This is a genomic window from Candidatus Neomarinimicrobiota bacterium (assembly GCA_012964825.1).
Taxonomy (GTDB): Bacteria; Fidelibacterota; Marinisomatia; order Marinisomatales; family S15-B10; genus UBA2125.
The window spans coordinates 1-46,379 of the sequence record DTTI01000040.1 but is presented as its reverse complement, the minus strand read 5'-3'; the positions used below and the strand labels follow the sequence as shown (position 1 = coordinate 46,379).

Sequence of the window (46,379 nt, the reverse complement as noted above, 5' to 3'; positions counted from 1 at the left end):
GATGCCATGAGCCACCGGAGAGAGCGTGATGTGGCGGATGATTCGTGAAGCGGGTTCTTTTTCTCTTTTTGGTTTCCACTGCTTGCGCATTCTCTCCCGGGGACAGTCCGCCTAAGCAATTGACACCAAAAGAGTTGATAGCTGCAGTACGGGAAATGACCTGGCGCACACATTCCACTGCTGCGAAAAAGCACCACAACTTTATTAAGTGCGGCGTACCTGTCCTGAAGCAGCTGGCCGAAACGGCCCCCGCCCTGGATGCCGAAACCAAAAAACAGCTGAGCGAGCTGGGGATCGACACTGAGAGATCAATGGCCGGTTTTGGCCGACCGGAAGGTTTGGAGTGGCACTACGATACTGGCATTTTCAGAATTCACTACACACTGGAAGGATACCATGCGGTAGATTCAACGGACTCAGACAGTGACGGCATTCCTGACATGGTTGAGCTGATGGCAGCTAGTGCTGAGGAAACTTTCGCTGTTGAAATCGGACAGCACGGCTACACACGTCCGCCCTCTGACAGATGGTACTCCGATAACGGCGGCACCGACGCCTACGACATCTATATCCTTGATCTTGGGGATCTCCTGTATGGGTATACTCAGTTCGAGTACCTGGCCTATTTCATGTCCGGAAATAACGAATTCTCCGAAGTAAAAGAAGAATACGCCGCATCAAGCTTTATTGTCATGAACAACAATTACAACTCATTCCCGTGCGAAGAAGCTGCCTGTGTACAGGTCACTTTCGCTCACGAATTTTTTCATGCAATCCAGTTCGGCTATGATGCCTGGGATAAAATTTGGTTCCTGGAAGCCACGGCCGTCTGGATGGAGGATGAAGTTTACGATGACTTGAATGACAATTACTTTTTTTTGGAGTTGTGGATGAAACAGCCTCAGGTAGCGCTGGACTATGCACGGGGACCTCACTGGTACGGCAGCTGGATTTTTTTCCGTTACCTTTCCGAGCATCTTGGCGGACCTGCCACCATACGTAAAATGTTTGAACAAAGTGTTGAAGATGTTACCAAAGATGAGTCTGACAACAGTATCTATACCATTGACCAGGTATTACGTCGTCGCGGCTCATCATTTAGAGAAGCGCTGAACCTAATGGCCGTTGCCAACCATTTGATGACATCAGATAGTGAAGCTGGCGACTACCGCTACGAGGAAGGTGACGCCTACCGGGAATACGGAATTGAACCGAGGTTGCACCGCTCTGTGGCACTGAATGGTTCTGGTGCCATGGTAGAATATACCGGTAGCGAACTGATGCACAACGCCACTCACTACATCGGTTTTACCTTTCCGGAAGGTGCCATAGAAATGAATTTTGAAAGCTACAACGACAGTTTACGCTATAACATCAACGGTATCCAGGAAAGCTGGAGAAGCTTTAACGTTTACCGGGCCCGGGGACAGACGATCATCCCCATTCCGGCAAGCACGGATATGTTCACGGTGGCCGTTGTGACAGATACGGTCGAGAGTGTAAGGTACCACTACAGTCTCACTGTGGACACTGATGTAATCATACCCACCGTCATTACACTTTCGCCAAACTTCCCCAACCCCTTCAATGTCACCACCACACTCCGATTCTTCCTCCCCACCTGGGAAGAAGTGGCGCTGTCCGTGGTGGATCTAAAAGGACGGGAGGTAAAGAGAATAAGACTGGATGATGTCCAGGCAGGCTACAACGAAGTTACGCTGGAAGCGAGAGAGCTCCCCAGCGGCCCTTACATTATAAAGCTGGATGGTGAGACGGAAACGGTAGCAAGTAAAGTGATGCTGATAAAATAAAGTGGCGACCTATGCAGGTAGTTCATCCGCTGAAGCCATTGCCATTAGGTTGTCGTAACCTCCAATTCCTTTTCCGTCAATCACAATTTGAGGCACACTCATTCCACCACCTGTAATTTTCTTCATTTCTTCTCTGCTCATACCCTTCTCCTGGATGTTGATCTCTTCATACGACCAACCCTGCTCATCAAAATAGCGTTTCGCCATTTTGCAATAATGGCACCAGTTTGTTGTATATATTTTGATATCGCTCATTTTTGACATCACTTCATTAACCAGAATCTACAATGTTTATTCCGAGACCGCTATCGGGTTCCTGACAGTTTTCTTTTCATTATCAGCATAGAGCTGTCCACATGCAGCATTGATATCTTTTCCCTGGCTCCACCGCACCGTCACCATGCTTCGTCCCCCCATGACATTTGAAGTGAATTTTTCCAACTGGTAGGCCGTAGGTCTTTTGAATGGTTCCCCGGCAATGGGGTTATACGGAATTACATTGAGTTTGCAGTTTAATTTTTTCATAAAGGACGCGAGCCGGCGGGCGTCCGCGGGAGTATCATTTGTGTCACCCATGAGAACGTATTCCAGCGTCACCCGTTTACGTGATCTGTCCGTATACTCTTTCAGCGCTTCCAGACAATCCTTTATACTGTACTTCTTATTAATGGGCATAAGGTTTGCACGTTGAGTTTCATCCGTTGCATTCAGGCTGAGGGCAAGCTTGAAAGGGTGCCTCTCTTTGGTGAATTGTCTGATCCTGTTGACTATGCCCGCTGTAGAGATTATGATCTTCCGGGCACTGATGTTCATTCCATTATTATCATGTATTATGTAAGCTGCTTTAAGGACACTCGGGTAGTTCAACATCGGCTCCCCCATACCCATGAACACGATATTAGTAATCCGTTCGCCGGTCTCCCGCCGCACCGCCAAGAGTTGCCCAACAATCTCACCAGCTGTCAAATTTCGGAGCAGTCCCATCTTAGCTGTGGCGCAGAACTTGCAGTCCAGAGGACATCCAACCTGAGATGACAGGCAGACGGTCTTTCTTTTCCCTTCAGGAAGAAAAACTGTTTCTATCTTCAGTCCGTCCCTGAGTTTGAACAGGAATTTTTGTGATGATGTTTCGGCGGAAGGAACCACATCCACAATTTCAGGAATATCCATTGAAGTTGATGACCGGAGTTGTAATCTGAATTGATTGGGCAGGTTTGTCATTTCGTCAAGGTCGATAGCAGCATGCTCATGAATCCACGAAAATAGCTGGTCACCCCGGAACCGCTGCTCACCCAACTCCGACACAAATTGCCGAAGTTCATTTCGCGTCATTCCCATCAGTTCAACTTGAGAGGTCATCTTATTCTTAACTCTTTGAGGGGATTGAGGATCAGCTCCCGTTCACCACGCAAAAAGTCGTAGGCGACCCAACCGATGGTAGTGAGCGGGGTGATGGTGGTCCCAGTTTTATAAGCAGAAGATCCCGTCCTGAACAGCTTGCTTAAATTGAAGAATTCTTTGATGGCATTAAACTTGAGAAGGAACAAGACAGTGGTGAAGCCGGCGCCGGCGAGGGCCCCTTTCTTTACCGCATATTCCGATACTGTGTGATCAAATCGAACTTTGTGGATATTCATAAGCAAAATCTCATGCCGCTTTGGCTCTTCCTTCGTCTGGTAGACCAGTTTCGGTTCGAACATGAACAGCTCCCGCCCGAGACGGCGATATGGTATCGTTTCACCCATAACAGTTGTGATGACGCCACCTCGGCCGAGGCCTTTCTCAAAGAACTGTCTAATCTTCGGAGAGAGATAGAACAGCTTCCCTTTCGAATTGTGAACGTAAAGAACAGAGTCAAGCGTTATGGATGTTTTGAGGCCACCTGAAGCGGGAATGATCTTCAGGGAGTCGTGAGTCAGCTCAGCCACATAGCCCGTAATAACATCGCCACCTCGGAGAATCACCTTGTGGCGTACAGTCCCGGTAGCCACTGTGGAGATAAAAACCATGGCCAAAAGAGAGAACTTCATTTGTTGTTGGTGCCTCACACTCTAAATTAAACTAGTTATGACCTTTTCGTGACCAACATTTGTTCAATACCCATAACTGTGAAAATAGCCCGTAATTGTTTCCTGAAAATTAAAAACAGAGTTTTTTTGCTGTCTTTCTAAAATGAAAGTTTTACTTGAGAAAAGTCAAAATTTTGCTATTATTATTTTAGTTACGGTGATTTTTTTATCTCCCCTGTCCGCACAATACAAGGTGGGTTATCGTATTGGATTGGGTATTGGGTTTACGAAACCGGATAAATTCAACGATTCCCTGGTTGAGCAGGAACTGTCCAAGATCGGCTCCGCCTGGTTTCCTCTGAACTACGACCTTTCCGTAAATATTTACCCGTCCCTACGCGTGGGGTATAAAAAACTTTCCACTCGCCTCATCACCTATAACCGGTCATCCGGAGATTACATCCTCCCTATTGTTTACCGGGGAATCACGGCGGAATCTTATTTCACTTTCTGGAAAAGGTTCGAGGCGAACTTTGGCTTTTCACCCATGTACGGTCGGGCCGTCTTTATGAACAAAAAACTGACCGCCAGCGATGAAACCCTGGGCGTGGAGAGTTCCACCACAGCCGAAATTACAAATTCGGCATTTGGATTCTACAGCTGGGTCGGGGTGCGGATGTACCTGTTCTCTTTTGTATCGGTGGAAGGAAGTGTTGGTTACATGTATTCAAAGTTCGGGGACAAATGGAAGGCCAAGAAAGGAAGCTCCAATTTCTCCGGCGGCATTAACATGACCAAGCCGTTTCTGAGAGTTGCGGCCGTTGTGGGATGGTAACCCTTGAGAGCTTTATTACTTGTGGCTCTGCTTTGGGCTGGGCTTCCCGCTCAGGAAGCAGCCGTTGAAACCGAAGAAACTGTACCTGAAGAGGGAACATTCCTCGTAAGTTGCCAGCACCCTATCATGGACAAAGCCCGTCAGGAAGGATTAACAGCCCTGAAGTTGAAAGAGGTACCTCTGTTCCTTGCCATGAGTGTTCGATGTAAGCTTCAGGCAAGACAGGAAGGTGTGGATGCTCCCATGGGCCAGCTATTTCGGGACAAACAATCGACACGCTATGAAGAAGCGAAGAATTTTTCAGGATTGGGAACGTGCTGCGCTACCGTAACAGGAATTATCCTGCTTTACGCCTTCCTGGGTCTTATTTTCGATACCTGGAAATAGGCTGGCATTAAGATCAGCGGATGGATTTTATCACCTAGGACCTTTCCCTGTTCCTGTCTGTTATATAGTGAAAAAGCCCCGCTGGGTGGGATTCTAATCTACACCCTTCGAATTACGAGTCCAAAAATAGGGTGCTATAAGGCAAAAAAAACCCCTTCAAGAAATACTTTAGAAGGGGTTTTTTAGTAGCGGGGATAGGATTTGAACCTATGACCTCCGGGTTATGAGCCCGACGAGCTACCAGACTGCTCCACCCCGCGATCGGTTTAATTTAACACGAAATCAGCCTGCAGGGCAATCCCTCTATAAGGAACCTCAGGACCGTTTGAATTGGAGTATGAGGGGCGTACCGTGGAGGTCAAGTCCCGATCTGAATTGGTTCTCCAAATAGTTGCGATATGAAGCGGGGATGAGATCGTGAAAGTTGCAAAACAGAGATATCTTTGGGGGCCGTGAACCGGTCTGTGTGGCATACTTGATCCGGATATGCTTTCCTCTTACAGCTGGAGGAGAAAGTTGCTCCACGGCTTTTTTCAACACACTGTTAATTTTTGAGGTAGAATGCTTGGTTCTCCAAGCTCCGTAAACTTTTTCACATTCCCCTAGAAGCATGGAGACCCGCTGTTTGGTTTTAGCGGAAATGAATAGAACAGGATAATCTTTCAGGGATGAAAACTGATATATTATTTCTTCCTTTGTTTCTTTCATAGTTTGGGTGCTCTTTTCGATAAGATCCCACTTATTCACGGCCAAAAGAAGGCCTTTCCCCTTTCCGATCACCTCTTCAATGATCTGCTGATCCTGCTTGAAAAACCCTCTTTCCGCATCCGTGACCACCACCGCTACATGGGCATTTTCCAGAGCACGTCGCGTTCTCACGGTAGAATAATATTCTACATCTTCTTTGACTTTAGCCTTTTTTCGGAGCCCAGCTGTATCTATGAGAATGAACTTCTTTCCGTGGTAGCGCAATTCAGAATCGATGGCATCACGAGTCGTGCCGGGAATGTCTGTAACAATGGATTTGTCTTTCCCTATCAGTCGATTCGTGATGGATGACTTACCCACGTTGGGGCACCCCACAATTGCCACCCTGATACTTCCTTCATCATCCTGAATATTCGGGATAGTCCCAAGACCCTCCACCACTATATCTAGCAGATCACCAATTTTCCTACCCCCCAATGCCGAAACGGAGTGGAGGGTCTCTATGCCAAGTCCATAGAACTCAGCAGTGAGAGATTCCATCTCATTGTTGTCAATTTTGTTTACAATAAGTATAGCCGGCTTTTCGGAAACTCTCACCAGATCAGCCAGAATTTTGTCAGACACCACAATGCCATCTTTGCCATCCACCAAAAAAAGAACCAAAGTGGCCTCTTGCAAAGCAAGCTCAACCTGTTCTCTAATGGCTGAATCGATAACATCTGCTTCTTCAGGGATGTAGCCCCCTGTGTCAACCAGCCTGAATTTTTTTCCGTTCCATTCAACGGTCTTATAGATGCGGTCCCGGGTAATCCCCGCCAGCTCATCCACAATAGCATGGCGCTTCTGAACAAATCGGTTGAAAAGAGTTGACTTCCCTACATTGGGTCGGCCGACAATCGCAACTATAGGTAACTGGGGCATAGCGAAATTTAGCTGTGGAAGCTGAAAAACAGAGGTGTGTTTAACTGAGCGCCCGAAGGGAATCGAACCCTCATGACGAGCTTGGGAAGCTCGGATGTTACCTTTACATCACGGGCGCATGAGTTAGCGAAATTTAGCAGGGAGGTGCAAAAATAAATCATAAAAAGAGAAAAATAGCCGGGTTTCTGCTTGACACAAATCACGACAAAATCTATATTCTACCTGCGACTCGCGGGGCATTCCACTTCGGTTCTTGATCCAGTGGGGTCCTATGTTGTAAACATAACTTGGAGTAGTCTATGGCAGATGCTATGCAATTTGAATTTCCTGTCTCTGGCTCCAAGGAGAAATCCTCGGACAAGATTATTGGGAATATAGATGTTAAAAAGAAAAATGCGGAACAGGGCCCGAACAGTGACCTCCCGGAGGTTTTAGGCGAAACTACCCCTACGCACTATACCTTAGAAGAATACTATAAGGAAGACGATCTGGGGCAAGAAGTCCTTCAGAATAAGTACCTCGCACCATGGGAGAATAATCCTTATGACATGTGGAAGCGAATTGCAAAGGCTATGGCTTCCGTAGAGAAAGATGTTGATCTTTGGTACAAGAGATTCTTTACCATTCTTGAAGATTTTCGATTTGTCCCCGGAGGCAGGATTATGCATGGTGCCGGACGGGATGACATTACCACGACACTAAACAATTGCTACGTTGTGGCCATCAAGAAAGATTCGGTCAAGGCTATTTATGATGCCATTCAAGATGAGGCTATTACCTACAAATATGGTGGTGGGTGTGGCCACGATCTTTCCGTACTCCGCCCCAGCGGATCGGCCATCGGCGGGACCGGTGGCGAATCGTGCGGACCTACCGGCTTTATGAATCTGTTCAGTGAAAACACAAACACCATCGCCCAACACGGAAGGCGCGGTGCGAACATGCAGACCATCCGTGTGGATCATCCAGATGTGTGGAAGTTTATCAGCATCAAACGCGGTGATGTGGATATGGTAAAATATTCTAACATCTCCGTGTTGCTTACCCATGAATTCATGAAGGCGGTTGAGGATGATACAGATTTCAATCTGAAATGGGGCGACAAAAAATACGACACTGTCAGAGCCCGAGATCTGTGGGAAGAGATTGTTACATCAGCCCACGAAAGTGCCGAACCGGGCATCATTTTCTGGGACACAATGACAGACTATCACAATGCAGAGTACTGTTCACCCCTGGTCTCAACGAATCCCTGCGCTGAACAGCCGCTCCCTGACGGCGGGTGCTGTAATCTTGGTTCCGTCAATCTGGACCGCTTTGTAGATGAAAATAGCCAGTTCATGACTGACGCCTTTCGCGAAACCGTCGCTATCGCCACTCGCTTTATGGACAACGTGGTAGAGTATAATGTCGACCGGCATGCATTGGATGTTCAGAAAGAAAATGCGTCGAATGACCGCCGTGTTGGTATCGGACTTCTCGGCCTTGGAGATATGTTCATTAGAATGGGCATCTCCTACGACAGCGATAAAGCCCTAGAGGTGGCTGATAGAATTTGCAAAATTATGCGGGACACCGCCTATGAAACATCTGTCCAGGTCGCCAGGGAGAAAGATCCTTTCCCCAATTTTGAGTGGAAGGGATTTTCCAAAAGTAAATTCGTTTCCGAGCTCAGTGTTGAACTCCAGGAAAATATCAGCAAACATGGGATTAGAAATGCAACTCTCCTTACCGTTCCACCCACTGGAAGTGGTGCCATTGTGGCCAGAGTGACTTCCGGTATTGAACCTGTTTTTCAGACCTCCTATTTCCGACGCGTTAAACAGAATGAAGGTCATGGTAACACCTTTAAGGAATTCAAGGTCTACCACCCTGGTGTTAAAGAATTATTCGGAAATGACAAGAATCTTCCTGATTATGTGGTTACTGCCCATGACATCGATCCTTTTTTCCGAGTAAAAATGCAGGGTGTCATTCAGAAGTATATTGATTCGTCCATCAGCTCTACTGTTAACCTCGCAGCGGATGTTGACAAGGAAACTGTGGCTGAAATTTATATGACTGCCTACAAAGCTGGTCTAAAAGGGATTACCGTCTACCGGGAGAGTTCCCGGGAAGGGATCCTTATCTCAAAGGAACAGAAAGCCAAGGAAACTGACGAAACCAAACCTATAACTCACAGAACAAGCGGTGATCTTCGTCCCCGGTTCAGACCCGGCGAAACTCAGGGTGTAACCAAGAGGATTCGCACCGGAGAAGGCTCCCTCTATATTACCATTAATGAAGACGAACATGGACTGTGCGAAGTTTTCACCACCATCGGTAAAGCCGGTGGTAATGCCGCCGCTCAGTCTGAAGCCATCAGCCGACTCATATCGTTGGCTCTCCGTTCGGGTATTGACCCAAAGGATGTGGTCAACCAGCTAAAGGGAATCAGCGGGCCGAACCCCACTTGGGAAAATGGTCAGCTTATCCTCTCTACACCAGACGCCATCGGAAAAGCACTGGAGTCTTACCTCTTTGCGCGGCCGGTGACAGCCGAAGATACGCCTGAGGAAGTGGTAAAGACCCGCTTCACAATGGTGGACAATTCACCATCGCAAGAGACACCCAACTACAATTCAAGGACAATGACCACCTGTCCTGACTGTGGTAGTGATATCTTCCATGAAAATGGTTGTGTCACCTGTCCAAGCTGCGGCTTCTCAAAATGTGATTAGTTCTTTTATTAAATAATCCTCTTAAACAAGGCCCCAGAAATCTGGGGGCTTGTTTATTTATAACTTGAATCTCATATCTGACATTCCGATCAATTTAGGTCTAACCGTTAGGAGCGGACAACTTTTTCACTGGATCGAAACAGCCGAGGACACTTTCAGAATTATAATCAGGCGTACTGTAATTAAGGCATACCAGATAAATGACAACACGATTGATGTTGAAGTTATGGGAGAAGCATTGGATAAAGAACAGTTGAAGGCCATTTTCGGACTAAGTTTTGATAGAAAACAACTGATGATAATGCTGAAAAAAGATAATCTCCTACATAATCTAATCCCCGCCTACCGGGGTCTAACAATCATGAAACAGGATCCTTATGAATGTCTCATTTCATTCATGGCATCGGCAGTATCCAATATACCGCGCATCATGCAAAACCTCCATAATTTGCGATGGGAAACAGGCTCACCAATTGCCGGAAGTAATGAAAAAGCACTTCCCAACTCTGAGGATATCGTCCGCATCGGTGAAACGAGGCTAAGACAGATTGGTCTTGGGTACCGATCGAGGTTCATCTATCTGACCTGCAAAAAGCTGGTGGAAGAACACATCGCCCTACCACTTTGGACAAAAAAGAGCGACGATGAGTTGCTGGCTTCACTAACACACTTCCCAGGCGTGGGGCGAAAGATAGCTGAATGTGCCATGCTTTTCGGTTACAGTCGACTATCCGCTTTTCCTGTTGATGTATGGGTCCGACGGGCTCTGGCCCGTCTTAGGCCTCCTCTAACAAAAATGTCACCGGTTGATCTCTGTGAATGGGGAAGAAATCGTTGGGGAGAAGCTGCTGGGTTGGCTCAGCAGATTCTTTTTTGTGCAGCCAGAGATGGAAAAATCCCTGACTGAATTTACTGTTCCAGAAGTTCCTTCTCTTTGGTGGCCAAAAGACTGTTCAGCTCTTCCATCCGTTTGTCGGTGATCTTCTGAATCTCCTCGTGGGCGTAACTCCCCTCATCTTTTGACAGGGTGTGTGATTTCTCCATCTCCCGAAGCTGATTGTTGATATCTTTGCGGATATTTCGCACCGCCACACGACCTTCTTCAACTAAGTTGTGAATATGTTTAACCAGTTCGTGGCGGCGCTCCTCAGTCAATGCCGGAATGGAGATTCTAATTACATTTCCGTCATTGTTGGGGTTGAGACCAAGGTCGGCCATCTGGATAGCTTTTTCAATTTCGACTATAATACTCTTGTCAAACGGTTGAACAACAAGGAGCCGTGCCTCCTGAGCTGTGATAGTAGCCAGAGTATTCAGAGGAGTTGGCGAGCCGTAGTACGAAACCTTTACCCCTTCCAATAGTGCGGGAGAAGCCCGGCCAGTCCGGATCTGTGCAAGTTCGTTCCGGCAGTGCTCCACCGCCTGGCTCATTCTGTACTCAGCATCTTTAGTGAGCGGTTCAATTCTTCTCATAGAGCACCTACAATTGTACCAATTTTTTCACCTTTGAGAATCTTCTTGAAGTTCCCTGGACGGTTAACATCGAACACCACAATTGGCAAGTCGTTTTCTCTCGCCAGGGCAATGGCTGTCATGTCCATCACCTTAAGATCACTTCCAATCACTTCCTTGTAAGAAACAGAGTCAAACTTTTCCGCATCATCAAACTTCATGGGGTCTTTGTCGTAAACACCGTCTACTTTGGTCCCTTTCATAATAGATTCAGCTTCAATTTCCGTCGCACGCAATACCGCTGCCGTGTCAGTGCTAAAATAAGGATTTCCCGTGCCACCCGCAAGAATGACAACCCTTCCCTTTTCAAGATGACGAATGGCACGCCGGCGGATGTATGGCTCAGCCAGCTGGGAAATTGAGATAGCAGTTAGGGTCCGTGTCTGGCAACCATCTTTCTCAAGTGCGTCCTGAAGAGTAATGGCATTGATAATGGTAGCGAGCATCCCAAGGTAATCTGCTGAGACTCGGTCCATCCCCTGCCCTTCAGCCAGTTCACCTCTGATAATATTGCCACCACCAATGACAACACCCACTTCAACACCCAGATCCTTGGCTGACTTGACTTCATCTGCAAGCGCCTTTGCTTTGACTGGATCAACACCAAAACCTCTCTCCCCAGCAAGAATTTCTCCGCTCAGTTTGAGCAGAACCCTACCGTAGACAGATTTTGACATTCAGTGGTGTGAGTTACTCGGCTTGGCCGTTTGAAGAGATCGCGTCACCTACCTCAAAGCGTGAGAAGCGGGTAATGGAGATGTTCTCTCCCAGCGACGTGATGGTCTCCGTCAGAATATCCTTAACGGATTTGTCGCTGTCTTTGATAAAGGATTGTTCCAGAAGACAGCTTTCCTGATAAAATTTTTCTATTTTGCCATCAACGATTTTTTCAAGGACGTTGTCCGGCTTACCTGACAATTTGGCCTGCTCAGTAAAGATCTCTTTCTCTTTATCAACCAAAACACTGTCTAGAGCATCCCGCGTTAGGGAAAGGGGATTTGTGGCAGCTATTTGCATGGCAATATTTTTTACAAACAACTGAAATTCGTCTGTTTTGGCTACGAAATCGGTCTCACAGTTTACTTCCACCAAAACGCCAATCCTGTTGCCGGGGTGGATATAGGAAAGAACCACACCCTGGTTGGCCTGGCGGCCCGCCTTCTTCTCAGCCTTGGCAATACCTTTCTTCCGGAGAAATTCAATAGCTTTTTCAACATTGCCCTCACTTTCAAGAAGTGCCTCTTTACAGTCCATGATACCGGCACCAGTACGACATCTTAAGTCCTTTACAATAGTTGCATCAATTGTCATTTAACTTTTCTTCTCTTCTTTCGCGACATCATCAGGCTCCTGAACCTCTTCCACGGTCTCCACCTTTTCTGTATCAAAATCCTGCGCTTCACCATCTTTTGATAAGGCCTCTTTTTCTTCTTCTACAGAAATTCTTTCACTTCCGGCTTCCTTCGATTCAGCATCCTCAGCCATTTCCCTATTCTCAGTAGTGACATCTGCTTCAGCAGTTTCTTCCTCGGCCGTCTCCACGGGTACTGCTCCATCAGCATAAGCAATGGAGCATGCATCACAGATGGCTCTGGAAACTTCACCCACGATCAGCTTTATGGTACGGATAGAATCGTCATTTGCGGGGATGGGATAATCTATGATCTCTGGATCAGTATTGGTATCCACCAGGGCAACCACAGGAATCTCAAGCCGACGAGCCTCATTGATGGCAATGGATTCGTGGTTCGCATCTACCATAAAAATAGCATTGGGAAGTCGCTTCATGTCTTTGATACCGCGGTTAAGGTCCTGAAGCCGGATCATCTCACGCTCCAGAGAAAGGATCTCCTTCTTGGTTGCACTCTCGTAGAGTGGACTCGATTCCTTTTCAAGAAGCTGAAGGCGCTTGATACTCTTTCGGATGGTGGAAAAGTTAGTCAGTGTACCACCAAGCCATCTTTCCACCACGTAGAACATTCCGCATTTATCTGCTTCCTGCTGAATAATATCTTTGGCATTCTTTTTAGTACCGACAAAAAGAACCTCACCACCATCGGCAACAATGTCAGTAAGAAAATCAATAGCCTTGGCCAACCCTTTAAGAGTTTCCTCAAGATTGATGATATGGATACCGTTCCTTTCCATGAGGATATATGGTTGGTAGTTGGGGTGCCACCTGCTAGTAAGGTGTCCGAAGTGTGCTCCGGTACTCAGCAGGTTATCAAAAGTAACTTCCATATAGTGTCCTTACCTCTTGGAGAATTGGAAGGCGCGTCTGGCGCCGCGGAGACCATATTTCTTCCGCTCTTTTTCACGGGCATCACGGGTGAGGAGACCGGCCTTTTTTAAAACCGGCCTTAAATCTGCATTGGCTTCAAGCAGCGCTCGGGAGATCCCATGGCGAATAGCACCGGCCTGACCTGAGAGACCGCCCCCGTTCACGCTTGCGAAAATGTCATAGTCACTGGATTCAAGTACTTCAAAAGGTTTTTCAACAATTTTCTGATCAACGGTGCGCCCAAAATAATCCTTATAATCTCTACCGTTAATCGTCATGTTACCCTTCCCATGTGACATCCGTACACGGGCAACGGCAGTTTTGCGCCTACCTGTTCTTGCATATACAACGTCAGATTTTGCTGTCGCCATAGATTAGAACTCCATCACTTTTGGTTCCTGCGCAGAATGGGGATGATCCGGTCCACTGTAAATTTTAAGGTTACGCATCATATGACGGCCAAGGCTGTTATGCGGAAGCATCCCTTTCACGGCATTCTGAATCACCCGCTCAGGATGTTTTCTTCGCAGGGTATACAAATCCAGCTCTTTTGTCCCTCCCGGATATCCGCTGTGGGAAAAATAGGTCTTCTGCATCTCCTTCTTGCCGGAAACGCGGACTTTCTCTGCATTGACAACAACGACAAAGTCACCCATGTCCATATGAGGCGTGTATGTCGGCTTATGCTTACCCTTTAGAACCTGAGCAACCTCGGATGCAAGACGCCCCAGAATCTTATTCTCAGCGTCAGCAACAAACCAATCCTTTTGGATCTCACCGGCTTTTATCGAATATGTTTTCATCTGTTTTGCCATTTAGTATAGCTAATAAAGCTAGCCAAGAATTGTCTAACTCGACAAGGAGTTTTCCTCACTAGGTGTGGAGGTAAAATTGTCTTTATTTAGCCTATCTACCGATAGGTTTTTACAGGTCACATTTAAGAACCTGAGGGTGAAAAATTTAAAGTTCGAAAAGCTTTCCGCCGGTTATGGTCGCTTTTATGCACCCTTTTAGGGATTCTCCTACAAAAGGTGTGTTTCGGGACTTGGAGTGGATGTGCTCTTTGGCAAAAGTCCACTCTTCATCAGGATCAATGATCGTGAGCTCAGCCTCGGTGCCGGCTGAGAAAAGATCTTTTTCAAAATTCATTACAAGCCGGGGATTAATCGTAAGACACTGGATCACCTTCTCCAGATCCATGCCCAATCCACTGAGCACTTTCCAGACGGCGCCAAAGGCACTCTCAAGACCTATCATGCCACACGGTGCCCAGTCAAACGGAGCCTCTTTTTCCTCAACGGTGTGAGGAGCATGGTCGGTGGCAATGCAGTCGATGGTACCATCTTTTACGGCACTCATGAGTGCCTGTCTGTCATCTTCCGTCCGGATGGGGGGCGCCACCTTGTAATTCGTGTCAAAAGAGTGAAGATCTTTATCAGTAAAAAAGAGGTGATGGGGTGTCACTTCAGCTGTGATGGCCAGTCCCCCGACCTTTGCGCCACGGATCCACTCTACCGATTTGGCTGAGCTGACGTGCGGCACATGGAGCTGTCCTCTTGTCATGGCTGTCAGTTCCAGATCACGGTTCACCATGATCGATTCACTTACATCAGGAATACCTGCCAATCCCAATCGGGTAGACCAAGACCCTTCGTGCATCTGTCCGTCCAGTTTCAGTGTTAGATCCTCGGCGTGATTGATAACCGGCATGCCCAGGGGCCTGGCGTATTCCAGCACTCTTCGCATAACACCGCTGTCCATGACAGGTATACCATCATCGGAGAACGCCACCGCTCCTTCCTGCACCATGGCGCTCAGTTCCGTCAACTCTTTCCCTTTCAGTCCCACCGAAATGGCACCGATAGGATGAATTTTTACGGGAAGCTCCGCCGCTTTTTCCACAATAAAGCGGATCGATTCAGGAGAGTCCAAGGGCGGCTCCGTATTTGGCATTGCACATACCTGGGTAAAACCACCGGCAATGGCGGCTTCGGCACCTGTGGCAAGTGTCTCCTTATCCTCCCTTCCAGGTTCACGAAAATGAACGTGGATGTCGCAGAAGCCGTGTGTCACCACCTTCCCACCTGCATCATAAACTGTGGCACCTTTGGCTGATATTCGCTTCCCCACTTTTTTTATACGGCCGCTGTTGATGAGGATGGAGCCGATGAAACGTTCCCCTTTGATGGGATCGATGATATCACCATTCTTAATGAGGAATTTTTTAGGCAATGCTTTATCGTTCATGATTCCTATGGTTGATCTCCCAACAAAAGGTAAAGTACCGCCATCCTAATAGCGACGCCGTTAAGCACCTGATCCAGGATGATGGCGTTCTCGCTGTCGGCCACATCACTGTCAATTTCAACACCCCGATTCATGGGTCCCGGATGCATTATTGTGATCTGTTTTTTCAGCCGCTCAACCCGTTCTCGCGTTATACCAAACAATTCCCTGTACTCCCTAACAGATGGAATATAACTGACCCCCTGTCGCTCCCGCTGAATTCTCAGGACGTTTACGGCATCCGCCCACTCCAATACTTCATCAACGTCATAATTGACCGCAACACCCAACTCCTCAATGTTCACCGGCATAAGGTTGGGAGGTCCACAAAGCGTCACCTGGACACCCATCTTCACAAGACCGTGAATATTGGATCGCGCCACACGGCTGTGTGTGATATCACCGATAATGGCCACCTTCAGACCGTCCAGCTTTCCCTTCGCCTCCAGAAGACTCATCATATCCAGGAGCCCCTGTGTGGGGTGTTCGTGGGTACCATCGCCGGCATTTACCACAACAGAATTCACATAGTTGATAAGGTGCATATGCGCACCGGGCACGGGGTGGCGCATAACAATACAATCAATCTTCATGGCTTCAATATTCTGTGCCGTATCCTTAAAACTTTCACCTTTCTCGAGACTGCTGATGCTGGCCGAGAAATTAACCGTGTCCGCAGAGAGTCTCTTTTGTGCCAGCTCGAAGGAGATTCGAGTCCGAGTGGAATCTTCGAAGAAGAGGTTAACGATGGTCTTCCCCTGGAGTGTGGGCACTTTCTTGATGGGACGATCAAGCACCTCTCTGAAAGAAGAAGCATGCTGAAAAATCAGCTCCATATCTTCCTTTGGCATTCCCGCCAGGCCGAGAAGATGTCTGTTACTCAGGAATCCCATGGCTCACTGTTGCTTAATCGTATTTCACCAGATAAACCGCATCTTCGCCGTCCACTTCCTTCAGTCGCACCAGCACATGTTCTGTATCAGAGGTGGGAATATTCTTGCCCACAAAATCAGCCTTAATAGGCATCTCCCGGTGCCCCCGATCCACCAGAACAGCTAGAGCCACAGCTGCTGGCCTGCCAAAGTCCATAATTTCATCCAGTGCAGCCCTGATTGTTCTTCCGGTGAAGAGCACGTCATCTGTGAGGATTACCATCTTACCGTCCAGTGAAAAAGAGATCTCCGTCCCCTTCACCTGAGGCTGAATGAGCCGTTCGCGGAAATCATCCCTGTAGAAAGTGACGTCCAGGAATCCTGTCGGTACATCGTTGCCGGATATCTTCTTGAGAGCTTTAGCGAGCCGAGTGGTGATGAATTCACCACGGGTACGGATGCCTATGAGAACAATATCATCAATAAAAGGTAGCCGCTCGGTCAATTCATGAGCGAGACGTGTGAGCGACCGTTCTATTTCGCTCTTATCAAGGAGCTGTTTTCGTTTCTCCGTCATCACCTCTTGATACAAAAAATCCTCCCGAGTGAGGAGGACTTCTTTTTAGCCCTTACCTCCTCTCGGGGATGGTTTAAAGGGCTTCGATCGCCAGGAATTTAAGATACCATTAAACCAACTTCAAAATTGATTAATAACTTTCTCAGCCACGCCCATTTCACTCATTCCCGCAACTTCCAGCACACAATCGATTCTTTCCTTGTCAAACCATTTCAACTGTTTCCGGGCGTACTGGCGCGTATCGATTTTTATCCTTTCAACCATCTCTTCAAAATCCATCTCTCCATCCAGGTATTTCAGAATGTCCCGGTAACCGAGGCTGTCCATGGGGTGACTGGACCGGTCGAATCCGAGATCCAAGAGTTTTTTCACTTCATCGATCCATCCGTTTTCAAACGTCATTTTTGTCCTTCTCTCAATCCGCGGCGTCAGCTCTTCAATATCCATTCTCAGAAAAACGGTGAAGAATCGGTCATGGGAATCACTTTCAGCCTGATGACGAAAATGTTCTGTGGGCGGCTTGCCGGTAATTTGGATAATCTCCAAAGCCCTTATAAGCCGCTTGTGGTTGTTGGGATGAACGATCTCGCCGTACTCCTGGTCGAGAACTTTAAGCTCGGCCAACATCGTATCAGACCCTTCATTCTCCAATCGTTCCTTAAGCGCTGCCCGCACTTTAGGATCGCTGGTGGATTCATCAAAAAGACCCCGTGTCACCGCCCTGAAATAGAGACCACTACCACCACAAACGATGGGGACTTTGCTGCGACTTTTCACATCATCTATGGCTACCTCTACCAGCCCAACGTATTCACCGGCGGAGATCTGCTCTGATGGGTCTCTATCTCCAATGAGATGATGACGGACATGGACCTTCTCTTCATCGGTGGGCTGAACAGTACCGACAGCCATATACTTGTAAATCTGCCGCGAATCGAGACCGATAATTTCACCGTCGAGCCGGCGTGCCAATTCAACGGCTACAGCTGTCTTCCCCACAGCCGTAGGACCCACAAGGGTCAAGACTCGGTTATTGGAAGGTTCAGGTACGCTCAAAGCGCCGGTCGAGTTCATCAAGGGAAAGGTTGACCATGATGGGTCTTCCGTGAGGGCAGTAGTAGGGATGTTGTGTGGCAAAGAGCCTGTCCACCAGCGACTGCATCTCCTCATGAGTGAGGGCATCGCCCGCTTTCACCGCTGCCTTACACGCAAACGATGCAGCTACAGCTTCCATGAATGAAGGCTGGGCCTTTTGCTGATTTCGAAAGGTGTCAATAATTTCAGTTAAAACTTCCCGTTCATTCCCCCACCCCAGTTCAGAGGGAACACCTTCAATCATTACTGTGTTTTTCCCAAACTCTTTCATGCGAAAGCCAATCTTCTCAAGATAGGTCAACAATTCAAGGAGTGTGGAGAAATCCTCAATTGGGAGCTCTACCACTTCAGGGAAAAGAAGTGACTGGCTCGGTAAGGGATGCCCTTCCATGGCACCCATGGCCTGTTCAAACAGGACTCTCTCGTGAGCCACGTGCTGATCAATGATCACCAAACCACTTTTAATCTCCGATACAATATACTTAGCGTGAACTTGCCAGATACTTTCAAGATTAACACCCTCTTCCTCCGTCCGCGTCTCACCCATAGTCTGAACGTACGATTTGGCCCTTTCAACAGACTGGCGCGACAAAATGGAAGAAGGTGTCGATTTTGGAAAAGAAAATCCGGTCTGGCTGCTTGAATCGGGAAACGATTCAGACGATTTGAGGAAATCGGGAACAGTGGAAAGGATATCACCCAGCGCTTTAGTCACCGCTGTTTTAAGCGCATGGTACACACGCCATTCATCTCTGAAACGAACTTCTATTTTCATAGGGTGAACATTCACATCCACTGTATCGAGTGGAACTTCCAGAGTGATGACAAAGAATGGAAACTCTCCCCGGGAAACAAGGGACTGGTAAGCAGAATAGATAGCTGAATTAAGCAATTTATTGACAATGTATCGACCATTGAGAAACAGGCTCTGCTCCCCCCAACGCTTTCGAACCAGATTCAGATTGCCCACATAACCAGTGATGGCAAAGGGTCCAGCTTGGTGATTTACCTCCAGCAGATTCTCCCGGTAGGACGGATCATGGACAGCGGCTATTCGGTCAATGAGAGTCACCGGTGCAAGTGTCATAACCTCTTTGTCATCGGCTGTCAGAGTGAATTTGACATCTGGTCGACAGAGACCAAAACGGCGGACCGTCCTAATGATGTGACGAAGCTCCACCTGGGCACTCTTCAGAAACTTTCGCCGTGCGGGAATTGAAAAGAAAAGATCGCTCACAGATATGGCTGTCCCTTTGGATAGTGCCGCAGGTTCAGGCTGGGAAATTTCGCCGTCCAAAACGGAAATTTCGTAGCCAGAATCCTCACCATTGACAGATGACAACGCTTTTACTTTTGCTACCGAAGCAATACTGGACAGCGCCTCGCCCCGGAATCCCAGCGTATCGATGGTAGAAAGATCCTCTACTGTTTCAATCTTGGAGGTAGAGTGACGAGAGAAGGCAATAAGCAGATCATCTTTCTCCAGTCCAGCGCCATTATCAATGACTTGCATCGATACGTTCCCACCTCCTCTGACAATGACATCAATTTCCGTCGCACCTGCATCAAGGCTGTTTTCAATCAGTTCCTTAACCACAGATGCCGGTCGCTCCACCACTTCACCAGCGGCGATCTTATTTTTCAAATCATCTGAGAGGAGCTTGATCCTACCCATTTCCGCCTTCCATAACTTGAACCACAGCCGCCACAACCTCACTGTGGAGACTTTTCCCCTTTTGTAATAGATTATCCACCTTCTCTGTCATCTCAGCACAATAATCACCATCACCAATATCGTCTAGATTGATCAAAACATTAAGCCGTGCTCCTCTCAGCCCAGCCAAGGCCGCCTCTGCCGCCACGCCGGCGTCGCTGACGGAGTTGGGATTCCCCTTCTCAATGGCGGTTTTCGAAAGTTCCAGTACTTCAAAGCAGAGCTGGGTCACCACAAGAGGGATCTGTGTGACATTCTTTGTGGCAGATTGGATGGCTGCGTCGCGTTCAGCTTTCTGCTTATCGGTCTTTCTCTTCATCCGGAAAGCAACCATAACGTCGTTAAATGCCGCAGTGTCTTCATCCACCAGTGAGGTCAATCTCTTTTTCAGCGCCTGAGCTTGACTACCAAGAAACTCCATTTCTTCCCTTGAATCTTCCATCCCTTTCTTGCCGTGTGTTAGTGCGGCAACCATGCTCACCAGTGCAGCACCCAGTGTCCCCATAAGGGCCGAAACAGAGCCGCCGCCTGGCGCTGGTGAATCGATGGACAACTCATCTGTAAACCCATCCACAGTCATAGATACAAGATCACCACTTTCTCTGAGGCGGTATTCTACAATCCTTTCATTGGGATCAAACTTGCTGACGTCATTGAGACCCAGCGATTCAACGGCGGCATGCACGAGCTGCGATTCGGGCACGGCGGTTGTCTTTCCCTGTGCTGTGAGATAATGACGTCCCGCCATGAGCATCGCCTCTAGCGGGATCAGCCCGACGATTTCACTCCCGGTGACCCGGAGCCACCGTTTACGAGCGCCGTCGCGGACAGCCTCAAAAGCGGAATGGGGCGGCGTAACGGTATAATCAGTGAGATTAATGGACACTTGAGCCTTTCCGTACTCCTCAATCTCCCACCCCACAGCCTTGCAATCTTTCAATAGTCCCGGCACCTTCAAAGCATTGCCGTCCTTGTCACGGACAATTTGACCTTCTTCGTCCCGCTTTGCCCGACCCGCCTCTCTGATGTCCAAGGCGATGTCAGTTGCCATTTTCCTATCACGAGTGTTAAGGTTTACGTTGTAGGCGATGAGAAACTGTCTCGCCCCAACAGCCGTGGCGCCGCTTTTGGCGTTAAACTGAGCTTTTCCGAAATCAGGCTTCCAGTCAGGATCTTTCAGTTTATCAGCAAGGCCTTCGTACTCCCCCGCCCGGACGTTGGCGAGATTCTGGCGCTCGGGCGTTGAAGCTGCATTTTCGTAAAGGTAGACCGGGATTGATAGTTCATCACCCACACGCTTTCCTACAAATTTGGCAATCTCTACACATTCCTCCATTGTGACGCCACGAATGGGAACAAAAGGACAAACATCTGTTGCACCCATGCGGGCATGTTCGCCAAAATGATTTTTCATATCAATAAGTTCGGCTGCTCTAGCGATGGCCTGAAATGCAGCCTCCGTAACCCCCTTCGGCGAACCAACGAAAGTCATTACTGTTCTGTTGGTGGCCTCTCCGGAATCCACATCAAGAAGAGCTACATCTTTTACAGCTGTGATGGCACCTGTGATAGCATCCAGAACGCTCTGGTCGCGGCCTTCACTAAAGTTGGGTACACACTCTACAAGTTTGTCCATATCAATCGGCCATACCTTTCAGATAGAACAAAAGAAACAGCACTACAGCCATAAGTGCAAGTAGTTTTAGAAGTACTGTTTTCTTGGGTCGGTATTTAAAGATGCGTTTAAAGTGAATTTCATAGCCCATTACATGATTCCAAGAGTGAACAAAGAAGAAAAAAATCTGACGAAGGGACCGATGAAGATCCAGAACAGAGATACGCCTGTCATCATACCGAATAGAATAATGGACATAAGCACCCACGGCCCGTATTGTTCCATCTGAACAGCGATATGTTCATATTCGTAAGGTAAAAGCCCTCTGAGAATTTTCGAACCATCAAGAGGTGGGATAGGCAGCAGGTTGAACACAGCCAGAGCAAGATTGATCTGAAGACTGTAAACTAACATGTTCCCGATAATGGCTGTATTCGAGTTAAACATAAAATTTGAGGAGGAAAAACCGATAATCAGAATACCTGAGAAAAATGCGAGGATCATATTCGCCACCGGTCCCGCCAGCGCCACCCACAGCATCTGTCGTTTAGGGTCGGAGAAATAGCGCGGATCCACCGGTACCGGCTTGGCCCAGCCGAAATGAACCAGAAACAGCATGAGCGTTCCAATAGGATCGAGGTGAACCATGGGATTTAGTGTCAAGCGCCCCATCATTTTCGCTGTGGGATCACCGAACTTCATGGCCGTCCATCCATGAGCATATTCGTGAAAAGTAATGGCCAGCAGAATGGGAGGAGCGAGAAGAAGAAAACTTTCTACCATCGTGGATGATACTCCTTGTGGACTTGTTGCAGATAAGTTTTGTCGAGATGCGTGTAGATCTGGGTGGTAGAGATATCAGAATGGCCCAGCATCAGCTGTACCGCTCTCAGATCAGCACCTCCCTCGAGAAGATGTGTAGCAAACGAGTGGCGGAGCGTCTGGGGCGAAAACTTTTTTTCAATGTCGGAATCAGCCGCATATCTCTTCAGCAACATCCAGACACCCTTTCTGCTGATGGCGCCCCCCCTGTAATTGAGAAAAAGGTGATCAGTGTTTTTCCCTTTTTTAATAAATGTTTCTCTTGATCCGTTAATGTATCGCTCTAACCATTTCACAGCCTTGCTCCCAAGAGGGACAATCCGCTCCTTCGACCCCTTCCCAGTGACTCTAAGCCAACTTTTCCCCTCCAAAATATCCAACATAGTAAGAGAAGTCATCTCCGAGACGCGCAGACCCGATGAGTAGAGCAGTTCCAGCATGGCGCGATCCCGTAAGCCAGCCGGCTTGGAAGTGTCAATAACACTTAGAAGATTATCAATCTCATCCACGGAGAGCACTTCCGGGAGATACTTTGGCATTTTAGGCATATCCACCAGCTCTGAAGGATTTGTGTCGGCAGCACCCTCATCCACCAGATAAGTGTGGAATGCTCTGATGACGGAAAGATTTCTCCGGATACTGGAAGACTTCAGATGGGCACTCAGGCCCCGGATATATGCCTGAATTTGAGCGGTTTCCACTTTGTCGGGATCGGATTCTTTTCTGGTGAAATCGAGGTAACGAGAGATATCCCGTTTATAAGCATCCAATGTGTTATGAGCAAGATTCTTCTCGACACGAAGGTACATGATAAATGGCTCTGCGTAAGCTTGCGTCTCTCCTTCTCCCTATTCGAAAGCCTGTTCCACCAGTTCACAAAAAATGTGTCCCGCCGTGATGTGGCCCTCTTGAATGTGCTGTGTATCATCAGACGGAACGCAGATATTCACAACACCCATACTGGCAAGTTTACCCCCACTCTTTCCTTTTAGGACAATCACATTCACACCCATGGATTTGGCCTTCTCCACCGCCTGGACCACATTTGCGGAATTACCGCTGGTGCTCAGCGCCACCAGAACATCGCCTGCCTTGCCAAGACCCTCCACCTGTCTTGAAAAATGAAAATCGAAACTGACATCATTGGACCAGGCCGTTATTAACGAGCTGTCATTGGTAAGTGAAACGGAAGGTTGTGGTGGAAGATCATGTCTTCTTAAGCCTCCTATGATTTCGGTGGAAAGGTGCTGGGCCTGTGCCGCACCACATGACCTTTCCGCCCCTTTTGATGGATTCGGTGATCAGTTCCGCCGCTTTCTGAATTTCTTTTCCACATCTTTCTACCATAGCCTGCTTAACGCTGGCGCTCTCTCAGTTGATCCTCGATAACTTTTCTCTGGGGCATATCAGGCTCCGTGGATGGCGTCGGCGAACGATTCTAAAAGATTTTCCCCTTCATCCGATTCGATAGCTGTTCCGGTAATAATGAAGGAAGCTCCTGCTTTCACTTTGTTCACGGCCGCCGCCTGCTTTCGGATCCCGCCTCCTACTATGAGCGGAATATCAATATTCTTGGCAACAGCCGAAATTATTTCATCAGGAACAGCTGATTCAGCGCCGCTCCCGGCCTCCAAGTAAATTAGTTTCATACCCAAATATTGGCCTGCCAAAGCGTGAGCCACGGCAATATCGGGTCGATTCATGGGCAAAGGGCTGGAACCGCTCATGAATTCGGCAGTGCTGTGACCTCCACCGTCAAAAATCATATAGCCCGTTGGGATAGGTTCCAGACCAAGATCTTTCACCAAAGGGGCGCCGATGACCTGCTCACCGATGAGATAAGTGGGATTCCGACCACTGATGACAGACATGAAGAGAACCGCATCGCAATGAGGACCCAGCTGATTCACCGAACCGGGAAAGAGAATTACGGGTACCTCGGCCATTGATTTGATCTTTTCCGCCCGCTCGTGGAAACCGCTGTCCATAATGAGACTCCCCCCAATGAGGATGCCGTCAGCACCGGAACGATTCACTGACGTCACCAGTTTCTCAAGCTTGCCATCATTCTTCTTGTCAGGATCTATGAGCACGAGATAGCCCGCTCCCTTCTCCTGGCGGACTTTCTCCAGATGTGAATAAACCGTACTCATACGAAAAGCAGATACATCCTTAATAATAATTTTTATCCAACAATATCACTGTACTCATCAGCGGACAACAAATTCTTAGATTGAACAGAACTTGAAAGCCCGATCTTTATGATCCACCCTTTACCGTAAGGATCCTGGTTTGCCAGCTCAGGCTCATCAAAAAGAGCACTGTTTACCTCAGCCATTGTTCCGGACATGGGGGCGTAGAGATCAACCACAGTCTTTACAGCTTCGATGGTGCCGAAAGGTTCTCCCTTCACCGCCACGCTCCCTTCTTCAGGAAGTTCGAAGTAAACAATATCACCTAATTCACCTTGCGCGTAATCGGTGATGCCAATAGTAGCAATATCATTCTCTATAAGAACCCACTCATGGGATTCGCTGTAGAACAAATTAGAAGGAATGTTCATTTCTGTCTAACCCCTTTCTTCTCAATTTCAGATTCTATTCCTCAAAGACAAATGTCTCCAGAAAACCTGTATGAAAATTACCGGCCTGAAAATCACTATTCTGCATAATAGCCTGATGAAATGGGATGGTTGTTTTCGGCCCTTCGATGATGATTTCTTCCAGCGCGCGTTGCATTCTGTTGATGGTTGTATCCCGATCCTCAGAGTGGACGATAAGTTTACCAATGAGGGAATCGTAGTGCGGCGAGATCTCATAACCGGCATAAACATGTGAGTCCATCCTGACGCCGTTCCCGCCGGGTGCATAAAACTCCTTAATTTTCCCTGGCGACGGGATGAAATTATTTGAAGGATCTTCCGCATTGATACGGCACTCCATAGCGTGACCCCTCAGTTTCTGCTGGGCAAGATAACTTGGTATCTCCTCCCCAACTGCCAGCCTAATCTGCATTTTCACCAGGTCCTTTCCCATAACCACCTCCGTCACAGGATGTTCCACCTGAATTCGGGTATTCATTTCCATAAAATAGAACTCTTTTGATTTGCTATCAAAAAGGAATTCCACTGTACCAAGCCCTACATAGCCGATGGACTCTGTGCCTTGAACAGCGGCAGATCCCATCTTTTGTCTGAGCTCCTCATCAATTATCGGGGAAGGTGATTCTTCAATAAGCTTCTGATGGCGTCTTTGAATTGAGCATTCCCTCTCACCAAAGTGGATCACATTCCCATATCGGTCGGCCAGAATTTGAATTTCGATATGGCGGGACTTTTCCACAAATTTTTCCAGATAAAGATCACCGTTGTTAAAAGCGGATTGTGCTTCAGAAGAAGCGGTGACAAAAGCTCTTTCAAGTTGGTCTGTTTCCTTAACGACCCGCATACCTCTTCCACCGCCGCCGGCTGATGCTTTAAGCATAACAGGAAATCCGATCTCAGAAGCAATCTTTTGTGCTTCTCCTACGGAACTTATTACACCATTACTCCCGGGGATCACTGGCACACCGGCCGCTTTCATTGACTTTTTAGCAGTAGCCTTTTCTCCCATGGCAAGAATTGTATCGGCGGAAGGGCCGATAAAAACAAAATCATTATCAGTACAGATCTGGGCAAACTCAGGATTCTCGGCAAGAAATCCGTATCCTGGGTGGATGGCGTCGCTATTCGTCAGTTCAGCTGCACTTAGAATACTGGGTATGTTCATATAACTTTCGGATCCCGGCGGCGGACCAATACAGATAGCCTCATCGGCGAACCGGACATGGAGGGAAAGTTCATCGGCGGAAGAATAGACAGCAACTGTTTCGATACTCAGTTCGTGGCAAGCACGAATTATTCTAAGAGCGATTTCACCTCTGTTTGCTATGAGAATCTTCTTAAACATCAGCTAAGATGGCTGGATTGATTAAAGAAGAAAGGTTTATAATTGATTAGCGATCAGTCCGGTTCAATGACAAAGAGGGCTTGACCGTATTCTACCGCCTTGGCATTCTCCATCAAAATTTTTGAAATCCGGCCGGTCACCTCTGACTCGATTTCGTTCATGATTTTCATCGCCTCGATAATGCATAGTGTCTGTCCCGCTGTGACACGATCCCCTTCTTTCACAAAGGGCGGTGATTCCGGCGAAGGCGCCCTGTAAAATGTTCCCACCATAGGAGAGGTGACCTCCACATTTGTAGAAATCGGTGCAGGCTCTGGTACCGAGGGTCTATTATCCTCCGGTGGTGCAATTTGGATCACCTGAGATGCTGGTACTGAAACCGGCGAATTCTCCATAGGTGCACTTTTAGTAACATGGTATTTCCGACCGAAAAAACTCACTTCAATCTCGTTCACATCACTGGCTTCGAGCATATCGATAATAGTCTGCAGTCTTGCTTTCCAGCTTTCAAACATCCTGTTTCACTCTTTCCACATATTCACCCGTGCGGGTATCAATCTTCAGTTTATCGCCCTTTTCCACAAAAAGTGGTACGTTTACGTTAAGTCCGGTTTCAAGGGTGGCCGGCTTGGTGGCACCCGTTGCTGTGTTGCCGCGAATACCGGGATCAGATTCTGCCACTTCCAGCTCTACAAAAATGGGGGGTACTATTCCTATCACCTCCTCACCAATGAACGTGACATCCATCAAAGTACCTTCCTTGATAAAGATAATTTCATTTGTTACCAGTTCAGCAGATATCGACACCTGATCGTAACTGTCCATATTCATAAAAACAAAGGAGCCGTTTTCGCTGTAAAGGTACTGCATCTGATGATTCTCGACTCTCACAGGTGTAATCTTTTCGCCGGCCCTGAACGTTTCGTCCACTGCCTGCCCCGTAACAATATTCTTCAGCTTTGTCCGGACAAAAGCGCCCCCTTTACCCGGCTTCACGTGGAGAAAAGACAAAATCTTCATCCGGTGACCTTTATGCTCGATCACCATACCAGTACGAATATCCGCTGTTGTTGCCAATGAGGTTCTCTCTAAAAAGCTGAAAAATTTACGCCCCTGCATAGGGATATACAATCGGTTGTTCTGTTGAAGGATCAAATCTTCTGCCTTATTTACTCTCTCTCAAAAAAAAAGCGGGTTGAAGCCCGCTTTAGCTTGGAAATAGGAATTACTGGAAACTAAGTCGCTAGCTTAGAGGACCTTGTGAATCAGAAATGCAACTGATGCTATCAAGGTAATAAAAATTAGAGAAACCCCCATGTTCCCGTTCTTAATCTCTTCCCATTCTTCAATATCAGTGGACATCCAGTCAAAGACTTTCAAAGCCAGACCGATACCGATGGAAAAACCCAGTGCGGCAACGACTGACCAACCAATTGCCCGCAAGTAGCTATTTATAATAGATTGCCATCCAAATGGATCTAATTCCATGGTTCTCTCCTTTTGGTTGTTTAGAGGTATTTCACTTTTCGAACAAACTGTGCTGTATTGATTTTACCTGATAACAGTTGTTGCAAATCTACTTTTGCTGCTGTAGTCACCAGCCTGAAGCCTTCACCGAGAGGCACATCTACCGAGACAAAAAAAGTTTCCGGCTCGTAACCTGTTTTCATGGCCTGGCCGGCAGCTATGTAGCCCACAAGCATAACCATTTCAAAATTGTTACGATTACTTGCCAATGTGATATAGAAAGAGTCTTTACCTTTTTCGTCAGGAACAATTTTCATTTTGTCCCCGGATGTCTCAACACGGTAAGCCTTCGCAGTTTTTTGAACTTGACTGAAATATTTTTCATTGCCGAAAACCGGCTGAAAAGTGAGAATGAAAAAAACTGTTATAATAATCGGTTTCTTCAATAATCTCTCCTGGCTATCTACTTGAGGCCCGGCGAATTTAGTAAATGCTCTTCGTGAATTCAAATCACTTTCCTCGATAAACCACTTCCTTCCCCGATTTGAATACTCTATGAACTTTGTTCCCGCCCACATGATACGGAATTCTTTCAAGTCTGTCCACATCCCAAATGACAACATCCGCCTCCATTCCGACTTCGAGTGAACCGACACTCTTGTCCCGTCCCAGAGATTTCGCTGCAATTTGTGTAGCAGCCATAAACGACTCCTCCACCGACATGCTAAGATAGAGACAGGCAAGACTCATAATGAACGGCATGGATTGTATGGTACAGCTGCCAGGATTGAAGTCTGTGGCGAGTGCTACGCTAATGCCGGCATCTATCAGTTTTCTTGAGGGAGCGTAAGTTTGCTTTCCAAGAAAAAAGGTAGTCCCCGGAAGCAGGATTGCCACCACATCGGCTTCCGCCATCTTGCGAATACCTTCATCGCTTACATGCATAAGGTGGTCAGCTGAGAAGGCACCCACTTCCGCCGCCAGTTCGGCTGCTCCAGAATCAACAAACTCATCGGCGTGAAGCCGTGGTTTCAACCCATGTTCTTTGCCCGTTTCCAAAATTCGGCGTGAACTGTCAACATCGAACCAACCGTTTTCACAAAAAACATCACAGAATTGAGCAATACCCTGTTTCGTCACGGCGGGGATCATCTCATCACAGATGAGATCAACATAACCGTTCCTATTGTCGGCAAATTCATTGGGAAAATCGTGAGCACCCAAAAAGGTGGGTACCACATTGATGGCGACGGAATCAGCCGCTTCTGACAAAACTACCAATGATTTCAGTTCAGATTTGGTAGACAAGCCGTAGCCGCTCTTTGCCTCAACGGTCGTTGTCCCCAGGGAAAGAAAATCCTCAAGATGCCGCTTTGTCAATTCTAGTAGCTTCTCTTCCGGCATCTCCCGCAATGCATTTACACTGGCACGAATTCCTCCCCCCTGATCTGCAATTTCCTGATAACTCGTTCCAGAAACACGCATACCAAATTCATCGGCTCGTGCTTTGGCAAAAACGGGGTGTGTATGAGCATCTACAAAGCCAGGTGTTACGAGCCGGCCGTAAGCGTCCACTTTTTCATCGGCATCAGGCAGACTTTTATCAATCTCTGATATACGCCCTTCTTCGATAATCATATCCATACTGGTCTTTCGGATAATATCTTTTTTTTCTGAATTGTATGTGGTCAGTTCGCCTATATTCGCAACCTTTAGTGTCATTATTTAAATAGTGGGGCTACGATTTAAGCATGGGAATTTTGATCACGGCATCACGTGCATTTTTCTGAGCCCGTTCATACCCCGCATCGGCATGGCGTACAATACCGATGCCCGGATCGTTATTCAGGACACGCTCCAGTCTTCCGGCCATCTCAGGCGTCCCGTCAGCAACAATCACCTGGCCGGCATGGATTGATAGCCCCATCCCAACTCCGCCGCCGTGATGCACCGAGACCCAGCTGGCACCGCTGGCGGTGTTGAGAAGCGCGTTCAGGATAGGCCAATCGGCGATGGCATCACTACCGTCCTTCATTCCTTCAGTTTCCCGATAAGGTGACGCCACCGAACCGGTATCCATATGATCCCGACCGATGACAATAGGCGCCGAAATTTCACCGGAAGCGACCATTTCATTCATGGCCAGGCCCAGCTTTGCCCTGTCCCCATAGCCGAGCCAGCAGATCCTTGCGGGGAGCCCCTGAAATTGAACTTTTTCGTGCGCCATCTCGATCCAGCGGCAGAGTGCCTTGTCTTGCGGGAATAACTCAAGAACTTTTTCATCGGTCCTAGCGATATCGTCAGGATTCCCTGAGAGCGCTACCCAGCGAAACGGCCCCTTGCCGTCACAAAACAGCGGACGAATATATGCCAGCACAAATCCGGGATAGTCAAACGCTTCTTCAAGCCCTCCTTTCTTTGCCTGGCCCCTGAGATTGTTCCCGTAATCAAAAACAATTGCGCCCCGTGCCTGCATCTCCACCATTGACCGGCAGTGATTTGCCATCGCTTGGTAAGAAAGATGAATGTATTTGTCCGGATCGTTCTGCCGCACCGATTCCACAGCATCCCACGGAATTTCGTTAGGAATATAACCGTAAAGCTCATCATGAGCCGACGTTTGATCTGTCACCATATCTGGAATAATTTCCCGATCCAAAAATTCCGGAAATAAGTCGGCAGCATTGCCGAGGAGTCCGATTGACTTGGCCTCTTTTTTCTCTTGAGCTTCCTTTGCCAGTTGGAGAGCTTTATCAAGACTCTCCGCCATTACATCTATATAGCCCGTATCTACTCGCCTCTGAATCTTTTTACTATCTACCTCAACAGCAATCATCACCGCTCCATTCATGGTCGCAGCCAGCGGTTGAGCACCCCCCATGCCGCCCAATCCGGCCGTCAAAATGAGCTTCCCGCTCAAATCACCACCGAAGTGTTTATCAGCAGCAGCAGCGAAAGTCTCGTATGTCCCTTGCAAAATCCCTTGAGTACCGATATATATCCAGCTCCCCGCCGTCATCTGCCCATACATAATTAGCCCAAGCTTGTCCAATTCACGAAAAGTTTCCCAGTCAGCCCAGTTAGGAACGAGCATGGAGTTCGATATAAGCACCCGTGGTGCGTGGGAATGTGTTTTGAAAACGGCTGCCGGCTTACCTGACTGGACAAGCAAAGTTTCATCACTTTCTAACTCTTTCAACGCGATGAGAATAGCATCGAAACATTCCCAGTTTCTTGCTGCTTTTCCGGCCCCACCATACACAACCAATTCTTCAGGAATCTCAGCAACATCCGGATCGAGATTGTTCTGGATCATCCTGAAGGCGGCCTCTTGCTGCCACCCTTTACAGGTAAGCTCAGTACCTCTTGGCGCGCGTATTTCCCTCTGCTCAGTCACGTAGTAAATAGAATTTAAAGCCTGACTTTTTTACTTGGAAAGTTCATCAGCAATAGGAGAAAAAAATTCAATGGCAGACTTATAGGCATCGTAAGAAAAAACGGCAACTCCGCTGAGACCTGTCACCCGGCTGTATTTGATCTTGTCCCTTGTATCCAGTGCCTCCTGATTAAACGCTGCAACTCCCATGATAATTCCCGGCCAGTATTTTCGTGGCACTGATTTATAAATGTTATCGATTTCTTCAGCAAATTCCCTCAGTTCTGTAGCATAATTCATGGGCACCACATAATCCACAAGTCCTTCAGCCAGCCATCTGTCCCATTCTTGAAAATATCTGCTCCTGGCAATAGAGGGGTTTGGCTTTACAGCTGCAGTGAGCAGGCACTCGGGATTCTTACTGAGAACAAGACCGCTGAAGTTTTTCACAAGTTTTGTCAAGGCTTTCCTTCTGAATGTCGCCCATTTATTAAACAAACGCTGTTTCTCATCGTTACCCTTGTTAACATATCCGTTGCCGTTATCGGTCAATAACTTCAGAGGATCAACACCGTGTTGACGTTCGAAGTTTATCCTCGCGGCCATGTTGTAACCGAAATCAGAATCGCCATAACGAATGTAATCAAGATGAATTCCATCCAAATCGTAGTTTGAAATCAGCTCATCCGCCACCTTCTCAAGATAATTGAAGACTCCAGGGTGCGACGGGGACAAATATTTCTGAACAACCATTTCTTCGCTGTCTGACAGAGTACCAGTGGAAGTTGTTATACCAAGAGAACTTCTGTCCATCCACTCCGGAAATTTGTTAACGATATGATCGGGACTTTCCGGGGAACGGTGAGAGGACCATGCCAGAAGAACGTTAATCCAGGCGTGAACTTTAAGGCCGAGAATGTGACCTTTTTCAACCGCATATTTCAGAGGATCGAACCGCGGATCAGCGACGAGTTGAGATTTGATGACGAACTGACTGTTGTAAAAGGCATCGCCCCGCCCGCGAACCTGAAGGAAAACATGATTGAAATGATGAACTTTGGCAAATAGGAGCGCCCGGTCAATCTCCTCTGGCGAAACCATGGAATGCCTGACAACCCATATGGCGCGGAAGTCAAGGTTGGAAGCGGAAGGTTGCCCTTTCACGAAACCTGCACAAAAAAGAAAAAAGGCAACCAAAACAGCTGCCTTTTTAATCCTGAGCATCAGTTTTTTGCCGTTCCTAATCTTCAGTGGGGTCCGCTTTAGCCTTCGCCTTCTTCTTTGAGGACTTTCTGCTCTCTTCTTCTGTACTTTCTGATTCTATGCCTGCAAAATCGACAAACTCTAGCATGGAAACGGAGGCACAGTCGTTGTCGCGGAAACCGAGTTTCGTCACTCTGGTATAACCGCCCGGCCGATCAGCATAATGAGGTGCAACTTTATCAAAAAGGAGCTTCACGATGTCAGGCCTCCTGATGTGCCTGAGGACTGTTCTCCTGTCGTGGAGCGTACCCCTTCGGGCTTTCGTGATGAGAGGCTCGATGAATTGCTGAGTTGCTTTCGCTTTGGCGTGAGTTGTCTTGATCTGTTTGTGCTCGATAAGAGAAGAAGCGAGATTGGATAATGTCGCCTTTCGATGACTGGCATTTCGGCCAAGTTTTTTGACTCTTTTTTGATGTCTCATGTTTACTCTTAACCGTCAGTTTCCAGCATGTATTTTCCCACATCCATACCAAAAGAGAGCTCCATCTCGTCCAGTTTCTCGATCAATTCAGAGAGTGACTTACGTCCGAAATTTTTATATTTCAGCATTGCGTTCTCTTCTTTTGAAACGAGATCAATGATTGTATCAATACCCGCTTCCTTCAGACAGTTGTGACTCCGGACAGACAGTTCCATCTCATCAATTGATCTCTGTAGAACCTCCCGAATATGGAGTGCATCTTCATCAATTTCTTCAGCAACTTCAAGAATGGGATCCTCATCAGAAATCTTGAACATATTGAAGTAAGCTGTCAAAGCGCGGGCAGCGAAACTGACGGAGTTCTCGGGCGTGATCGTCCCGTCGGTGTGAACGATCATAGTAAGGCGCTCAAGACTGTCTTTCGCTGAGGAAACAGGTTCCACATCATAGGTCACCTGGGTGACAGGGTTAAAAATGGAGTCGATGTAAATAGTCCCGATGGGAGATTCAATTCTCTGGTGACTGTCAGCATCGACATAACCTTTTCCCACAGAAAGCTGAAGCTCGATGGTGAAGTTTGCTTTATCATTCATGGTCGCGATGGAAATATCTGGATTCATCACTTTGTACTGTTGTGAAGCACCATCGATATCCTTTGCCGTAAACTGACCCTTACCGCTGAAACTGAGCTGGATCTTGTCCGGTTTGGGATCGGTCAATTTGAATCGTACCTGCTTCAGATTCTGAATAATGTCAGCCACGTCTTCAGTAACACCTTCGAGCGTGGCATATTCATGCAAAACACCATCAATTTTTACCGCATTGATAGCAGAACCGGGGATGCTGGTCATGAGGACCCGGCGCATAGCATTGCCCACCGTAATTCCGGTACCTCTTTCAAGAGGTTCTAGAGTGAAACGACTAAACTCATCAGTGCGCAACTTTTTGTCAACTTTGAACTTTAGTTCACCATTTTTGGATGCCATATTGAGTGTCCTTTTTTAATACTACTTGGAATATAGTTCCACGACCATCTGTACTTTGAGGGTCGCATCAAAATCTTCTTTTTCTGGCAGTTTCGTTACCATTCCAGATAGAGAAGCTTTATCAAGAGACAGCCAACCTGAATCAAGATCACCTCTCACCTGCTTAACGGAGTCATGAATAACTGCCAGTTTCCTGCTCTTGCTTCGAACACCGATCTGATCATTCTCTTTCACTAAATAAGAAGGAATGTTTACAGATTTACCGTTTACAAGAAAGTGCTTATGATTTACCATCTGTCTGGCTGCCGCCCGTGTCGGCGAAAAACCCAGTCTGTAGACGACATTATCAAGCCGGCATTCAAGAATTTGAAGCAGATTCAGTCCTGTCTCACCGCTCATCTTGTCAGCCTTTTGAAAAAAATTTCGAAACTGCCGCTCAAGTAAGCCATACATATATTTGATTTTCTGCTTTTCCTTTAGCTGAAGACCATAATTGGAAGGCCGCCGGCGGCGGCTCTGTCCATGCTGGCCTGGAGAATAATTCTTACGTTCAAGAATTTTGGTAATCTTAGCATTTCCGAATATGTTTTCGCCAAACTTCCGAGCAATCTTTGCTTTTGGTCCAATATAACGTGCCATCGCTTCGCTCCTCTCTTACACCCTGCGCCTCTTGGGCGGGCGGCATCCATTATGCGGAATGGGAGTCACATCCTTAATTGCGGTCACCTCCAGACCGACAACAGCAAGTGATCTGATGGCCGTCTCACGACCGGATCCCGGGCCTTTTACTTCAACTCTCACTCGTTTCAATCCAATATCGAGTGCTATATTGGCAGCTTTCTCGGCGGCCTGCCCCGCAGCAAAAGGTGTGCTTTTTCGAGATCCTTTGAACCCCATGGCACCGCCACTGGCCCAGGCGACCACATTGCCGTGCAAATCAGTGAGTGTTATGATTGTATTGTTGAATGTCGCCTTGATATGAGCAACACCCTCATCTGAAGTGAGAACTTTCTTCTTCTTACGTTGCGGCTTTGCCATAAATCTCCTCTTTTATCCTTTCTTGCCTACTACTGTTTTTTTGCCGAGACCAACAGTCCGCTTTCTTCCTTTGCGGGTACGCGCATTTGTTTTTGTTCTCTGACCATTTACAGGAAGACCGCGGCGGTGACGAAATCCCTTGTATGAGCCGATATCTATGAGACGCTTAATATTCATGGTGTTCTCGGTTCTCATTTCACCTTCAACCTTCATCTTTCCCACCACTTCACGAATGGACGATACCTGATCCTCCGTCAAATCTTTAACACGGATATTACCGTCAACGCCTGATTCAGCGAGCACTTTCTGGGCGGAAGTCCGCCCAATGCCGTAAATGGAGCAGAGTGAAAATTCTACTTTCTTATCTCTCGGTAAATCAACACCAGCAATACGAGCCATAATTATCCTTGTCTTTGCTTATGCTTTGGGTTCGCACAGATAACTCTAACAACACCCTTCCGGCGAATGATTTTGCACTTGTCACAGATTTTTCTGACCGATGATCTTACTTTCATATCACATCTCAGGCAACCGCGTAGTCAGCCGCTTCCTGATAAACTCCGTTACTCAAAATCTGGGCACCATCTTTCCCCACCAAAACTGTATGTTCAAAATGTGCCGACGGCTTACCATCTCTGGTACAAATTGTCCAGCTGTCATCCTTCGTAAAGATTTCCTTATCACCGAGATTCACCATTGGTTCTATGGCAAGGCACATCCCTTCCTTCAGTTCAACACCTTGACCGGGGGACCCATAGTTCGGAACCTGTGGATCTTCATGAAGCTCTCTGCCGATACCGTGGCCGACCAGTTCTCTCACTACTGAAAAGCCGTGTTCTTCCACGTGAGACTGAATGGCGTGACCTATATCAGACACTTGATTCCCATGGGTCGTTTTTTCCACTCCGATGTAGAGAGCTTCTTCAGTTACCCTCATCAAATCTCGCACATCTGAAGCCACGTCACCCACAGCGTATGTTCGAGCACTGTCTCCATAATAATCATCCTTCAAAACGCCACAGTCGATACTAACAATATCGCCATCCTGCAATTCCCGGCCACCGGGAATACCGTGAACCACTTCATCATTGATTGAAATGCAAAGAGTGGACGGGTAATCCATATATCCTTTGAAAGCGGGCTCCCCACCCTGATCCCGTATAAAGGTTTCAGCAAACTGATCCAGTTCCTTTCCGGTTACACCGAAAACAATCTTTTCCGCAAGGGCAGAAAGTGTTTCATAAACGATACGGCCGCTCTCCCGGATTTTCCCGATCTCTCTTTCACTACGAATGTTTACCATCTTAAGCACGCTTCCGGCCGCGAATACGGCCCTTCTTAAGGAAACCATCATAGTGTCGCATTAAGAGGTGAGATTCAACCTGCTGAAGCGTATCCAGAGAAACACCAACGATAATGAGCAGACCAGTGCCACCGAAAAATGAGGCAAGATCATAGCCCACATCCATGGTATTCATCAGTATGAAGGGAAAAATGGCAACAAAAGCGAGGAATACAGATCCTGGTAACGTCACCTTACTCAGGATGTTATCGAGGAATTCTGAAGTTTTCTTTCCGGGCCTGACGCCTGGGATGAATCCACCGTGCTTCTTCATATTTTCAGCCACTTCCTGAGGATTGAAAGCGATAGCGGTATAAAAGTAAGTGAAAAAAATGATAGTCAGCCCGAACACTGTCCAGTAGAACCAGTGCTGGGGCGAGAAAACCCGTATTACACCCTGCATGAATTCACTGCCCTGAAAAAACATTGCAATTGTATTGGGCAGGAACATGATAGACTGTGCAAAAATGATAGGCATAACACCAGCAGTGTTCACCCGCAACGGAATGTGTGTGGACTGCCCACCGTAAACCTTGCGGCCCACAATACGTTTAGCGTATTGAACAGGAATCTTCCTTGTCCCTTGTGTCAATAGAACAACAAATGACACAATAATGAACATGATGCCCAGTAATACAACTTCAGTCAAGGGTCCTCTCACTTCTTCTTGAATAAGAGCTACTTCACTGACAATGACGTTGGGCAGCCCTGAAACGATACCGATCATAATAATCAGTGAAATCCCGTTACCAATGCCTCGCTCCGTAATCTGCTCTCCAAGCCACATGATAAAGATGACACCTGTCACAAGAGTAATCATTGTCAAAAGTCTGAAACTGAGCCCCGGCTCGGGCACGACAGTCATCTGGAAACCACCCACCGTAGACTCCAGGTTCTCCAGGAAAATTGCGATGCTGTACCCTTGCAAAGATGCAATAAGAACCGTGCTGTAACGGGTAATCTGAGTTATTTTCTTTCTTCCTTCATCCCCCTCCTTCTGCAAACGCTGAAAGTAGGGAACTACGACACCCATGAGTTGGAGAATAATGGACGCTGAAATGTAAGGCATGATGCCCAGAGCAAAAATGGTCGCCTTCTGAAAAGCGCCACCAGCGAAAAGATCGTACAGTCCAAAAAGGGTGTTCTGGAAATTTTGGATGGCGGCACCGAGTGCATCTGTGTTAATGCCTGGCACAGGAATATGTGCACCGACCCGCACCACAACCAGCAGCGCAAGGGTGAAAAAAATGCGCTGTCTAAGTTCTGGAATGGCTAAGATATTTCTGAATTTATCGATCATGCTACAATGGCTTTCCCACCTGCTTTTTCAATCTTTTCAGCTGCAGTTACGCTGAACGCATTGGCATAAACCTCCACGGCTCTCTCGATATCACCGTTGGCAAGCACCTTCACAGGTTTGGCAGCAGATTTGATAACACCTTTTTCAAGCATTGTGGCAATATCAACTTTCTCATCATCAAGTTTGGAGATAGCCGACAGGCTGATATTTTGGTACTCATTTTTAAACCTGGCATTGGTGAAGCCCCGCTTTGGCACTCTTCTCTGAAGAGGCATCTGGCCCCCTTCAAACCATGTTCTTCGCTTGCTGCCGGTACGTGAATGATAACCTTTATGGCCCCGACCGGCTGTTTTCCCGGTCCCAGAAGCTTGGCCGCGACCAAGCCGTTTCCGGTCTTTAGAAAGGCTCTCAGGTGCTTTCAGTTCACTAAGCTTCATTACGCTTCATCTATTTTCAGAAGGAAACTGACCTTGTTCACCATACCTCTAATCACCGGCGTATCTGCATGAACGACAGTCTGATGCATCTTGCGAATACCTAGTGCTCGCAGTGTTTTTTTGGCTTTCAGATTGTGACCTATTGCGCTCTTAATCTGAGTTATTTGTAAAGATTTGGGTAATTTTTTTACCATTATTAATCTTTAACTGAATATTTCACCAATTGTTATTCCACGCCTGTTAGCGATAGAAACAGGATCTTGCAAGTTCCTCAGTGCAACCTCCACAGCTCTCACAGTATTATTTATGTTTGAAGAACCGTACCGTTTGGTGAGCACATCAGTAATTCCGACTTGCTCAATAAGTGCCCGCACAGCGCCACCAGCGATAATACCCGTTCCAGGTGACGCCGGTTTAAGCATAACTTTAGCTGCGCCAAACTTTCCTTCAATTTTATGAGGGATTGTCCCATTGATAATTGGAACTCTGAACATGTTTTTCTTGGCGTTTTCCTTCGACTTTGAAATGGCTGATATTACCTCGTTTGCCTTTCCGTAACCTAGCCCCACATGGCCTTTTCCGTCACCAATGGCTGCAAGAGAACTAAAGCGAAAACGACGACCCCCCGCCACTACTTTGGCCGTCCTGTTAATCTTGATAACAGTTTCTTCCTTCAGTTCCAGTTCAGTAGGGTTGATGCTACTCAAAACTTAAGTCCTCCTTCGCGGGCACCGTCTGCAACAGCCTTTACACGACCGTGATAGAGGAACCCGTTCCGATCAAAAACAACTTTAGAGAGATTTTTCTTTTTCGCTCTTATCGCTAGCTCCTTGCCCACTATGGAGCTCAGCTCAGTTTTAGTCACAGGCTTTTTAGACTTGGGAGCAAGAGCCTTCTCGGTCGATGAAGCTGTCACCAGTGTCTTACCAGAAACATCGTCCACCAGCTGGCCGTAGATATGTGATAAGCTACGGTAGACCACAAGCCGCGGTCTTGCTTCCGTGCCGAAGGCATGGCGTTTACTCCTGCGCCGTCTCCGCTCTCTCCGTTCTGCCTTTTTTAACTGTTCTTTCATGGCTTATTCACCCACTGTCTTGCCCTTTTTGATCTTGACATATTCTCCTGAATAACGGATTCCCTTGCCTTTGTAAGGTTCAGGTGGGCGGAATGATCTGATCTTGGCGGCAACCTGTCCTACAAGTTCTTTGTTTATGCCGGAGACAGTTATGGAATTTTTTGCAGCTTTAATCTCAATCCCCTCTGGTGATTCAAAATAAATATCGTGAGAAAAACCGAGTGTCAGCTTCAACCTTTTTCCGTCTAGATTTGCCGTATAGCCAACGCCATTAATCTCCAATTCCTTGGTGAACCCTTCAGTAACGCCTTGCACCATATTGGCGATAACAGCTCTGGTAGTACCATGAAGCGAGCGGTGAGACCTATTGTCACTGGGACGTTCTACCAGAAGATGACTGTTTTCTTGCTTCACTACCATATCCGGATGAACATCAAAGCTAAGGTTCCCTTTTGGTCCTGTAATAGATACAAGCTTGCCATCTTGGGACACCTTAACCCCTTCGGGAACTGAGATGGGTTGTTTTCCTATTCTTGACATGTTCTTACCAGACACTGCAGATCAGTTCACCCCCAATATTCAGTTTTTTTGCAACTTTGTTTGAAATCACACCTTTCGACGTGGTCAATATGGCAACACCGAGACCATCGAGAATTCTTGGAATTTCTCCCGCTCCCACATAAACACGCCGGCCAGGCCTGCTTTCTCTTGCGATATGCTGGATGACAGATTCTCCGTTTCTGTCATACTTCAAAAAAACGCGCAACTCTTTCTTAACCGCGTGATCCACAATAATAAAGTCTTTGATATAATGTTCTTCCTTAAGGATGTAAAGAATGCGTTTCTTAAGATTTGAAGCGGGGATGTCCACCCAACGCTTGCCCATATGCAAGCCGTTGCGAACTCTCGTCAACAAATCGGCGATTGGGTCTGTCATACTCACTTTTTGTTTTCTCTCCTTGTTACCAGCTGGCTTTCGTGACGCCAGGTATTTCTCCCTTTAAAGCAAGCTCCCGGAAGCAGAGACGACAGAGACCAAACTTTCTTAGGAAAGCGCGGGATCTACCGCATTTTGCACATCTGTTATACTTGCGGACCTGAAACTTCGGCTTAATACTTGCCTTGAATATGAGTGATTTTTTAGCCATTAATTAACCTCTGTTAAATCAGCCCCGTCTTCAGAAGGCATGGCTGCTCGCTCAAAGCGATTGTCCAGCCTGAATGGAAAACCGAAGGATTTCAAAAGAAGGTATGCCTCCTCATCTGTCCTGGCGCTGGTAGTGATAGTAATGTCTAGTCCCCGAATTTTATCAATCTTATCGTAATCGATTTCCGGGAACACAATCTGTTCCAGAACACCAAAACTGTAATTACCACGACCATCAAAAGATTTCACGGAAAGACCAGTAAAGTCTCTTACACGAGGTAGAGCGATTTTAATAAGTCGCTCTAAAAATTCGTACATGTGCCAGCGCCGGAGTGTTACTCTCGTTCCAACAGGATCCCCCACACGAAGCTTGAAATTGGATATGGCTTTCTTGGCCTTAGTTACCACAGCTTTTTGGCCGGTGATAGTTATGAGATCGTTAATAGCGTGTCCCAGAGCGTTCTTATCTTCACGAGCATTGCCGATGCCGATATTCAAAGAAATTTTTAGTATCCTAGGCACCTGGTACGGATTTTTCAATCCAAGCTGTTTCTGAAGCGCAGAAGAGACATTATCCTTGAAAAGGGTAGTCAGGTTGGGGAGATAACCATTCAATTGAGTCGTTTTTTTCGCGTCGCCCTTGGGCTTTGCCGATGGCTTCACTTTGGACTTGACCTTCGGCTTTGATTTTGTTTTTTTTGCAGATTCTTTTTTCTTTGCTTCAGCCAACTTCTCTCCTAGGAATCAATGTCTTCGCCTGTCTTACGAGCGACTCTGACCTTTTTTCCAGTATCCAGTAAACGATGACCAACACGGGTTCGGCTTCCTGAAGCAACCAACATCACATTGGAGGTATGAACAGCCGCTTCTCTTTCAATTATTCCCCCTTGTTGATTCTTCTGTGTTGGTTTTGAATGACGTTTCATAAAATTAATTCCTTCGATAATCACCCTTTGTGACTTGGGGTTCACACTGAGCACTTTACCCTTTTTCCCCCGGTCATCACCGGAAATCACCTCAACCGTGTCCCCCATGCGAATTCTCACTATATCACCTCCGGTGCCATTGAAATGATCTTCATAAAACCTTTTTCGCGGAGTTCGCGGGCCACAGGCCCGAAAATTCTTGTCCCCGTAGGTTCACCTGAGTCTGTGAGCAAAACAGCTGCATTATCATCAAACCGGACATAGGACCCATCTTTGCGACCAACCTCTTTTCGTGTTCTCACAATCACCGCACGAGATATTTCACCCTTCTTCACCATACCACCTGAGATTGCCTGCTTAACAGAAACAACAACAATATCACCAATGGAGGCGTACCTCCGCTTGGACCCACCTAGCACTTTGATGCAGAGTACTTCCTTCGCGCCCGTATTGTCTGCAACTTTTAATCTGGTTTCTGACTGAATCATGGATCTTCTTTATTTTTCTCAAACGGACTTTAAGTGGTTCTACCCTTTTCAACAATCTCCGTCACCCGCCACCGCTTTGTTTTACTCTTGGGGCGTACGGAAATAATCTTCACCTTATCACCTGAGTTGCATTCATGATGGCCCGTGTGAGCACTATATTTTTTCTTTTTAGTGATATACTTTTTGTAAACAGGGTGAAGAACCCGTCGCTTCACTTCCACACGAACAGTTTTTTCCATACGGTCGCTCACGACCATCCCATCAAGAATCTGTCTTTGTCCTCTCTCAGCCATGATCGTTATGCTTCCGCCTGTCTGATACCAAGTTCAAATTCATTAAGTACTGTTTTTATTTGAGCAATCTCTTTTCTCAAATAACGAAGTTGGAGCGGGTTCTCCAACTGCTGAAGCGCCTTCTGAAACTTTAGTTCTTCCAACCCTTGCTGGACATCTATCAAGCGAGATTTCAGTTCATCAACCGATAATTCTTTCAATTTTTCTCTCTTCATACTTTTTTATTCGGATCAACCGGTCAATGCTCTTCGCTCAGCTAGTATTGTTCTAACGGGTAACTTATGTCCGGCAATACGGAACGCCTCGGCAGCTAAATCCTTGTCGACACCTTCCACCTCAAAAAGAATTCTTCCAGGCTTCACCACCGCCACCCACTGGTCTGGGGCTCCCTTACCTTTACCCATCCTCACTTCGGCCGGTTTCTTGGTAATGGGCTTATCGGGGAAAACCCTGATCCACATGCGACCATGCTTTCTGATCTGCCGAATGATTGCTACACGGGCTGATTCGATCTGTCTTGCAGTTACCCATCCGGGTTCCACAGCCTTCATGCCGAAACTCCCGAATGCCACATGACTCCCTTTGGTGGCTATCCCCCGTCTGCGACCACGATGCTGTCTGCGCCACTTAACTTTTTTTGGCTCCAGAGTCATTAGGTTCCTATTGATCCGTTACAAATCCAGACCTTAACCCCAATGATTCCGTATGTGGTTCGTGCTTCAGTAATAGCAAAATCTATGTCAGATCTCAATGTCTGGAGCGGAACTCGGCCTTCTCGGAAAGTCTCCTGACGAGCGATATCGGCGCCCCCAAGACGGCCTGCCACACGAATCCTGATGCCGTCCGCTCCCATCCGGATGGTAGACTGAATCGCTTTTTTTACTGCACGACGGTAGCTGATTTTCTTTACAAGTTGATGAGCAATATTCTCTCCTACCAGTTTTGCATCCATCTCAGGCCTTTTGATTTCCGAAACATTCACCTGTGTATCCAGGGTGTACGGTTTACCTGTTTCAGGATTGACTTTTGTGGAAAGCTGTTTAATCTCTTCCCGTAGCTTGTCTACATCCTTACCACCCTTGCCGATGACAATCCCCGGCCGCGAAGTATTGATCGTCACTGTGATCTTCTTAGAAGTCCGATCGATATCTACACTAGATATGCCGGCGTTGGGAAGACGCTGATTCACGTAGCGCCTGAGCATAATGTCCTGAGAAATGTAGTTGGCAAAGTTTTTCCCGCCAAACCAGTTGGAAGACCACGGTTTGTTAATGCCCAGTCGAAATCCCGTCGGGTGTGTTTTCTGTCCCAAAACTTCTCCTTTAATCTTTCTCAGCCACAACAACAGTCAGGTGACTGGAGCGCCGTCTGATTCGTGATGCCCTGCCCATGGAGGCTGGACGAAACTTCCGCACGGTAGGTCCTTCATCTACAAAAGCTTTCTTCACAAACAAATCTTCTGTGGCTGTGCTGGCAGTCTCTTCAGACTGAAGAAAGTTGGACACAGCTGAGTGTATCGTCTTCTCAATCACTACTGATGCTTTCTGAGGGGCAAAGTGAAGAAGGTTCAGTGCAGTCTCCACATCACGGCCACGAATCTGGTCAAGTGTCTTTTTCACTTTTCTTGCCGATTGGCGAACAAACTTCGATTTAGCTACTGCTTCCATCTCTGCTATTTCCTGTCACCTGCGTGCCTTCTAAATATCCGTGTCGGAGAGAATTCTCCTAATTTATGACCAACCATATTCTCGGAAATGAATACCGGAATAAACTGTTTTCCATTGTGAATTGCCAATGTGTACCCAACGAACTCCGGAGTGATGACGGAACGTCTAGACCAAGTTTTGATGACCTTCTTTTTACCGCTTTTCTTCATCTGTAAAATTTTCTTGAGCAACTTCTCATCAATGAATGGACCTTTTTTTACGGAGCGGGCCACGAATTATTTTCTCCTTTTCGCAATGTAACGGTTAGATGCCTTATTCTTCTTCCGGGTTTTGTAACCTTTTGTCGGCTTACCCCACGGCGTAGTAGGATGGCGTCCACCTGATGATTTACCTTCACCACCGCCCATAGGGTGATCAACGGGATTCATGGCTACGCCGCGAACTTTCGGCCGCCTGCCAAGCCATCTTGCCCGGCCCGCTTTACCGAGCTTCACTGCCTCATGACTTTTGTTGCCCACTTCTCCGATGGTGACCATACATTTTTCGTCCACCATTCTCACTTCTCCCGATGGAAGTTTCAGAGTGACCATACCGGCGTCTTTTGCTAACATTTGCGCGCCAACACCGGCACTGCGAACCATCTGTGCACCCTTGCCGGGTACAAGCTCAACATTATGAATAAAAAACCCTGACGGAATCTTTGAAAGAGGTAAACAGTTACCAATCTTCAGCGGCGCCTTTTTCTGTGACGAAACAACCTCATCTCCCACTTTAATTCCGTATGGCGCCAGGATGTAACGTTTCTCTCCATCAGCATAGTGTAAGAGAGCAATACGGGCAGAACGGTTTGGATCATACTCGATGGCTGCAACTTTTGCAGGAATATCAAATTTGTTTCGTTTGAAATCAATGATGCGGTACTGACGTTTATGCCCGCCGCCGCGGCGTCGGCTTGTGATACGTCCTTTATTATTGCGACCACCACTCTTCTTTAGTGGACGGATAAGGCTCTTCTCCGGTTTACTTCTAGTAATTTCCTCAAAAGTCGATACAGACTTTTGCCGTTGGCCGGGAGTGGTCGGTTTAACTGTTTTAACAGGCATTGTTAGCTTTCAACTCCTGAATCGTAAAGATCAATAGAGAAACCTTTATCCAGGGTAACAACGGCCTTTTTCCAGCTCGATCTCTTGCCTGATGTCTTGATAACACGGCCGCCGCTTCGGACAGACATTTGTTTACTTTTTCCGAGGAAGTTCATTGTGCGGACCTTTGTTATTTTCACATCAAACTTTTCTTCCACAGCCCGCTTGATCTCAATCTTATTTGAATGAGGATCGACTTGAAAAGCATACATATTCTGAGAATCCTCAAGTTGATTCATCTTCTCAGTGAGAATAGGGCGGAACAATATTTGCCTCTTCTTATACATGTTAATTCACTGCCAATTGGTCATTAAGATTCTTCAGCCCGTCTTTTTCAAAAAGCAGGACCTCCGCATTAAGCAGATCGTAGGTCGATGCGTTCGTTGCCTCAACAATAGTTACATTTGGTAGGTTCCTGACTGAAAGGGCTACATTCTTATTACTGGCTGCCGGGAAAAATGTGGTCTTTTTCCCATCTATTCCCAACTTGTTCAAAATGTAAGAAAAATCTTTTGTTTTAGGTGATGCCAGTGAAATCTCTTCCACTACCATTATCTCCTTATCACCGGCCCGCTGAGAGAGAACGCTCCTACGTGCCAACCTCTTCATTTTCTTGGGAAGTTTGTATAAATAATCCTTCGGCTTGGGACCGTGAGTTACGCCTCCGCCTTTCCAGATCGGAGAGCGGATAGATCCTGCACGGGCAACTCCTCGACCTTTCTGCCTCCACGGCTTTCTTCCCCCTCCACGAACTTCAGATCGCGTTTTAGTGGAATGTGTCCCCTGCCGCGAGTTGGTCATTTCGGACACTACCGCCCGATACACAACGTCGGTATTCGGCTCAATCTTGAAAACCGAGTCCTTCACTTTCATCTTTGAGATCACTTCGCCTTCAAAATTGTGTACAGGTAAATCCATCTTATTTCGTCACCACTACAATTCCGTTCTTTGCTCCAGGTACCGCGCCTTTTAAAAAGAGATGGTGATTTTTAAGATCAACCTTCACCACTTCCAAGTTCTGCATAACAATGTTGCGATTCCCGTGCTGGCCAGCCATTTTTGTTCCAGGCCAAACCCGTGAAGGATCAGACGCTTGGCCGATAGAGCCCGGCGCTCTGAGCCGGTCTGATTGACCGTGTGTTTTCGTACCACCGCTAAATCCGTGGCGCTTAACAACACCTGTAAAACCTTTACCTTTAGACACGCCCTTGACTGTTACAAAATCACCTTCTCCGAAAATTGAAACTGTTACCTCATCACCCAGCTCTGGCTTTTTTCCACGGCCCATTGGAAATTCCATCAAGCACCTTTTTGCTGAGACACCCGCTTTCTTAAAATGGCCTTCAGCAGGACGATTTACCTGCTTTTCACTTTTTTCACCAAAGCCGACTTGGACCGCTGAATAGCCATCTTTTTCCTCAGTTTTGACTTGAGTAACAGTACAAGGCCCGGCCTCAAGAACTGTAACGGCTTGGCTTTCCCCATCCTGGCTGAAGAGACGTGTCATACCGATCTTTTTTCCAATCAATCCAGTCATGATTAGGCCTTAATCTCGATATCAACTCCCGCTGAGAGGTCCAACTTCATCAGTGCATCGACTGTTTTAGGTGACGCATTGAGTATTTCGATTAAACGTTTGTGGGTCTTTGTCTGAAACTGTTCTCTTGATTTCTTGTTTACATGCGGCGAGCGGAGAACTGTGTAAATCGTTCTTTTCGTCGGGAGCGGAATAGGGCCTGTTAAAATAGCACCCGTCTGTTTAACCGTTTTTACGATCTTCTCCGTAGACTTGTCGATCAGTCTATGATCGTAGGCCTTGAGTTTGATTCTTAGTGTCTGGGCCGCCAACCATCTACTCCACAATCTCAGTCACTACACCAGCACCAACCGTACGACCAC

General features: G+C 47.2%; 62 protein-coding genes, 2 tRNA genes and 1 pseudogene. 5 read left to right on the top strand and 60 right to left on the bottom strand.

Annotation, left to right across the window (positions count from 1 at the left end; all coding sequences use genetic code 11):
• The first annotated feature begins 44 nt into the window (after positions 1-44).
• Positions 45-1,811, top strand: coding sequence for a T9SS type A sorting domain-containing protein (locus EYO21_04140; protein HIB03000.1), 1,767 nt, complete (start codon positions 45-47; stop codon positions 1,809-1,811).
• Positions 1,812-1,820: 9 nt separating this feature from the next.
• Here the strand turns inward: EYO21_04140 and EYO21_04135 are convergent, their stop codons facing one another.
• Genes EYO21_04135 through EYO21_04125 form a run of 3 tightly spaced genes read right to left on the bottom strand, consistent with a single transcriptional unit; the run spans position 1,821 to position 3,841 of the window.
• A complete protein-coding gene (locus EYO21_04135) occupies positions 1,821-2,066 on the bottom strand; it encodes a glutaredoxin 3 (GenBank protein HIB02999.1) in 246 nt (81 codons plus the stop codon).
• Positions 2,067-2,102: 36 nt separating this feature from the next.
• Positions 2,103-3,170, bottom strand: coding sequence for a 23S rRNA (adenine(2503)-C(2))-methyltransferase RlmN (gene rlmN, locus EYO21_04130; protein HIB02998.1), 1,068 nt, complete (start codon positions 3,168-3,170; stop codon positions 2,103-2,105).
• Complete coding sequence (locus EYO21_04125) at positions 3,167-3,841, bottom strand: hypothetical protein (GenBank protein HIB02997.1); 675 nt, start codon at positions 3,839-3,841, stop codon at positions 3,167-3,169. Before EYO21_04125 ends, rlmN begins: the two co-directional genes overlap by 4 nt.
• Positions 3,842-3,983: 142 nt before the next feature.
• Here EYO21_04125 and EYO21_04120 point away from each other — a divergent pair, with 142 nt between their 5' ends.
• Both EYO21_04120 and EYO21_04115 read left to right on the top strand, forming a co-directional pair.
• Entirely contained in the window at positions 3,984-4,655 is a 672-nt protein-coding gene (locus EYO21_04120; GenBank protein HIB02996.1) for a hypothetical protein, read from the top strand.
• Positions 4,656-4,658: 3 nt separating this feature from the next.
• On the top strand, positions 4,659-5,042 hold the full coding sequence (locus EYO21_04115) for a hypothetical protein (GenBank protein ID HIB02995.1): 384 nt from the start codon (positions 4,659-4,661) through the stop codon (positions 5,040-5,042).
• Between the two features lie 183 nt (positions 5,043-5,225).
• Here EYO21_04115 and EYO21_04110 read toward each other — a convergent pair.
• The 3 genes from EYO21_04110 to EYO21_04100 form a co-directional block, all read right to left on the bottom strand.
• Positions 5,226-5,302: transfer RNA gene (locus EYO21_04110), tRNA-Met, on the bottom strand.
• A 55-nt stretch (positions 5,303-5,357) separates the two neighbouring features.
• Positions 5,358-6,671: a ribosome biogenesis GTPase Der gene (der, locus tag EYO21_04105; GenBank protein HIB02994.1), complete on the bottom strand. Its 1,314-nt coding sequence runs from the start codon at positions 6,669-6,671 to the stop codon at positions 5,358-5,360.
• 47 nt (positions 6,672-6,718) lie between these two features.
• Positions 6,719-6,789 (bottom strand) — tRNA-Gly (locus tag EYO21_04100).
• Positions 6,790-6,970: 181 nt separating this feature from the next.
• On the opposite strand from EYO21_04100, the gene EYO21_04095 reads away from it, so the two are divergent.
• Together EYO21_04095 and EYO21_04090 are read left to right on the top strand one after the other, a co-directional pair.
• The gene (locus tag EYO21_04095) at positions 6,971-9,391 is read left to right on the top strand and encodes an adenosylcobalamin-dependent ribonucleoside-diphosphate reductase (GenBank protein HIB02993.1); all 2,421 of its coding nucleotides are present in this window, start codon (positions 6,971-6,973) and stop codon (positions 9,389-9,391) included.
• 49 nt (positions 9,392-9,440) lie between these two features.
• Positions 9,441-10,298 (top strand): hypothetical protein, encoded by an 858-nt coding sequence (locus EYO21_04090; GenBank protein ID HIB02992.1) that lies wholly within the window; start codon positions 9,441-9,443, stop codon positions 10,296-10,298.
• A gap of 2 nt (positions 10,299-10,300) precedes the next feature.
• Here the strand turns inward: EYO21_04090 and EYO21_04085 are convergent, their stop codons facing one another.
• The 54 genes and pseudogenes from EYO21_04085 to rpsJ all read right to left on the bottom strand — a co-directional run bounded on the left by EYO21_04085 (position 10,301) and on the right by rpsJ (position 46,328).
• Positions 10,301-10,864: a ribosome recycling factor gene (locus tag EYO21_04085; protein ID HIB02991.1), complete on the bottom strand. Its 564-nt coding sequence runs from the start codon at positions 10,862-10,864 to the stop codon at positions 10,301-10,303.
• Positions 10,861-11,580: a UMP kinase gene (locus EYO21_04080; GenBank protein ID HIB02990.1), complete on the bottom strand. Its 720-nt coding sequence runs from the start codon at positions 11,578-11,580 to the stop codon at positions 10,861-10,863. The genes EYO21_04085 and EYO21_04080 overlap by 4 nt, the downstream gene beginning before the upstream one ends.
• A gap of 13 nt (positions 11,581-11,593) precedes the next feature.
• Entirely contained in the window at positions 11,594-12,214 is a 621-nt protein-coding gene (gene tsf / locus EYO21_04075) for a translation elongation factor Ts (protein HIB02989.1), read from the bottom strand.
• Positions 12,215-13,144 carry a 30S ribosomal protein S2 gene (rpsB, locus tag EYO21_04070; protein HIB02988.1) on the bottom strand — a complete coding sequence of 310 codons (930 nt, stop codon included), beginning with the start codon at positions 13,142-13,144 and terminating at the stop codon, positions 12,215-12,217.
• A 9-nt stretch (positions 13,145-13,153) separates the two neighbouring features.
• On the bottom strand, positions 13,154-13,555 hold the full coding sequence (gene rpsI, locus EYO21_04065) for a 30S ribosomal protein S9 (protein ID HIB02987.1): 402 nt from the start codon (positions 13,553-13,555) through the stop codon (positions 13,154-13,156).
• A 3-nt stretch (positions 13,556-13,558) separates the two neighbouring features.
• Positions 13,559-13,987 carry a 50S ribosomal protein L13 gene (gene rplM / locus EYO21_04060; GenBank protein ID HIB02986.1) on the bottom strand — a complete coding sequence of 143 codons (429 nt, stop codon included), beginning with the start codon at positions 13,985-13,987 and terminating at the stop codon, positions 13,559-13,561.
• A 157-nt stretch (positions 13,988-14,144) separates the two neighbouring features.
• On the bottom strand, positions 14,145-15,431 hold the full coding sequence (locus EYO21_04055; protein HIB02985.1) for a dihydroorotase: 1,287 nt from the start codon (positions 15,429-15,431) through the stop codon (positions 14,145-14,147).
• Between the two features lie 5 nt (positions 15,432-15,436).
• Positions 15,437-16,363 carry an aspartate carbamoyltransferase catalytic subunit gene (locus EYO21_04050; GenBank protein HIB02984.1) on the bottom strand — a complete coding sequence of 309 codons (927 nt, stop codon included), beginning with the start codon at positions 16,361-16,363 and terminating at the stop codon, positions 15,437-15,439.
• Positions 16,364-16,376: 13 nt separating this feature from the next.
• A complete protein-coding gene (pyrR, locus tag EYO21_04045; protein HIB02983.1) occupies positions 16,377-16,919 on the bottom strand; it encodes a bifunctional pyr operon transcriptional regulator/uracil phosphoribosyltransferase PyrR in 543 nt (180 codons plus the stop codon).
• A 120-nt stretch (positions 16,920-17,039) separates the two neighbouring features.
• A complete protein-coding gene (gene miaA / locus EYO21_04040) occupies positions 17,040-18,101 on the bottom strand; it encodes a tRNA (adenosine(37)-N6)-dimethylallyltransferase MiaA (protein HIB02982.1) in 1,062 nt (353 codons plus the stop codon).
• Positions 17,962-19,689: a DNA mismatch repair endonuclease MutL gene (mutL, locus tag EYO21_04035; protein ID HIB02981.1), complete on the bottom strand. Its 1,728-nt coding sequence runs from the start codon at positions 19,687-19,689 to the stop codon at positions 17,962-17,964. The genes miaA and mutL overlap by 140 nt, the downstream gene beginning before the upstream one ends.
• Positions 19,682-21,364 (bottom strand): glutamate formimidoyltransferase, encoded by a 1,683-nt coding sequence (gene ftcD / locus EYO21_04030; protein HIB02980.1) that lies wholly within the window; start codon positions 21,362-21,364, stop codon positions 19,682-19,684. The genes mutL and ftcD overlap by 8 nt, the downstream gene beginning before the upstream one ends.
• Before the next feature lie 129 nt (positions 21,365-21,493).
• Positions 21,494-22,126: a site-2 protease family protein gene (locus EYO21_04025; GenBank protein HIB02979.1), complete on the bottom strand. Its 633-nt coding sequence runs from the start codon at positions 22,124-22,126 to the stop codon at positions 21,494-21,496.
• Positions 22,120-22,974, bottom strand: a complete 855-nt coding sequence (xerD, locus tag EYO21_04020; protein HIB02978.1) for a site-specific tyrosine recombinase XerD — start codon at positions 22,972-22,974, stop codon at positions 22,120-22,122. The genes EYO21_04025 and xerD overlap by 7 nt, the downstream gene beginning before the upstream one ends.
• Before the next feature lie 39 nt (positions 22,975-23,013).
• A pseudogene (locus EYO21_04015) lies at positions 23,014-23,512 on the bottom strand (SIS domain-containing protein).
• A gap of 59 nt (positions 23,513-23,571) precedes the next feature.
• Positions 23,572-24,318 carry a geranylgeranylglyceryl/heptaprenylglyceryl phosphate synthase gene (locus EYO21_04010; protein HIB02977.1) on the bottom strand — a complete coding sequence of 249 codons (747 nt, stop codon included), beginning with the start codon at positions 24,316-24,318 and terminating at the stop codon, positions 23,572-23,574.
• Between the two features lie 32 nt (positions 24,319-24,350).
• Entirely contained in the window at positions 24,351-24,728 is a 378-nt protein-coding gene (gcvH, locus tag EYO21_04005) for a glycine cleavage system protein GcvH (protein ID HIB02976.1), read from the bottom strand.
• 34 nt (positions 24,729-24,762) lie between these two features.
• Entirely contained in the window at positions 24,763-26,112 is a 1,350-nt protein-coding gene (gene accC, locus EYO21_04000; GenBank protein HIB02975.1) for an acetyl-CoA carboxylase biotin carboxylase subunit, read from the bottom strand.
• A 53-nt stretch (positions 26,113-26,165) separates the two neighbouring features.
• The gene (gene accB, locus EYO21_03995; GenBank protein ID HIB02974.1) at positions 26,166-26,627 is read right to left on the bottom strand and encodes an acetyl-CoA carboxylase biotin carboxyl carrier protein; all 462 of its coding nucleotides are present in this window, start codon (positions 26,625-26,627) and stop codon (positions 26,166-26,168) included.
• Entirely contained in the window at positions 26,620-27,189 is a 570-nt protein-coding gene (efp, locus tag EYO21_03990) for an elongation factor P (protein ID HIB02973.1), read from the bottom strand. Before efp ends, accB begins: the two co-directional genes overlap by 8 nt.
• Before the next feature lie 171 nt (positions 27,190-27,360).
• Positions 27,361-27,600: a DUF350 domain-containing protein gene (locus tag EYO21_03985; protein HIB02972.1), complete on the bottom strand. Its 240-nt coding sequence runs from the start codon at positions 27,598-27,600 to the stop codon at positions 27,361-27,363.
• Between the two features lie 20 nt (positions 27,601-27,620).
• Positions 27,621-28,025: a hypothetical protein gene (locus EYO21_03980; GenBank protein HIB02971.1), complete on the bottom strand. Its 405-nt coding sequence runs from the start codon at positions 28,023-28,025 to the stop codon at positions 27,621-27,623.
• Positions 28,026-28,089: 64 nt separating this feature from the next.
• On the bottom strand, positions 28,090-29,301 hold the full coding sequence (locus tag EYO21_03975; protein ID HIB02970.1) for an imidazolonepropionase: 1,212 nt from the start codon (positions 29,299-29,301) through the stop codon (positions 28,090-28,092).
• 16 nt (positions 29,302-29,317) lie between these two features.
• Positions 29,318-30,976: a urocanate hydratase gene (gene hutU, locus EYO21_03970; GenBank protein ID HIB02969.1), complete on the bottom strand. Its 1,659-nt coding sequence runs from the start codon at positions 30,974-30,976 to the stop codon at positions 29,318-29,320.
• A 30-nt stretch (positions 30,977-31,006) separates the two neighbouring features.
• Entirely contained in the window at positions 31,007-32,179 is a 1,173-nt protein-coding gene (locus EYO21_03965) for a hypothetical protein (GenBank protein HIB02968.1), read from the bottom strand.
• Positions 32,180-32,195: 16 nt separating this feature from the next.
• Entirely contained in the window at positions 32,196-32,639 is a 444-nt protein-coding gene (locus EYO21_03960) for a 50S ribosomal protein L17 (GenBank protein HIB02967.1), read from the bottom strand.
• A gap of 8 nt (positions 32,640-32,647) precedes the next feature.
• A complete protein-coding gene (locus EYO21_03955) occupies positions 32,648-33,625 on the bottom strand; it encodes a DNA-directed RNA polymerase subunit alpha (GenBank protein HIB02966.1) in 978 nt (325 codons plus the stop codon).
• Positions 33,626-33,646: 21 nt separating this feature from the next.
• Positions 33,647-34,264 carry a 30S ribosomal protein S4 gene (rpsD, locus tag EYO21_03950; GenBank protein HIB02965.1) on the bottom strand — a complete coding sequence of 206 codons (618 nt, stop codon included), beginning with the start codon at positions 34,262-34,264 and terminating at the stop codon, positions 33,647-33,649.
• 15 nt (positions 34,265-34,279) lie between these two features.
• A complete protein-coding gene (rpsK, locus tag EYO21_03945; protein ID HIB02964.1) occupies positions 34,280-34,663 on the bottom strand; it encodes a 30S ribosomal protein S11 in 384 nt (127 codons plus the stop codon).
• Between the two features lie 12 nt (positions 34,664-34,675).
• Positions 34,676-35,062: a 30S ribosomal protein S13 gene (rpsM, locus tag EYO21_03940; GenBank protein ID HIB02963.1), complete on the bottom strand. Its 387-nt coding sequence runs from the start codon at positions 35,060-35,062 to the stop codon at positions 34,676-34,678.
• Between the two features lie 2 nt (positions 35,063-35,064).
• Positions 35,065-35,178, bottom strand: coding sequence for a 50S ribosomal protein L36 (gene rpmJ / locus EYO21_03935; protein HIB02962.1), 114 nt, complete (start codon positions 35,176-35,178; stop codon positions 35,065-35,067).
• 8 nt (positions 35,179-35,186) lie between these two features.
• Entirely contained in the window at positions 35,187-35,966 is a 780-nt protein-coding gene (gene map / locus EYO21_03930) for a type I methionyl aminopeptidase (protein HIB02961.1), read from the bottom strand.
• A 1-nt stretch (position 35,967) separates the two neighbouring features.
• Positions 35,968-37,305: a preprotein translocase subunit SecY gene (gene secY / locus EYO21_03925; protein HIB02960.1), complete on the bottom strand. Its 1,338-nt coding sequence runs from the start codon at positions 37,303-37,305 to the stop codon at positions 35,968-35,970.
• Positions 37,302-37,742 (bottom strand): 50S ribosomal protein L15, encoded by a 441-nt coding sequence (locus EYO21_03920; GenBank protein ID HIB02959.1) that lies wholly within the window; start codon positions 37,740-37,742, stop codon positions 37,302-37,304. The genes secY and EYO21_03920 overlap by 4 nt, the downstream gene beginning before the upstream one ends.
• Positions 37,742-37,936 (bottom strand): 50S ribosomal protein L30, encoded by a 195-nt coding sequence (gene rpmD / locus EYO21_03915; GenBank protein HIB02958.1) that lies wholly within the window; start codon positions 37,934-37,936, stop codon positions 37,742-37,744. Before rpmD ends, EYO21_03920 begins: the two co-directional genes overlap by 1 nt.
• Positions 37,937-37,945: 9 nt before the next feature.
• Entirely contained in the window at positions 37,946-38,449 is a 504-nt protein-coding gene (locus tag EYO21_03910; GenBank protein HIB02957.1) for a 30S ribosomal protein S5, read from the bottom strand.
• Complete coding sequence (locus EYO21_03905; GenBank protein ID HIB02956.1) at positions 38,446-38,817, bottom strand: 50S ribosomal protein L18; 372 nt, start codon at positions 38,815-38,817, stop codon at positions 38,446-38,448. The genes EYO21_03910 and EYO21_03905 overlap by 4 nt, the downstream gene beginning before the upstream one ends.
• A gap of 3 nt (positions 38,818-38,820) precedes the next feature.
• Entirely contained in the window at positions 38,821-39,357 is a 537-nt protein-coding gene (locus tag EYO21_03900) for a 50S ribosomal protein L6 (GenBank protein HIB02955.1), read from the bottom strand.
• Positions 39,358-39,361: 4 nt separating this feature from the next.
• Positions 39,362-39,754 (bottom strand): 30S ribosomal protein S8, encoded by a 393-nt coding sequence (gene rpsH / locus EYO21_03895; protein HIB02954.1) that lies wholly within the window; start codon positions 39,752-39,754, stop codon positions 39,362-39,364.
• Between the two features lie 25 nt (positions 39,755-39,779).
• Positions 39,780-39,965, bottom strand: coding sequence for a type Z 30S ribosomal protein S14 (locus EYO21_03890; protein HIB02953.1), 186 nt, complete (start codon positions 39,963-39,965; stop codon positions 39,780-39,782).
• A complete protein-coding gene (rplE, locus tag EYO21_03885; protein ID HIB02952.1) occupies positions 39,965-40,693 on the bottom strand; it encodes a 50S ribosomal protein L5 in 729 nt (242 codons plus the stop codon). The genes EYO21_03890 and rplE overlap by 1 nt, the downstream gene beginning before the upstream one ends.
• Positions 40,694-40,701: 8 nt before the next feature.
• Complete coding sequence (locus tag EYO21_03880; GenBank protein HIB02951.1) at positions 40,702-41,010, bottom strand: 50S ribosomal protein L24; 309 nt, start codon at positions 41,008-41,010, stop codon at positions 40,702-40,704.
• A complete protein-coding gene (gene rplN, locus EYO21_03875; protein ID HIB02950.1) occupies positions 41,010-41,378 on the bottom strand; it encodes a 50S ribosomal protein L14 in 369 nt (122 codons plus the stop codon). Before rplN ends, EYO21_03880 begins: the two co-directional genes overlap by 1 nt.
• Positions 41,379-41,407: 29 nt before the next feature.
• Positions 41,408-41,671 carry a 30S ribosomal protein S17 gene (gene rpsQ / locus EYO21_03870; protein HIB02949.1) on the bottom strand — a complete coding sequence of 88 codons (264 nt, stop codon included), beginning with the start codon at positions 41,669-41,671 and terminating at the stop codon, positions 41,408-41,410.
• Between the two features lie 5 nt (positions 41,672-41,676).
• Entirely contained in the window at positions 41,677-41,886 is a 210-nt protein-coding gene (locus EYO21_03865) for a 50S ribosomal protein L29 (protein ID HIB02948.1), read from the bottom strand.
• A gap of 15 nt (positions 41,887-41,901) precedes the next feature.
• Complete coding sequence (gene rplP / locus EYO21_03860) at positions 41,902-42,324, bottom strand: 50S ribosomal protein L16 (protein HIB02947.1); 423 nt, start codon at positions 42,322-42,324, stop codon at positions 41,902-41,904.
• Entirely contained in the window at positions 42,324-42,983 is a 660-nt protein-coding gene (gene rpsC, locus EYO21_03855; GenBank protein HIB02946.1) for a 30S ribosomal protein S3, read from the bottom strand. Before rpsC ends, rplP begins: the two co-directional genes overlap by 1 nt.
• A 10-nt stretch (positions 42,984-42,993) precedes the next feature.
• Positions 42,994-43,338, bottom strand: a complete 345-nt coding sequence (locus EYO21_03850; GenBank protein HIB02945.1) for a 50S ribosomal protein L22 — start codon at positions 43,336-43,338, stop codon at positions 42,994-42,996.
• A gap of 5 nt (positions 43,339-43,343) precedes the next feature.
• Positions 43,344-43,610: a 30S ribosomal protein S19 gene (gene rpsS, locus EYO21_03845; protein HIB02944.1), complete on the bottom strand. Its 267-nt coding sequence runs from the start codon at positions 43,608-43,610 to the stop codon at positions 43,344-43,346.
• A 3-nt stretch (positions 43,611-43,613) separates the two neighbouring features.
• Complete coding sequence (gene rplB, locus EYO21_03840; protein HIB02943.1) at positions 43,614-44,441, bottom strand: 50S ribosomal protein L2; 828 nt, start codon at positions 44,439-44,441, stop codon at positions 43,614-43,616.
• 2 nt (positions 44,442-44,443) lie between these two features.
• Positions 44,444-44,767, bottom strand: coding sequence for a 50S ribosomal protein L23 (locus tag EYO21_03835; protein HIB02942.1), 324 nt, complete (start codon positions 44,765-44,767; stop codon positions 44,444-44,446).
• Between the two features lies 1 nt (position 44,768).
• Positions 44,769-45,398, bottom strand: coding sequence for a 50S ribosomal protein L4 (gene rplD, locus EYO21_03830; protein HIB02941.1), 630 nt, complete (start codon positions 45,396-45,398; stop codon positions 44,769-44,771).
• A 1-nt stretch (position 45,399) separates the two neighbouring features.
• Complete coding sequence (locus EYO21_03825; protein HIB02940.1) at positions 45,400-46,017, bottom strand: 50S ribosomal protein L3; 618 nt, start codon at positions 46,015-46,017, stop codon at positions 45,400-45,402.
• Between the two features lie 2 nt (positions 46,018-46,019).
• Positions 46,020-46,328, bottom strand: coding sequence for a 30S ribosomal protein S10 (gene rpsJ, locus EYO21_03820; protein HIB02939.1), 309 nt, complete (start codon positions 46,326-46,328; stop codon positions 46,020-46,022).
• Positions 46,329-46,379 lie beyond the last annotated feature (51 nt).

Excerpts from the sequence above, each read along its gene's own strand:
- EYO21_04135 (HIB02999.1), bottom strand. The coding sequence starts at position 2,066 with ATGAGCGATATCAAAATATATACAACAAACTGGTGCCATTATTGCAAA.
- rlmN (HIB02998.1), bottom strand. The coding sequence starts at position 3,170 with ATGACCTCTCAAGTTGAACTGATGGGAATGACGCGAAATGAACTTCGG.
- EYO21_04125 (HIB02997.1), bottom strand. The coding sequence starts at position 3,841 with ATGAAGTTCTCTCTTTTGGCCATGGTTTTTATCTCCACAGTGGCTACC.
- EYO21_04120 (HIB02996.1), top strand. The coding sequence starts at position 3,984 with ATGAAAGTTTTACTTGAGAAAAGTCAAAATTTTGCTATTATTATTTTA.
- der (HIB02994.1), bottom strand. The coding sequence starts at position 6,671 with ATGCCCCAGTTACCTATAGTTGCGATTGTCGGCCGACCCAATGTAGGG.
- EYO21_04095 (HIB02993.1), top strand. The coding sequence starts at position 6,971 with ATGGCAGATGCTATGCAATTTGAATTTCCTGTCTCTGGCTCCAAGGAG.
- EYO21_04085 (HIB02991.1), bottom strand. The coding sequence starts at position 10,864 with ATGAGAAGAATTGAACCGCTCACTAAAGATGCTGAGTACAGAATGAGC.
- EYO21_04080 (HIB02990.1), bottom strand. The coding sequence starts at position 11,580 with ATGTCAAAATCTGTCTACGGTAGGGTTCTGCTCAAACTGAGCGGAGAA.
- tsf (HIB02989.1), bottom strand. The coding sequence starts at position 12,214 with ATGACAATTGATGCAACTATTGTAAAGGACTTAAGATGTCGTACTGGT.
- rpsB (HIB02988.1), bottom strand. The coding sequence starts at position 13,144 with ATGGAAGTTACTTTTGATAACCTGCTGAGTACCGGAGCACACTTCGGA.
- rpsI (HIB02987.1), bottom strand. The coding sequence starts at position 13,555 with ATGGCGACAGCAAAATCTGACGTTGTATATGCAAGAACAGGTAGGCGC.
- rplM (HIB02986.1), bottom strand. The coding sequence starts at position 13,987 with ATGAAAACATATTCGATAAAAGCCGGTGAGATCCAAAAGGATTGGTTT.
- EYO21_04055 (HIB02985.1), bottom strand. The coding sequence starts at position 15,431 with ATGAACGATAAAGCATTGCCTAAAAAATTCCTCATTAAGAATGGTGAT.
- EYO21_04050 (HIB02984.1), bottom strand. The coding sequence starts at position 16,363 with ATGGGATTCCTGAGTAACAGACATCTTCTCGGCCTGGCGGGAATGCCA.
- pyrR (HIB02983.1), bottom strand. The coding sequence starts at position 16,919 with ATGACGGAGAAACGAAAACAGCTCCTTGATAAGAGCGAAATAGAACGG.
- miaA (HIB02982.1), bottom strand. The coding sequence starts at position 18,101 with ATGCCCTCACTCATGAGGAGATGCAGTCGCTGGTGGACAGGCTCTTTG.
- mutL (HIB02981.1), bottom strand. The coding sequence starts at position 19,689 with ATGGGTAGGATCAAGCTCCTCTCAGATGATTTGAAAAATAAGATCGCC.
- ftcD (HIB02980.1), bottom strand. The coding sequence starts at position 21,364 with ATGGACAAACTTGTAGAGTGTGTACCCAACTTTAGTGAAGGCCGCGAC.
- EYO21_04025 (HIB02979.1), bottom strand. The coding sequence starts at position 22,126 with ATGGTAGAAAGTTTTCTTCTTCTCGCTCCTCCCATTCTGCTGGCCATT.
- xerD (HIB02978.1), bottom strand. The coding sequence starts at position 22,974 with ATGTACCTTCGTGTCGAGAAGAATCTTGCTCATAACACATTGGATGCT.
- EYO21_04010 (HIB02977.1), bottom strand. The coding sequence starts at position 24,318 with ATGAGTACGGTTTATTCACATCTGGAGAAAGTCCGCCAGGAGAAGGGA.
- gcvH (HIB02976.1), bottom strand. The coding sequence starts at position 24,728 with ATGAACATTCCTTCTAATTTGTTCTACAGCGAATCCCATGAGTGGGTT.
- accC (HIB02975.1), bottom strand. The coding sequence starts at position 26,112 with ATGTTTAAGAAGATTCTCATAGCAAACAGAGGTGAAATCGCTCTTAGA.
- accB (HIB02974.1), bottom strand. The coding sequence starts at position 26,627 with ATGTTTGAAAGCTGGAAAGCAAGACTGCAGACTATTATCGATATGCTC.
- EYO21_03985 (HIB02972.1), bottom strand. The coding sequence starts at position 27,600 with ATGGAATTAGATCCATTTGGATGGCAATCTATTATAAATAGCTACTTG.
- EYO21_03975 (HIB02970.1), bottom strand. The coding sequence starts at position 29,301 with ATGACACTAAAGGTTGCGAATATAGGCGAACTGACCACATACAATTCA.
- EYO21_03965 (HIB02968.1), bottom strand. The coding sequence starts at position 32,179 with ATGCTCAGGATTAAAAAGGCAGCTGTTTTGGTTGCCTTTTTTCTTTTT.
- EYO21_03960 (HIB02967.1), bottom strand. The coding sequence starts at position 32,639 with ATGAGACATCAAAAAAGAGTCAAAAAACTTGGCCGAAATGCCAGTCAT.
- EYO21_03955 (HIB02966.1), bottom strand. The coding sequence starts at position 33,625 with ATGGCATCCAAAAATGGTGAACTAAAGTTCAAAGTTGACAAAAAGTTG.
- rpsD (HIB02965.1), bottom strand. The coding sequence starts at position 34,264 with ATGGCACGTTATATTGGACCAAAAGCAAAGATTGCTCGGAAGTTTGGC.
- rpsK (HIB02964.1), bottom strand. The coding sequence starts at position 34,663 with ATGGCAAAGCCGCAACGTAAGAAGAAGAAAGTTCTCACTTCAGATGAG.
- rpsM (HIB02963.1), bottom strand. The coding sequence starts at position 35,062 with ATGGCTCGTATTGCTGGTGTTGATTTACCGAGAGATAAGAAAGTAGAA.
- rpmJ (HIB02962.1), bottom strand. The coding sequence starts at position 35,178 with ATGAAAGTAAGATCATCGGTCAGAAAAATCTGTGACAAGTGCAAAATC.
- map (HIB02961.1), bottom strand. The coding sequence starts at position 35,966 with ATGGTAAACATTCGTAGTGAAAGAGAGATCGGGAAAATCCGGGAGAGC.
- secY (HIB02960.1), bottom strand. The coding sequence starts at position 37,305 with ATGATCGATAAATTCAGAAATATCTTAGCCATTCCAGAACTTAGACAG.
- EYO21_03920 (HIB02959.1), bottom strand. The coding sequence starts at position 37,742 with ATGAAGCTTAGTGAACTGAAAGCACCTGAGAGCCTTTCTAAAGACCGG.
- rpmD (HIB02958.1), bottom strand. The coding sequence starts at position 37,936 with ATGGTAAAAAAATTACCCAAATCTTTACAAATAACTCAGATTAAGAGC.
- EYO21_03905 (HIB02956.1), bottom strand. The coding sequence starts at position 38,817 with ATGAAAGAACAGTTAAAAAAGGCAGAACGGAGAGAGCGGAGACGGCGC.
- EYO21_03900 (HIB02955.1), bottom strand. The coding sequence starts at position 39,357 with ATGTCAAGAATAGGAAAACAACCCATCTCAGTTCCCGAAGGGGTTAAG.
- rpsH (HIB02954.1), bottom strand. The coding sequence starts at position 39,754 with ATGACAGACCCAATCGCCGATTTGTTGACGAGAGTTCGCAACGGCTTG.
- EYO21_03890 (HIB02953.1), bottom strand. The coding sequence starts at position 39,965 with ATGGCTAAAAAATCACTCATATTCAAGGCAAGTATTAAGCCGAAGTTT.
- rplN (HIB02950.1), bottom strand. The coding sequence starts at position 41,378 with ATGATTCAGTCAGAAACCAGATTAAAAGTTGCAGACAATACGGGCGCG.
- rpsQ (HIB02949.1), bottom strand. The coding sequence starts at position 41,671 with ATGGCTGAGAGAGGACAAAGACAGATTCTTGATGGGATGGTCGTGAGC.
- EYO21_03865 (HIB02948.1), bottom strand. The coding sequence starts at position 41,886 with ATGAAGAGAGAAAAATTGAAAGAATTATCGGTTGATGAACTGAAATCT.
- rplP (HIB02947.1), bottom strand. The coding sequence starts at position 42,324 with ATGACTCTGGAGCCAAAAAAAGTTAAGTGGCGCAGACAGCATCGTGGT.
- EYO21_03850 (HIB02945.1), bottom strand. The coding sequence starts at position 43,338 with ATGGAAGCAGTAGCTAAATCGAAGTTTGTTCGCCAATCGGCAAGAAAA.
- rplB (HIB02943.1), bottom strand. The coding sequence starts at position 44,441 with ATGCCTGTTAAAACAGTTAAACCGACCACTCCCGGCCAACGGCAAAAG.
- EYO21_03835 (HIB02942.1), bottom strand. The coding sequence starts at position 44,767 with ATGTATAAGAAGAGGCAAATATTGTTCCGCCCTATTCTCACTGAGAAG.
- rplD (HIB02941.1), bottom strand. The coding sequence starts at position 45,398 with ATGGATTTACCTGTACACAATTTTGAAGGCGAAGTGATCTCAAAGATG.
- EYO21_03825 (HIB02940.1), bottom strand. The coding sequence starts at position 46,017 with ATGACTGGATTGATTGGAAAAAAGATCGGTATGACACGTCTCTTCAGC.